The 57,671-nt window shown below is 33.1% G+C and carries 47 protein-coding genes and 1 tRNA gene (2 of these 48 cut by a window edge); 35 read left to right on the top strand and 13 right to left on the bottom strand.

Features of this window, described 5'->3' with window-relative positions:
• On the top strand, positions 1 to 944 hold the 3' portion of the coding sequence (locus E0F76_RS11200) for a LacI family DNA-binding transcriptional regulator (RefSeq protein ID WP_132005725.1). Its footprint begins 85 nt before the window's first position; the window shows 944 of its 1,029 coding nt (coding positions 86-1,029); the start codon falls outside the window, past its left edge; it ends in the stop codon at positions 942 to 944.
• Between the two features lie 110 nt (positions 945 to 1,054).
• On the opposite strand, the gene tsf is transcribed toward E0F76_RS11200, so the two are convergent.
• The 6 genes from tsf to E0F76_RS11170 form a co-directional block, all read right to left on the bottom strand.
• The gene (gene tsf, locus E0F76_RS11195; RefSeq protein WP_132005722.1) at positions 1,055 to 1,879 is read right to left on the bottom strand and encodes a translation elongation factor Ts; all 825 of its coding nucleotides are present in this window, start codon (positions 1,877 to 1,879) and stop codon (positions 1,055 to 1,057) included.
• 136 nt (positions 1,880 to 2,015) lie between these two features.
• Positions 2,016 to 2,864 (bottom strand): 30S ribosomal protein S2, encoded by an 849-nt coding sequence (gene rpsB, locus E0F76_RS11190; protein ID WP_132005719.1) that lies wholly within the window; start codon positions 2,862 to 2,864, stop codon positions 2,016 to 2,018.
• A 166-nt stretch (positions 2,865 to 3,030) separates the two neighbouring features.
• Positions 3,031 to 3,417, bottom strand: a complete 387-nt coding sequence (gene rpsI, locus E0F76_RS11185; protein ID WP_132005716.1) for a 30S ribosomal protein S9 — start codon at positions 3,415 to 3,417, stop codon at positions 3,031 to 3,033.
• On the bottom strand, positions 3,417 to 3,872 hold the full coding sequence (rplM, locus tag E0F76_RS11180) for a 50S ribosomal protein L13 (protein ID WP_132005713.1): 456 nt from the start codon (positions 3,870 to 3,872) through the stop codon (positions 3,417 to 3,419). Before rplM ends, rpsI begins: the two co-directional genes overlap by 1 nt.
• A 230-nt stretch (positions 3,873 to 4,102) precedes the next feature.
• Positions 4,103 to 4,915 (bottom strand): ferritin-like domain-containing protein, encoded by an 813-nt coding sequence (locus tag E0F76_RS11175; protein WP_132005710.1) that lies wholly within the window; start codon positions 4,913 to 4,915, stop codon positions 4,103 to 4,105.
• A gap of 19 nt (positions 4,916 to 4,934) precedes the next feature.
• Complete coding sequence (locus E0F76_RS11170; protein WP_132005707.1) at positions 4,935 to 5,678, bottom strand: ferritin-like domain-containing protein; 744 nt, start codon at positions 5,676 to 5,678, stop codon at positions 4,935 to 4,937.
• A 226-nt stretch (positions 5,679 to 5,904) separates the two neighbouring features.
• On the opposite strand from E0F76_RS11170, the gene E0F76_RS11165 reads away from it, so the two are divergent.
• Positions 5,905 to 6,924 carry a LacI family DNA-binding transcriptional regulator gene (locus E0F76_RS11165; RefSeq protein WP_132005703.1) on the top strand — a complete coding sequence of 340 codons (1,020 nt, stop codon included), beginning with the start codon at positions 5,905 to 5,907 and terminating at the stop codon, positions 6,922 to 6,924.
• Here E0F76_RS11165 and E0F76_RS11160 read toward each other — a convergent pair.
• Together E0F76_RS11160 and polA are read right to left on the bottom strand one after the other, a co-directional pair.
• Positions 6,917 to 7,312 (bottom strand): hypothetical protein, encoded by a 396-nt coding sequence (locus E0F76_RS11160; protein WP_132005700.1) that lies wholly within the window; start codon positions 7,310 to 7,312, stop codon positions 6,917 to 6,919. The two genes, E0F76_RS11165 and E0F76_RS11160, sit on opposite strands and share 8 nt — an antisense overlap.
• Positions 7,313 to 7,410: 98 nt before the next feature.
• Positions 7,411 to 10,251, bottom strand: coding sequence for a DNA polymerase I (polA, locus tag E0F76_RS11155; protein WP_132005697.1), 2,841 nt, complete (start codon positions 10,249 to 10,251; stop codon positions 7,411 to 7,413).
• A 192-nt stretch (positions 10,252 to 10,443) separates the two neighbouring features.
• On the opposite strand from polA, the gene E0F76_RS11150 reads away from it, so the two are divergent.
• The 4 genes from E0F76_RS11150 (at position 10,444) to E0F76_RS11135 (ending at position 12,917) form a co-directional block, all read left to right on the top strand.
• Positions 10,444 to 10,623, top strand: coding sequence for a hypothetical protein (locus tag E0F76_RS11150; RefSeq protein ID WP_132005693.1), 180 nt, complete (start codon positions 10,444 to 10,446; stop codon positions 10,621 to 10,623).
• 296 nt (positions 10,624 to 10,919) lie between these two features.
• On the top strand, positions 10,920 to 11,105 hold the full coding sequence (locus E0F76_RS11145; RefSeq protein WP_132005690.1) for a hypothetical protein: 186 nt from the start codon (positions 10,920 to 10,922) through the stop codon (positions 11,103 to 11,105).
• 205 nt (positions 11,106 to 11,310) lie between these two features.
• Complete coding sequence (locus E0F76_RS11140) at positions 11,311 to 12,546, top strand: metallophosphoesterase (RefSeq protein WP_132005687.1); 1,236 nt, start codon at positions 11,311 to 11,313, stop codon at positions 12,544 to 12,546.
• Between the two features lie 74 nt (positions 12,547 to 12,620).
• On the top strand, positions 12,621 to 12,917 hold the full coding sequence (locus E0F76_RS11135; RefSeq protein WP_132005684.1) for a thioredoxin family protein: 297 nt from the start codon (positions 12,621 to 12,623) through the stop codon (positions 12,915 to 12,917).
• Here the strand turns inward: E0F76_RS11135 and E0F76_RS11130 are convergent.
• Complete coding sequence (locus tag E0F76_RS11130) at positions 12,914 to 13,564, bottom strand: polysaccharide deacetylase family protein (protein WP_132005681.1); 651 nt, start codon at positions 13,562 to 13,564, stop codon at positions 12,914 to 12,916. The two genes, E0F76_RS11135 and E0F76_RS11130, sit on opposite strands and share 4 nt — an antisense overlap.
• Positions 13,565 to 13,654: 90 nt before the next feature.
• Positions 13,655 to 16,957, bottom strand: a complete 3,303-nt coding sequence (locus E0F76_RS11125; RefSeq protein WP_132005678.1) for a glycosyltransferase family 117 protein — start codon at positions 16,955 to 16,957, stop codon at positions 13,655 to 13,657.
• Between the two features lie 237 nt (positions 16,958 to 17,194).
• Here E0F76_RS11125 and E0F76_RS11120 point away from each other — a divergent pair.
• Positions 17,195 to 17,265 (top strand) — tRNA-Gln (locus E0F76_RS11120).
• A gap of 53 nt (positions 17,266 to 17,318) precedes the next feature.
• On the opposite strand, the gene E0F76_RS11115 is transcribed toward E0F76_RS11120, so the two are convergent.
• Complete coding sequence (locus E0F76_RS11115; protein WP_132005675.1) at positions 17,319 to 18,143, bottom strand: universal stress protein; 825 nt, start codon at positions 18,141 to 18,143, stop codon at positions 17,319 to 17,321.
• A 177-nt stretch (positions 18,144 to 18,320) separates the two neighbouring features.
• Here E0F76_RS11115 and rimP point away from each other — a divergent pair, with 177 nt between their 5' ends.
• The 5 genes from rimP to gloA2 all read left to right on the top strand — a co-directional run bounded on the left by rimP (position 18,321) and on the right by gloA2 (position 24,816).
• Positions 18,321 to 18,785: a ribosome assembly cofactor RimP gene (gene rimP, locus E0F76_RS11110; protein WP_132005672.1), complete on the top strand. Its 465-nt coding sequence runs from the start codon at positions 18,321 to 18,323 to the stop codon at positions 18,783 to 18,785.
• A 13-nt stretch (positions 18,786 to 18,798) separates the two neighbouring features.
• Complete coding sequence (gene nusA / locus E0F76_RS11105) at positions 18,799 to 20,052, top strand: transcription termination factor NusA (protein WP_132005669.1); 1,254 nt, start codon at positions 18,799 to 18,801, stop codon at positions 20,050 to 20,052.
• 94 nt (positions 20,053 to 20,146) lie between these two features.
• A complete protein-coding gene (gene infB / locus E0F76_RS11100; protein ID WP_132005666.1) occupies positions 20,147 to 23,035 on the top strand; it encodes a translation initiation factor IF-2 in 2,889 nt (962 codons plus the stop codon).
• Between the two features lie 843 nt (positions 23,036 to 23,878).
• Positions 23,879 to 24,268: an energy transducer TonB gene (locus tag E0F76_RS11095; protein ID WP_132005663.1), complete on the top strand. Its 390-nt coding sequence runs from the start codon at positions 23,879 to 23,881 to the stop codon at positions 24,266 to 24,268.
• 161 nt (positions 24,269 to 24,429) lie between these two features.
• Positions 24,430 to 24,816 carry an SMU1112c/YaeR family gloxylase I-like metalloprotein gene (gene gloA2, locus E0F76_RS11090; RefSeq protein WP_132005660.1) on the top strand — a complete coding sequence of 129 codons (387 nt, stop codon included), beginning with the start codon at positions 24,430 to 24,432 and terminating at the stop codon, positions 24,814 to 24,816.
• Positions 24,817 to 25,208: 392 nt separating this feature from the next.
• Here the strand turns inward: gloA2 and E0F76_RS19705 are convergent, their stop codons facing one another.
• Positions 25,209 to 25,349, bottom strand: coding sequence for a hypothetical protein (locus E0F76_RS19705; RefSeq protein ID WP_246022043.1), 141 nt, complete (start codon positions 25,347 to 25,349; stop codon positions 25,209 to 25,211).
• A gap of 10 nt (positions 25,350 to 25,359) precedes the next feature.
• Here E0F76_RS19705 and E0F76_RS11085 point away from each other — a divergent pair, with 10 nt between their 5' ends.
• Positions 25,360 to 25,860 carry a phosphorylase family protein gene (locus E0F76_RS11085; protein WP_246022042.1) on the top strand — a complete coding sequence of 167 codons (501 nt, stop codon included), beginning with the start codon at positions 25,360 to 25,362 and terminating at the stop codon, positions 25,858 to 25,860.
• Positions 25,861 to 26,131: 271 nt separating this feature from the next.
• Here the strand turns inward: E0F76_RS11085 and E0F76_RS11080 are convergent, their stop codons facing one another.
• Complete coding sequence (locus E0F76_RS11080; protein WP_132005657.1) at positions 26,132 to 26,521, bottom strand: SPOR domain-containing protein; 390 nt, start codon at positions 26,519 to 26,521, stop codon at positions 26,132 to 26,134.
• 216 nt (positions 26,522 to 26,737) lie between these two features.
• On the opposite strand from E0F76_RS11080, the gene E0F76_RS11075 reads away from it, so the two are divergent.
• From E0F76_RS11075 to E0F76_RS10970, 22 genes are all read left to right on the top strand, one after another.
• A complete protein-coding gene (locus E0F76_RS11075) occupies positions 26,738 to 28,057 on the top strand; it encodes a c-type cytochrome (RefSeq protein WP_132005654.1) in 1,320 nt (439 codons plus the stop codon).
• A gap of 112 nt (positions 28,058 to 28,169) precedes the next feature.
• Positions 28,170 to 31,238 (top strand): TAT-variant-translocated molybdopterin oxidoreductase, encoded by a 3,069-nt coding sequence (locus E0F76_RS11070; RefSeq protein WP_132005651.1) that lies wholly within the window; start codon positions 28,170 to 28,172, stop codon positions 31,236 to 31,238.
• A 29-nt stretch (positions 31,239 to 31,267) separates the two neighbouring features.
• On the top strand, positions 31,268 to 32,671 hold the full coding sequence (nrfD, locus tag E0F76_RS11065) for an NrfD/PsrC family molybdoenzyme membrane anchor subunit (protein WP_132005647.1): 1,404 nt from the start codon (positions 31,268 to 31,270) through the stop codon (positions 32,669 to 32,671).
• Positions 32,664 to 33,188, top strand: a complete 525-nt coding sequence (locus E0F76_RS11060; RefSeq protein ID WP_132005644.1) for a DUF3341 domain-containing protein — start codon at positions 32,664 to 32,666, stop codon at positions 33,186 to 33,188. The genes nrfD and E0F76_RS11060 overlap by 8 nt, the downstream gene beginning before the upstream one ends.
• Positions 33,189 to 33,196: 8 nt before the next feature.
• Positions 33,197 to 33,745, top strand: coding sequence for a c-type cytochrome (locus E0F76_RS11055; RefSeq protein WP_132005641.1), 549 nt, complete (start codon positions 33,197 to 33,199; stop codon positions 33,743 to 33,745).
• A 30-nt stretch (positions 33,746 to 33,775) separates the two neighbouring features.
• Entirely contained in the window at positions 33,776 to 35,140 is a 1,365-nt protein-coding gene (locus E0F76_RS11050) for a quinol:cytochrome C oxidoreductase (protein WP_132005638.1), read from the top strand.
• A gap of 17 nt (positions 35,141 to 35,157) precedes the next feature.
• Positions 35,158 to 36,312, top strand: coding sequence for a cytochrome c oxidase subunit II (locus tag E0F76_RS11045; RefSeq protein ID WP_132005635.1), 1,155 nt, complete (start codon positions 35,158 to 35,160; stop codon positions 36,310 to 36,312).
• A gap of 29 nt (positions 36,313 to 36,341) precedes the next feature.
• Entirely contained in the window at positions 36,342 to 38,132 is a 1,791-nt protein-coding gene (locus E0F76_RS11040) for a cytochrome c oxidase subunit I (RefSeq protein WP_132005632.1), read from the top strand.
• 78 nt (positions 38,133 to 38,210) lie between these two features.
• Positions 38,211 to 39,233 carry a Holliday junction branch migration DNA helicase RuvB gene (gene ruvB / locus E0F76_RS11035; RefSeq protein ID WP_132005629.1) on the top strand — a complete coding sequence of 341 codons (1,023 nt, stop codon included), beginning with the start codon at positions 38,211 to 38,213 and terminating at the stop codon, positions 39,231 to 39,233.
• A 78-nt stretch (positions 39,234 to 39,311) separates the two neighbouring features.
• On the top strand, positions 39,312 to 40,232 hold the full coding sequence (gene queG, locus E0F76_RS11030) for a tRNA epoxyqueuosine(34) reductase QueG (protein WP_132005626.1): 921 nt from the start codon (positions 39,312 to 39,314) through the stop codon (positions 40,230 to 40,232).
• Between the two features lie 179 nt (positions 40,233 to 40,411).
• Complete coding sequence (locus E0F76_RS11025) at positions 40,412 to 40,840, top strand: CBS domain-containing protein (protein ID WP_246022041.1); 429 nt, start codon at positions 40,412 to 40,414, stop codon at positions 40,838 to 40,840.
• A gap of 156 nt (positions 40,841 to 40,996) precedes the next feature.
• Positions 40,997 to 43,276: an NADP-dependent malic enzyme gene (locus tag E0F76_RS11020; RefSeq protein ID WP_132005623.1), complete on the top strand. Its 2,280-nt coding sequence runs from the start codon at positions 40,997 to 40,999 to the stop codon at positions 43,274 to 43,276.
• An 83-nt stretch (positions 43,277 to 43,359) separates the two neighbouring features.
• Positions 43,360 to 43,941 carry a Holliday junction branch migration protein RuvA gene (gene ruvA / locus E0F76_RS11015; protein ID WP_132005620.1) on the top strand — a complete coding sequence of 194 codons (582 nt, stop codon included), beginning with the start codon at positions 43,360 to 43,362 and terminating at the stop codon, positions 43,939 to 43,941.
• 36 nt (positions 43,942 to 43,977) lie between these two features.
• Complete coding sequence (sov, locus tag E0F76_RS11010) at positions 43,978 to 51,114, top strand: T9SS outer membrane translocon Sov/SprA (protein WP_132005617.1); 7,137 nt, start codon at positions 43,978 to 43,980, stop codon at positions 51,112 to 51,114.
• An 81-nt stretch (positions 51,115 to 51,195) separates the two neighbouring features.
• Positions 51,196 to 51,576 carry a glycine cleavage system protein GcvH gene (gcvH, locus tag E0F76_RS11005; RefSeq protein WP_132005614.1) on the top strand — a complete coding sequence of 127 codons (381 nt, stop codon included), beginning with the start codon at positions 51,196 to 51,198 and terminating at the stop codon, positions 51,574 to 51,576.
• Entirely contained in the window at positions 51,569 to 51,955 is a 387-nt protein-coding gene (locus E0F76_RS19700) for a VanZ family protein (protein ID WP_132005611.1), read from the top strand. Before gcvH ends, E0F76_RS19700 begins: the two co-directional genes overlap by 8 nt.
• Positions 51,956 to 51,977: 22 nt before the next feature.
• Positions 51,978 to 52,721 carry a deoxyribose-phosphate aldolase gene (gene deoC, locus E0F76_RS10995; RefSeq protein ID WP_132005608.1) on the top strand — a complete coding sequence of 248 codons (744 nt, stop codon included), beginning with the start codon at positions 51,978 to 51,980 and terminating at the stop codon, positions 52,719 to 52,721.
• 13 nt (positions 52,722 to 52,734) lie between these two features.
• Positions 52,735 to 54,858 (top strand): energy transducer TonB, encoded by a 2,124-nt coding sequence (locus E0F76_RS10990; RefSeq protein ID WP_132005605.1) that lies wholly within the window; start codon positions 52,735 to 52,737, stop codon positions 54,856 to 54,858.
• 135 nt (positions 54,859 to 54,993) lie between these two features.
• Positions 54,994 to 55,896 (top strand): heme o synthase, encoded by a 903-nt coding sequence (gene cyoE / locus E0F76_RS10985; RefSeq protein WP_181954041.1) that lies wholly within the window; start codon positions 54,994 to 54,996, stop codon positions 55,894 to 55,896.
• Between the two features lie 2 nt (positions 55,897 to 55,898).
• The gene (locus tag E0F76_RS10980; RefSeq protein WP_132005599.1) at positions 55,899 to 56,486 is read left to right on the top strand and encodes a cytochrome c oxidase subunit 3; all 588 of its coding nucleotides are present in this window, start codon (positions 55,899 to 55,901) and stop codon (positions 56,484 to 56,486) included.
• A 42-nt stretch (positions 56,487 to 56,528) separates the two neighbouring features.
• Entirely contained in the window at positions 56,529 to 57,557 is a 1,029-nt protein-coding gene (locus E0F76_RS10975) for a cytochrome c oxidase subunit 3 (protein WP_132005596.1), read from the top strand.
• 19 nt (positions 57,558 to 57,576) lie between these two features.
• A protein-coding gene (locus E0F76_RS10970; protein WP_132005593.1) for a cytochrome C oxidase subunit IV family protein crosses the window boundary here: on the top strand, positions 57,577 to 57,671 show its beginning. It continues 256 nt past the right edge of the window; only the first 95 of its 351 coding nucleotides appear in the window; its start codon is at positions 57,577 to 57,579; its stop codon lies beyond the right edge, outside the window.

Genomic DNA, 57,671 nt, shown 5'->3' with positions numbered 1-57,671 from the left:
ATGTAAGTGAAAAAACTAAAAAAGCAGTTCTTGCATTAGCAGAAGAACTTCATTATACACCAAATAGTTTTGCAGTTAACCTACGTACCAAAGAGTCTAAAACCATTGGCTTGATAATTCCAGAAGTAGTTCACCATTTCTTTTCCAATGTTATTAATGGTATTATAGCTGAAGCTGAAAAACACGGTTATCTTGTTATCATTTTGCAATCAAATGAATCATTAGAATTAGAAATTAAGCAAGTAGCGCTTTTAATTAATAAAAGGGTAGATGGAATAATGTTATCACTTTCAAATGAGTCTAACGATGATTTTCATTTAAAGGAAATTCTTCGAAAAGAAATTCCTTTTGTTCAATTTGACAAAATATCTAAATTAATTCCAAGTTCTAAAGTGATTATCAACGATCAAAAAGCAGCAATGGAAGCGGTTCAGCATTTAATTGACCAAGGTTGTAAAAAAATTGCACATATTCGAGGGCCGGAAAATCCTCAAAATGCTATTGACCGTTTTCTAGGTTACAAAAAAACATTAGAAAAAAACGATATTCCTTTTAATTCAAATTTAGTTTATACTTGTATTGGAGCTGGATTTGAGGAAGGATTTAACTTTGCAAAACAAATTATCGAAGAACATCCTGATGTAGAAGGCATATTTGCTGTTACTGATATGGTTGCAATTGGAGTAATTGCCTATTTAAATGAAATAAAATTAAAAATCCCTGAACAAATTAAGGTTGTAGGATTCAGTAATTGGTTTATATCGCAAGTAATATCCCCAAAATTGAGTACAATAGATCAGCCAAGTTATGAAATGGGAGTTCATGTATTTGATTTATTACTCGAAGAAATTAATATTCGAAAAGAAGGAAAAGAATTTAAGCCTAGAATAGTTGAATTAGAGACAAGCTTAATTATAAGAGAATCTAGTATGAAAACAAATTGAATTAGCAATTCTTATAGCAACAAAAATCCCATCTTATATAAAACAAGATGGGATTTTTTATATGTCGAAATCATAAATCTGAAATCGGCAATCTTAATTCTTAAATCAGATTATCCTAAAGCTGCTCTTTTGAAACCTGTAACGATAAGATCTTTGTCTAAAGATTTAGCATAAGCAGCAACGCTTAATTTATTGTCTTTAATATAATCTTGGTTCACTAAAGTATTGTCTTTAAAGAAACGAGCCAATTTACCTTTAGCGATATTGTCTAACATAGCTTCTGGTTTTCCTTCTTGACGAAGTACATCTTTAGCGATTTCAATTTCTTTTTCGATAGTTACAGCGTCAACACCAGCTTCATTTAAAGCAATTGGTGACATAGCTGCAGCTTGCATTGCAATATTTCTTGCAACTTCGTCAACACCAGCGATGTTTGCAGATAAAGCAACCAAAGTAGCGATTTTGTTTCCAGAGTGAATGTAAGAACCAATAAAAGCACCTTCTAATTTTTCGAAAGTTCTAATTTCAAGTTTTTCACCAATTACTCCAGTTTGTTCGATTAATTTATCAGCTACAGTGATTCCGTTGAAATTAGCAGCTAAAAATTCTTCTTTTGTGTTGAAAGTCAATGCAAGATTAGCCATTTCAGTAGCCATTTTTACAAAGCTTTCGTTCATTCCTACGAAGTCAGTTTCACAGTTTAATGTGATCACAACTCCAGCAGTTTTGTCTGCGTTAACAACAGCAATTGCAGCACCTTCAGTAGATTCTCTATCTGAACGGTTAGCAGCTACTTTTTGTCCTTTTTTACGTAAGTTTTCGATTGCTAAATCAAAATCTCCGTCTGCTTCAACCAAAGCTTTTTTGCAGTCCATCATTCCTGCGCCAGTGATTGTTCTTAATTTATTTACGTCTGCAGCAGTAATTGTTGCCATAATATATTTTGTTTTATTGTTAAAAGTAAAAATTCCAACCTTTAAATTCCAATTTCCAATTTTAATAAATCATCAACTTAACGTTTCTAATTTAATATGGATTTTGGAATTTAAAATTTGGAATTTATATATTTATTTATTCTTCAGTCGCTGGAGTTTCAGGTGCAGGAGCAGCTACTTCAGCTTCAACAGCTGCGGCAGTTACTTCAACAGCTGCTACAGGAGCAACAACTTCAGCTTTAGGAGCAGCTTCTGGAGCTACTTCAGCAGCGGGAGCGTCACCTTCTTTGTCAGAAGTTCTGTTTGCTAGTCCGTCAATTATTGCGGCAGTTACCAAAGATAAAATTTTATCGATTGATTTAGAAGCATCATCGTTAGATGGGATTACAAATTCTACCTCTCTTGGGTCAGAATTGGTATCCACCATTGCGAAAACTGGAATGTTTAATTTTTGAGCTTCTTTAATTGCGATGTGTTCTGCTTTGATATCTACTACGAACAATGCTGCAGGAAGTCTAGACATATCTGCGATTGAACCTAAGTTTTTCTCTAATTTAGCACGAAGACGATCTACTTGCAAACGCTCTTTTTTAGAAAGAGTCATGAATGTTCCGTCTTTCTTCATTTTATCAATAGTAGCCATTTTTTTAACAGCTTTACGGATAGTTACGAAGTTAGTCAACATTCCACCAGGCCATCTTTCAGTGATGTAAGGCATGTTTGCGGCAGCTGCTTTTTCAGCAACGATGTCTTTAGCTTGTTTTTTGGTAGCTACGAATAGTATTTTTCTACCTGATGCAGCGATTTTTCTCAAAGCTTCATTCGCTTCTTCGATTTTTGCTGCAGTTTTATATAGATTGATAATATGTATACCATTACGTTCCATATAAATGTAAGGAGCCATATTTGGATCCCATTTTCTAGTCATGTGTCCAAAGTGAACACCTGCTTCTAGTAATTCTTTTACTTCTACTTTGTTTGACATTTTTTGTTTAGTTTACGTTCTGTTGATTAGCAATGTTCCTTTGGCTTTTGGCTTTTGGCTTCATTTAGATGCTAAACTAATTTCCCAACGCATTGGGACAACAACAACATTGTTTTTAAATTTAATTATCAATAGGTCTTGTACGAATTGTACAAGACAGGTACTATTAACGTTTAGAGAATTGGAATCTCTTACGAGCTTTCTTCTGACCGAATTTCTTACGTTCAACCATTCTTGGATCTCTTGTTAATAAACCTTCTGGTTTCAAAATTGCTCTGTTTTCAGCATTTACTTCACACATAACGCGTGCTAATGCCATTCTTACAGCTTCTGCTTGACCAGTTGAACCACCTCCGTAAACGTTTACTTTTACGTCAAAGTTAGTTGCATTTTCTGTCATAGACATTGGTTGCATTACTTTGTACTGTAAAGTAGCTGTTGGGAAATAAGTCGCGAATTCTTTTTTGTTTACAGTGATTACTCCTGTTCCTTCCGAAACATAAACACGTGCAACTGCGGTTTTTCTTCTACCGATTTTGTGAATAACTCCCATTACTTAAGATCGTTAAGGTTAACTGTTTTAGGTTTTTGAGCGCCTTGTTTGTGCTCAGATCCTACAACAACATTTAAATTTCTGAAAAGTTCAGCTCCTAATTTATTTTTAGGTAACATTCCTTTTACTGCTTTTTCTACTAATAATGCAGGATTTTTTGCCTGTAATACTTTAGCAGTTAAAGTTCTCTGTCCTCCTGGGTAACCTGTGTGACGCATGTAAATTTTGTCATCCATTTTTTTACCTGTAAGGTTAATTTTTTCTGAGTTGATAACAATTACGTTATCTCCACAGTCCACGTGTGGTGTGTAACTTGGCTTGTACTTACCTCTTAAAATCATAGCGACTTTTGAAGCAAGACGTCCTAAGTTATGACCATCAGCATCTACAACAATCCACTCTTTTGTTACTGTGGCTTTGCTAGCTGATTCTGTCTTGTAGCTTAATGCGTTCATAATAATTTTTTAATTAAACATTCCATACCCAATAAAGGGAGCGCAAAAGTACAATTTATAATTTGAAATACAAATACCTTAAATGATTATTTTAACAATACATGTGTAGATTAATTTTTGGATGAAAGCAGGGGGTTTGATTTCATTAACAGGATGGTAAATAAAGTCTTATACAAAAAAACCATTTGAATTCTATATTCAAATGGTTTTGATACTAAGTGCATTCTATTTCACACAATAAATATATTTGCTATTGCTACTGCTTGAGCTGTTGTTAGAGGTTCGTCATAAGATTCAGAACCTGCGGCTGCGCCAAATAATGTTGCGGTATTGTATCCAGCTTGAATTGTGACTTCTTCCCCGTCATAAACTGCTTGTGTTGCTGCTGGCATACCTGCGCCTCTTTGATTTTCTGAAATCCAGCCTTTTAATCCTCTAAGTCTTCTTACTTCTGAAGCATGTCGTGCTTCAACAGAGTGAATCTGTAATGCTGCCGTTAGTAAATCGGGAGTAGAAATTAGATTTCCAGCCTGTCCTTTATAGGCTCGAACTCCTGTGTCTTCAAAAGCTTGTGCCAAAGCAAGAAAGGTTGGGTAATCTGTAAAGGGGCTAAAAGCGCCACCAACGGTAAAATCAAAGGTGGGTTTAGGTACGAAATTTGCACTGGCGGTACCACCTAGTCCTGTAATTAGAAACGAAACATGGCTGTTTTCATGTTTTGAAATTTGTTCAAAAACTTTTCTGTCACGTCCTGCGTTTTCTGATAAAGGAATTACTCCGGAATCTAAAGCCTTCTGATAAAATTCTTTTTCTAGATATTCTAATGTGAGGGCAAGTTGTAAAGCTCCAATCGGTGTACTAGGAGTTGGTGAAATATCGGCTGCATAGGCTGAAGTGGATATGGATGCTAATCCTAATGGGATAGCTGCCAATGCTAAATTTTTGCCCAATTTACTGAATTGACCCAAACTTTCTCTTCTGGAGCCTTTAGCTTGCATTGCGCTTTCGTCAGCAAGCGACTCTATAAATTTTAATATGTTCATAATTTCTAAATTTAAAAGTTTAAGGTAAATACTGTGCAGTAAATTTTGTTGTGATAAATCCGCCAGCTATGGGAATTACTTGTGATGGATTACTTGCTACGTCTAGTCCTGTAGTTACATTTATAACATCATCCCCGGCAAAATCTTTTGAATTTGGATTAATTAAACTTCTAATCGCCGATGCGTGTCTCGCTTCAACAGAAACTATTTTTCCTGCTAACAATAGGTAATCAGGGCTTTTAATTAATTTTCCGGCACCGTTGTAAGCAGCTACACCTGTATCTTCCAGAGCTTTTGCCGTGGCTAGTACTTGAGTGCGGTTGCTGAAATTTAAGGTTCCATAGTCAAAAGATAAGCTTGGTAGTAGTTGAGTAGTTGGGTTTGGTAAAGCACCTGTTAAAGCAGTCTTGAAAAATTCTCTATGAATGACTTCATGACGATAAAGATCCGTTAGGACTGCTTGATCTTGCGCGGTGAAATTCGTCGTGAACCCAGAAGCATTTACAACCTTCGTGTAAAAATCAGCTTCTAACTGTTCTAGAGCATAAGCATAAGTTAAGACACCAAAATCTCCGCTACCTAAATCAAAAACTCCATTTCTTACTCCGGGTAACTGATTCACTGGATCATTCTTTTGATCGTCATCATTACAGCCCGCTAACAATAAACTTGTGCCCACAAGTGTGAGTCCACTAATTTTCAGGAAGCTCCTTCTGTTTGTGAAAGAGGGTTTAACTTCTTGAATCGAAAGTACATTTTTCATAATCTAAATATTTAAAAGGTTAATACTTGTATTCTTACTGTTTAATGATTTAATATGTATATTTGCGCTTAATCAAATAGTTTTTGAAGTAAACTAAAACTTAGTACGCTGTATTTTAGTTGATTATATTGTAAAATTAACTAAATATTTAATTTGTATTATTATATAATTATATGAATAGTTTGTATAATTGCTATTTGAATATTTCCCCTTAACGTGTTGAATTATGAAAGCTAAAGCTACTTTAAAACAAATCGCTAAAGAATTGAATGTTTCAGTTTCTACAGTTTCTAAAGCACTTAATGATAGTCCTGAAATAAGTGAGCTAACAAAAGTTAGAATAAAGGAATACGCGAAGCTGAAAAATTACAAACCAAATGTAATTGGGTTGAATCTTAAAAACAGATCTACCAAAACTATTGGTGTAATTATTCCTAATATCCTTAATTCTTTTTTTGCGAAAGTGTTTAGTGGAATAGAAAAATATGCAGAAGAGAATGGTTACAATGTGATTATTTGTATTTCGAATGAATCATTAAAAAAAGAAGTTAACACTTTAGAAATGTTAAGTAATGGAACAATCGATGGGTTTATTTTATCCGTTTCTGAAGAAGCGCAAAAATTAAATGAGTACAATCATTTCAAAGAAATTATAAATGAAGGTACCCCAATAGTAATGTTTGATAGAATTGCCGAGGAAATTGATTGTGATAAAGTGATTGTTGATGATTTTGACTCAGCCCTTTATGCAACACAACATTTAATTGATGCTGGATGCAAAAAAATAGCTTTGTTTTCTTCGGTTGATAATTTAAGTGTCGGAAAATTAAGGACAGATGGTTATCTTAAAGCATTGGAGAAAAACAATATTGCTATTGATGACAATTTGATTTTAAGAACCAATTCAGAGGAGGAATTAAAAGAAAGAGCTGAGATTTTGTTTAGTAATAATACTATTGATGGAATTTTTGCTTTAGACGAAGATGACTCTGTAATTGCATTGCGTATCAGTCTCAAAAAAGGGTATGAAATTCCTGAAAAACTTTCTATAATAGGTTTTGCCGATGGAATTCTTGCATCAAGACGATTATCTCCGAGTTTAACTACAGTGAGTCAACATGGACCAGAAATTGGCGAAGCTGCTGCAAAATTACTTATTGACAGACTAGAAAGTAAAGACGAAAAACTTCCGTATAAAACCACGGTTATCAAAACAGAATTGAGACTTCGTGAATCGACTAAGTAGTTGAAGGAAGAAGTTCTTTTAACAGATATACTAAAAGTATAACTACAATTAAACTAATTCTGAACGTTTTTTGTTGTTGTGCTTTAAGTAAGTATCCGTCTTTTTTTAATTCCCAAGTAAATATAAGTTCAAATAGTGTTCCTTTTAGATTAAAAATAAAATCTGAAATTTGGTAACTTTTAGTTGCTTTTTGTAAAGCTTCGAATTCTAGTTGTCTTTTTTCTACATATTTAGCATGATCGATTAATTTAGTATCAACTTTTCTGTTGTACAGTTCGTTTAAAGCTAGTTTTAATGCTCTTTCATTCCATTTTTTTGGAGCGCCTGCAATTGCCAATAATTCTTCTGTTGTTCTTGATTTTATTGATGGTTTAAAATCGTCAGTCATTCTTGAATTTACTCCTTTTAATTATGGTTCTGTTATTTATTGGTTACTTTTTTAGTGTCATACACTGAATACTATAAACTAACCACTGACCACTATTCCTAATGTGCTTCTAGCCAGTTTTTCCCCATTCCAATTTCAACATCCAAAGGAATATCCATTATAAACGCATTCTCCATTTCGTGTTTAATCATGGGTTGAATTTTTTCCAGTTCCGAGTTGTGAACATCAAAAACCAACTCATCATGTACTTGCAACAACATTTTCGATTTCCAGTTTTCAGAAACTAATTTTTTGTGAATATTAATCATCGCAATTTTGATAATATCCGCTGCACTTCCTTGAATTGGTGCGTTTACAGCATTTCGCTCAGCGCCACTTCGTACCATAGCATTGGCCGAATTAATATCTTTTAAATAGCGTCTTCTCCCCAAAACCGTTTGGACATATCCCTTTTCTCTCGCAAAATCCACTTGATCAGACATATACGATTTTAGTTTTGGATAAGAAGTATAATAGGCTTCAATTAATTCTGCAGCTTCCTTTCGAGACAAGTCAGTTTGATTGGAAAGACCAAAAGCAGACACTCCATAAATAATTCCAAAATTCACGGTTTTGGCATTGCTACGTTGTTCTCTAGTAACTTCTTCAAGAGGTACATTAAATACTTTTGAAGCAGTAGATCTATGAATGTCTTCGTGATTTTTAAAAGCCGCAATCATATTTTCTTCACCACTCAAAGCGGCGATGATACGCAATTCTATTTGAGAATAATCCGCAGAAACCAAGGTGTGGTTTTCATCACGTGCGATAAATGCTTTTCGAATTAAACGTCCACGTTCGGTACGAATCGGAATGTTTTGTAAATTGGGGTTATTGGAACTCAATCGACCTGTTGCAGCTACCGTTTGCATATAATCAGTATGAACACGCCCAGTTTTTGCATCGACTTGGTTAGGCAAAGCATCTATATAAGTACTTTGCAATTTCACCATTTGTCGCCATTCCAGAATGTCTTTTACAATGGGATTGTCTTTTTCTAAATAACTTAATATTTCTTCGCCTGTGGCATATTGGCCTGTTTTTGTTTTCTTTTGTTTGGGACCACCGATTTTTAATTTGTCGAATAAAATATCACCTAGTTGTTTTGGTGAAGCCAAATTGAATTTCTCTCCAGCAGTTTCATAGATTTTTTGTTCTAATGCATTACTCTCAACAGCCATTTCTTTTGACATAGAATTAAGAAAAGGTACATCTAAATTAATTCCTTCGGTTTCCATGGCTGCCAAAACAGGAATCAGTGGAATTTCGATTTCTTCAAATAATTTTTTTGTTTCGGTTTTGTCTAATTCCAATGTAAAATGTTCTTGGAGTTGCAAAGTGATATCAGCATCTTCAGCAGCGTATTCCTTAATTTCCTCTAATGCGACATCACGCATCGATTTTTGATTTTTGCCTTTTTTGCCAATCAAATCTTCGATGGGTTTTGGGGAGTATTTCAAATAAGTTTCAGAAAGAATATCCATATTATGGCGCATATCCGGATTAATGAGATAATGAGCAATCATGGTGTCAAATAGTTTTCCTTTTACCTTTATATTGTAATTATTTAGAATTTTCAAATCGTATTTTAAATTCTGTCCAATCTTTTCGATGTTGTCATTTTCGAAGAAAGGAATGAATTTATCAATTAAAACTTGAGCTTCTTGCTGATTTTCTGGAAACGGAACATAGAATCCTTTTCCTTTTTCGAAAGAAAATGAAATGCCAACTAGTTCAGCATGTAGTGCATCTAAACTAATAGTTTCTGTGTCAAAACAAACTGATGTTTGATTTTGTAGATTTTGCAATAGCAATTTAACACCCAAATCTCCTTGAATTATTTGATAAGAATGCGCCGTATTGTCTATAGTTGCGTAAAATTGATGATGTGTTTCTTCTGTGTTATCTTCGGAAATAGCACTTCCAAAAAGATCGAATTGCTCTTCGTTTTTGGGTTGTGTTTTTTTGTATAATTTAGCTTCATCTTCAGAAGTATTTGTTGTAGTTGTCCCTCCTTTTTTGAATATAGTATCAAATTGTTCCGCCATTCTTCTAAATTCCAATTCATTGAAAAGCGCGTCTGTTTTTTCGATATCCGGTGTCGATAATTCATAATCGGTTTCATCAAAAACAACGGGACAGTCTAAAATAATGGTGGCTAAAGTCTTGGATAAAATTCCTTTCTCTTTATTGGCTTCAATGTTTTCTTTCATTTTACCTTTTAGCTTGTCTGTGTTGGCCAAAAGATTTTCCATAGTACCGTATTCCTTCAAAAATTTCTTGGCGGTAACTTCTCCAACGCCAGGAAGTCCAGGAATATTATCGGCTGCGTCACCCATCATTCCAAGAAAATCGATAACTTGATCTGGTCTTTCGATTTCGAATTTTGCCAATACTTCTGGAATTCCCCATATTTCGATTCCATTGCCCATTCGAGCAGGTTTATACATAAAGATATTCTCAGAAACTAGTTGGGCAAAATCCTTGTCAGGAGTGACCATAAAAACTTTATAATTCTGTTTTTCGGCTTGTTTGGCAATCGTTCCAATTAAATCATCGGCTTCATATCCTTTGACTTCAATAATAGGGATGTGCATCGCCTTTAATAATTCTTGAATATAGGGAAGTGCAATTTTTATGGCTTCGGGCGTGGCATCACGGTGGGCTTTGTATTCAGGAAATATTTCGTTTCTTAGTTTGCTTCCTCCGTTGTCAAATGCTACAGCTAAATGATCTGGTTTTTCGCGCTTGATAACATCCATCAATGAGTTCATAAATCCCATTATGGCAGAAGTATCCATTCCCTTGGAATTTATTCTTGGATTTTTTATAAAAGCATAATAACCACGAAAGATTAGAGCATAAGCATCGAGAAGGAAAAGGCGTTTTTGAGCTGACATATAAAAATATTAGTTTGTAAAAATAAGCAATTGGGTTTTAAAAAGTCTTTTCATTTTTATTTTGTTTTAAAAATCAAAAACACAATAAAAAGTTAAACTTTTATGGATTGAAACAATCTTCATTTTATCTTCATTTTACCATTATACTTTTGATCTATAAATAACAAATTATTAATTTTAAATTTAGAAATCATGAAAAAAGTATTGTTGTTAATCGCAGTTATTTTAGGTACAAGTGTAATGGTTAATGCTCAAACAGCGCCAGCCAAAACAACTCCAACAAAAGAAGTGAAAGCTACTAAACATGCAAAACACGCAAAACACAAAGCAGAGAAAGCAGCAAAAATGGAAGCTGCAACTGAAAAAAAATAACGGATTCTTGTTTTTCTAAATTATTAATGCAAGTCATTAAAATTAGAAAAAAAACGATTGGTTATTACAAAGCTGGTAAAGTAATTTATCAGCTTTTTTTTATGTTTAGAAGTAAATTATTTTATGACTATCTGGTACAATATTAATAAACTATTTATGGTACTATTTCTAATTAAAGATAAGTATAATTAAAAGTTAAATTTTTTCACATCGCCAAATCTTCATTTAATCTTCATCTTACGAATATACATTTGACCCATAAAATAATCAAATTATTAATTATTAAATTTAAAATTATGAAAAAAGTAATGATGTTAGTGGCAGTTCTTTTAGGTACAACTGCAATGGTTAATGCTCAAACTGCCCAAGCAAAAACAACTCCTGTAAAAGAAGCAAAACAAGCTGTTGCTAAAAAAGAAACTAAAGTTTCTTTAGCAAAAACAACTCCAATTAAAGTAGAGGCAACAAAGTCTAAAAAATAATCTATTCTTTATTGAACGGATTGATTTTAATTGGACAACATTTAATAAAAATTGATCCTAAAGAATGTTTTTTTTAATGAAAAGGTTGATAAAGCGATTTGTCAGCCTTTTTTGTCGTAATTTATTTGTTTTGTTTTTAGTTAAATTTGAATTAATAAAAAGTAATTAACTAACGAGTTAATTACTTTTGTTAAAAAATCTCAGAATGATGTTTCGCTTACTCTCTTTTATTGTATTAGTTGTACTTGTAGAATTTTATTCCTTTCAAGTAGTCAAAACCCTTACTAACGTTAGAATGTTTTTGAACACTTACCTATTCATTTCGGCCGCTATAATTGTTTTTATTGCTTTTCAATTCTTGACTTTTGATAGAAGTGTAGGCCAAACAAAAATGACTATGATTGCTTTGGGGTTTTTATTAATGACTTTGTTGCCAAAATTACTTTTAACTTTAGTTCTGCTCTTAGAGGATATTTATAGGTTATTTACAGGATCAGTGACTCATTTTTTAAGTCCTGTTAAAAATAGTTCCTTTATGCCTGAAAGAAGAATTTTTGTCAGTAAATTGGCATTGGCACTAGCCGCTATACCTTTTAGTTCGTTGATTTACGGAATGACTATTGGCAAATACAATTATAAAGTAATCAAACAACAAATATTCTTTCCCGATTTACCAGATGCTTTTGATGGTTTTACTATAACTCAAATATCGGATGTGCATAGCGGAAGTTTTGACAACCCAGAGAAAATCAATTATGCTATTGATTTAGTTAACGAACAAAACTCTGATATGATTTTGTTTACAGGGGATATCGTAAATACTGATGCTAAAGAAATGCATCCATGGATTGAAACCTTTAACCGAATCAAAAATCACAAATACGGAAAATTTTCAGTATTAGGAAATCATGATTATGGTGAATATGTTACTTGGCCATCTCAAGCTGCTAAAGAAAATAATTTTAAGGCTATAAAGGATTTGTATGGTCAAATTGATTTTAAATTAATGTTGAATGAGCATACTTATATTGAAAAAGGAAATGATAAGATTGCCTTAGTAGGTGTTGAAAATTGGGGTGTACATTTTAAAAAAGCGGGGGATTTGCATAAAGCCTCTGAAGGATTAACAAAAGAAGAGTTTAAAATATTAATGAGTCATGATCCAAGTCACTGGGATGCAGAAATAAATAAGCACAGTAAAGATTTTAATCTAACACTTGCTGGTCATACACATGGCCTACAATTTGGTATTGAAATTCCTGGAATTTTCAAGTGGAGTCCGGCACAATATGTATATGATCAATGGGCTGGTTTGTATGAAAAAGCAGGAAAGTACATTTATGTGAATAGAGGTTTTGGATTTCACGCGTATCCAGGAAGAGTAGGAATAATGCCTGAGATAACTGTAATTGAACTAAAAAAAGGTAGGAATGTGGCTTAATTCGTTTTAAATGCTACATTTGTAAAATAAACAGCTCTTTTAAGAACATTTGAAAAATTAAATTCGTTGGTTTTATGTCAAAATTTGGAGAACTTATAAGCACTCAAGTGCCTGTGTTAATTGACTTTTACACAGAATGGAATGAATCGTCAGTTTCGATGCATCCTGTAATTAGGGATGTTGCTGCAGCTCTAGGAGATAAGGCAAAAGTAATTAAAATAGATGTAGATAAAAATCAGGAATTGGCTGATGCCTTACGCATCAAAGGACTTCCTACTTTGATGATTTATAAAGATGGACAAATGATTTGGAGGCAATCAGGAGAGTTAGATGCTAATACCTTAATTGGTTTAGTTCAAGAGCATCTTTAATTTAACGTTTCAAAAACAAAGCCCTTATCTTTTAGAAACATCAATGATTTAGGTAAAGTATATTCCAAATTTGGAAATGCTTTTACGTTATCATGAAATACAATTATACTTCCAGATTGTACATTTTGAAGTACATTTTCTAAGCATTTTTCTTTAGATATTAAAGTGTCGAAATCAGCACTCAAAACATCCCACATTATTATTTTATACCCTAATTGACGCAATTTTTTAGATTGTGAAGGTTTTATTTTTCCATAAGGAGGACGAAAGATTTTAGATTGTAGATTTTGGATTTTAGATTTTGGAATTGACATTACAACTTCACATTTTTTTAAATTATCTAGATATTCATCAGTGGAAGATTTCCATCCGTTCAAGTGATTAAAAGTGTGATTTCCAAAAGAGTGACCTTCGGTAATTACTTTTGAGAAAATATCAGGATGCTTTTCAATATTTTTTCCAATACAGAAAAAAGTAGCTTTAGCATTGTATTTTTTTAATTCTTGAAGGACCCATTCCGTGATTTCTGGAGTAGGACCATCGTCAAATGTTAAATAGACTTTGTTGTCATTATTTGGTATAGCCCAAATATAATTTGAGAATATCTGTTTAATGAAACTGTTAGTTTTTATCCAGTAAAATTTCATAATTAATTTTTTAAAATAGACAAAAATTAAAATCCGGCTAGCAAAATTAGAAATAATTTCGCTAGCCGAATTTTTTGTGTGTATTAATTATTATTCTTTATCACGTCCGAAAATTTCAAAAACTTTAATGTAAGTGTTAAATGGAGTTCTGCTTTTATTATAAAAAGAGACATCTCCACTTTCTTTCATTACTTCTAACAAACTTCTGTAACGTTCAATGTCGGTTATGATATCGACAGCAATGTTTACTTGATCCGCTTGACTTAGTTTAGTATAATAATTCAGGTTTTCCTGGTATTTTATTATTAATTTTTGAAGTAAGACTTGTGCTTTTTCTCTTTCTCCTACTTTATAATACCCTCTAGCAAATGGTTCTACCATAGAGTAGTATCCAAATTTGTCTATTGGCATATTTTTCATTGCTACTTCAATAACGTTTCGTGCTTTGTCATTTTTCCCTTCGGCTATCAATTTATCCATTAATCTCGATAAGACAGAGCGATAAGAGATGCTGTTTTTTCTAGTTTCTGGATCATGATAAATGTTTCCACCACTGTTACCCCAGTCCCATTTCATTACGATGTCATACATTTTGTCAGCATCGATTCCGCCCATATCCATTGGGCTTGTGTCTTTGTCAAACTTTGTTTTTATTGGGACTAACTTATAAACCATTCCTTCTAATTGAAGGTAGTCTTTCATCCATAAATAATCTTCATCGTCAAAAGCTCCAGGACTAAAATATATTGGTCTTTTCCAATTGTTATTGGCTACAATATCGAGCATCATTAATCGATTCTTATAAATTGCATTGCCTTTGATGTCAATGTCTATATAGGGTACAATAGAATCGTTAAATTTTGGTGAAACCACTTTGTTTTGAATTATAGAATTTTTATCAATAGTCATTCTAATTTTATTCGTAGGGTAGAAATGAATAGTTTGTCCGTTTTGCATTTCAACGGTAGATTTTGGATTTTTTATAAAATTGATAAAATCTTTTATATCCCAACGGCTTTTTACTTTTTGAATATGAGCCACATAATCCAGTTTGTCACCCACATATTGGTCGTGAGTAAAGGAAATAGGTAACGGATTTGATTCGTAAGTTTTGGTTTTCATTTGGTCGATATACCAGTCTGTCATAAAAAGGCTCGTGTTGACAATTTTAACATCGGTTCTTACATGTTCAATTTCTTGTGCATACCAAAGTGGGAAAGTATCGTTGTCACCAATGGTAAACAAAATAGCGTTTGGATCGCAAGAATTTAAATACGCTTTCGCCAATGCTGTAGCAGTATATTTTCCAGAACGATCGTGATCATCCCAGTTTTGGTAAGCCATTAGTACAGGTACGGCTAATAAACTTGCAGCGATAATTACAGGACCGGCAATTTTAGGTGCTAAGTAGTTGCGGAAACTTTCGTACAAGGAGTAAACACCGAATCCTATCCAAATAGCAAAGACATAAAAGGAACCCACTAGAGCATAATCACGTTCTCGAGGTTCAAAAGGCCTTTCGTTCAAGTAAATTTTCAATGCAATTCCCATAAAAAGGAATAAAATCAAAAGGACATAAAAACTTTTTCGATCTTTTGATGCATGATACATAATCCCGATTAGTCCTAGAAGTAAAGGTAAAAAGAAATAAACATTACGTCCTTTATTGTTCAATACATCAGATGGTAAATTTTGTTGAGTTCCTAAATGGAGTTCATCTATAAATGGAATACCGCTAAGCCAATTCCCGTCATAATAGTCGTACCTTCCTTGAATATCATTTTGACGTCCAACAAAATTCCACATTAAATACCTGAAATACATATAGCCAAATTGATATTCAGCCATAAAGCGAAAATTATCGATGGTTGAAGGTTTTTCTATGATTAAATAATCACCATAGCTTTTCAGAAACTTTATGTATCCTTCATTGTCAATTTGTTTTTTAGCATAAGCTTGTCTGAACTCTGCAACTGTTTTTTCAATTTCACCTTTTAATTGAGCTATGGCTTTATTGTAGTCTTCTTCCGAAAGTTGGCTAGGATCTATTCCATATTTTGGCAAATCTTCTTCATAAGAATAATTGGGGTTTATCTTAAATTGTGGTGGGTTTGAGAAGTTGATGTAATTCTGAATATTATCACCACTCCATAACCTTGGCAAAAAAGTTTTTTGATCATCATCGCTATTTTGTTCTGCATTTTTATAATTATTAACAATGTCGTATTTTCCAGTTTTATAATTTCTTTCAAAATTGGGAGCCTTGTCTAAATAAGGATTGTTTTTATCTAAACCTGCAAAAGCTTCAGTGTACTGTGGTCCATAAAACAATGGATTTGAGCCATATTGTTCTCTATTATAGTAAGCCAAAACCTCTCGTGCATCTGATGGTTTGTTTTCATTGATTACGGTATTTGCATTTGCGCGGATTGGCAACATCATCCAAGTGGAAAATCCTATTAAGATGAAAAGTATGCAAAGAATTAGAGTGTTAATCTGTACATACCCTTTATTTTGAGTGTATTTTAAACCAAAATAAAAGAAAACAACTAATAATAATACGACAAAGATAGTTCCTGAATCAAAAGGAAGTCCAAGTTCATTGACCATGAAAACTTCAGTCTTCCCAAAGAATGCCATGGTTAATGGTAAAAGTAGTTTAAAAATAAAAAGTAAGATTGCTACTACAAATACGTTAGCAATGATGAAATTTTTGACGGTAACCGTTTTGTAATGTTTGAAAAAATAAAGAAATCCAATAGCGGGAATGGTTAATAATGCCATAAAATGGACTCCAAATGTTAGTCCAATCACTAATGATATAAGCAACAACCATTTATTTCCTCTTGGAGAATCCATGTCTTGTTCCCATCGTAAACCTAGCCAAAAAAGTAAAGCAATAAATAAAGAAGCCATCGCATATACTTCAGCTTCAACAGCACTTGCCCAAAAACTATCAGAAAAAGTGAAAGCCAAAGCCCCTACAGCTGAACTGCCTAAGATTGCTATGGCGTTATTTTTACTTATTGATTGTATTTGTTCATCATTTGTGTTCGGGTCTATAAATCTCGAAATTATTTTTTTTAAAATCATCGAGGAAGACCAAAACATGAATAATATTGTAAAGGCACTTGAAAACACAGAAAGCATATTTACCATTAAAGCTACATGTAGATTGTCTATTGCAAACATGGCAAAAAAGGCACCCATCATTTGAAATAATGGAGCTCCGGGAGGATGTCCTACTTGAAGTTTTGCCGATGTGGCAATGTATTCGCCACAATCCCAAAAGCTCATTGTGGGTTCAACTGTTAGAGTATAGGTTATTAAAGCGATTGCAAAAACAGACCAACCGGTAATTGTATTCCATTTATTAAAATTGAATGCTGTCATATTTAGATTTCAATAATTATTTTTTTGATTTGCAAAGAAAATGTTTTTTTGCTTAAAGAAGCGGGCATTTTTGTAAATTTCCAAAAAAACAAACGAGTCTTAACAAAAGTTTTGGTTTTTAGATAGTGTTATATCTCCTTTAAATCACCAATTGAAAATTTTTTAATAAAAAGTCATAAAAAATTTGCAGAAATTAAATTTTATATTAAATTTGCACTCGCTTAACAGCAATGGTACTGGTCTATGGTGTAATGGTAACACTACTGTTTTTGGTGCAGTCATTCAAGGTTCGAGTCCTTGTAGACCAACAAAAAACTCCTCAAGAAATTGAGGAGTTTTTTTATTTTATACAATTTGTGATTTATATTCTAAAAGTAATAAGAGGTGTAATGGAGTGATTCGCAATGTCTTCGCCAATGCTGCCGTTTAAAAAATGGGATAATCCCGTTCTGCCATGCGTGCATATTCCTATTAAGTCAGCATCAATAGTATTCGCAAAATTAAGGATTCCTTTTTCTACAGTCACATCATTATAAACGTGAGTAGAGTAGTTGTCTATTTCAAAATCTGCTATATAATCATGAATAATTTTTTCGGCTATTTGAGTAGATTTAAAATTATATGGTGTGCAAATTATCACTAAAAATAAATTTGATTTGAAAAAAACTGCAAAATCCAGCATTTTTTTGAAGGCTTCTTTTGTGTCTTCTGAAAAATCAGAAGCAAAAACAAAATTTTGTGTTTTAAATTCTCGGTTTGTTTTTTTGATCACCAGTACGGGAATAGTTGATAATCGAACTACTTTTTCTGTGTTTGAACCAATAAGTAATTCTTCTAATCCTGTAACCCCTTTTGATCCCATCACTATTAGGTCTACATTGTTTATTGTGCTTGAATCAATTATTCCTTCGGCGACTTTTTCAAACTCGAAAGCTCTGGATACGGTTAATCCTTTTAATTCATCAATATCCATTAATTCATCAAGTTTGTTTATCATTGATTCTTTGTAAAACATAATTTCTGGGATGCTATTTCCGGCTCCAAAAACATCGCTTGTTTGATGAGGTAATTCAAGTATGTGTAATAAAACAATTTCGCAATTGTTTGTTTTCGCAATTTTGGCTCCAACTTTAATTGCCTCATCAGAATATTCAGAAAAATCGATAGGTATTAAAATCCGTTTCATAATAAAAATGTTAAGAAGGTTGATAAAAAAATGCGATATTGAGAGGAATAAAGTTACAAAAAAAAATATCGTAAAACAAGATTTTTTGATTTATAAAAAAAACACTATATTTGCACAGTTATTTATTAAAAAACTAGATAATGAGGCACGCATTGCGTGCCTCTTTTTATAAAAAATATGGCATTTAAAGAGAAAGTTTACGATTTATTGGCTGAGGCATTACTAGATAAGCCGTCTGTTTTCCTAATAGATTTAACTATTACAGATAATTTTAAAATCATCGTGACTTTAGATGATGATAATGGTGTAGTTTTGCAGGATTGTATTGATATAAGTCGTGCAGTTGAGAATAATTTAGACAGAGAAGAGCAAGATTTTTCTTTAGAAGTTGCATCGGTAGGTGTTGGGTCTCCTTTAAAAATGGTGAGACAATACATAAAAAATGTAGGAAGAACATTAATTGTAAAGTTAGAAACTGAAACAATTGAAGCAGAATTAGTTGAAGCTAATGATAATTTTATAATTTTGTCATGGAAAGCTAGAGAACCAAAAAAACTTGGAAAAGGAAAAGAAACGGTTCAAAAAATAAAAGAAATACCTTACACGGAAATAAAAGAAGCAATCGTTACAGTAACATTTTAATTAATTAGTTGGCATGGAAAATTTAGCATTAATCGATTCATTTTCAGAGTTTAAAGACGATAAACTTATTGATCGTGTAACGCTTATGGCGATATTAGAAGATGTATTTAGAAATGCATTGAAGAAAAAATTTGGTTCAGATGATAATTTTGATATTATTATCAATCCTGATAAAGGTGATATGGAGATCTGGCAAAGAAGAGTTATCGTTGCTGATGATGATTTGGATTTAGATCACCTAGAGATAACTTTAACCGAAGCAAGAAAAATTGAGCCTGATTTTGAAATTGGTGAAGAAGTTTCTGAAGAAGTAAAATTAGTTGATTTAGGTAGAAGAGCTATTTTGGCTTTGCGTCAAAACTTGATATCTAAAATTCACGAACACGATAACACCAATCTTTATAAACAATTTAAAGATTTAATTGGAGATATCTATACTGCCGAAGTACATCACGTTCGACCAAGAGTTGTTATTTTAGTAGATGATGAAGGAAACGAAATCATTTTGCCAAAAGAAAAACAAATTCCATCTGACTTTTTCCGAAAAGGAGATAATGTTCGTGGAATTATTGAAAGCGTAGAATTAAAAGGAAATAAACCGCAAATAATTATGTCAAGAACTTCAGAAAAGTTCTTAGAAAAATTATTTGAACAAGAGATTCCTGAAGTTTTCGACGGACTGATTATGGTTAAAAACGTAGTTAGAATTCCTGGTGAAAAAGCAAAAGTGGCTGTAGATTCTTATGATGATAGAATTGATCCTGTTGGAGCTTGTGTTGGAATGAAAGGGTCTCGTATTCACGGAATTGTTCGTGAATTAGGAAATGAAAATATTGACGTTATCAATTATACCAGTAATATTCAATTGTATATTACTAGAGCGTTAAGCCCTGCAAAAGTATCTTCAATTAAAATTAATGAAGAAACAAAAAGAGCTGAAGTGTTTTTGAAATTAGAAGAAGTGTCTAAAGCTATTGGTAGAGGTGGGCATAATATTAAACTAGCGGGTCAATTGACAGGATATGAATTGGATGTTATTCGCGAAGGAGATGTAGCTGGCGCTACTGCAGATGAAGATGATGTTGAATTAACTGAGTTTTCAGATGAAATAGAAGGATGGGTAATAGAAGAATTTGCTAAAATTGGTTTAGATACTGCAAAAAGTATTTTAAAACAAGATGTAAATGATTTGGTAAGAAGAACTGATCTAGAAGAGGAAACGATTCTAGATGTAATGAAAATATTAAAAGAAGAATTTGATAGTTAATCAATTTTTCAAAAAGTAAATTTTTAAACTTGTTTTTGCTTTCTAATGGAAGTTTAGGATAAGGAACAATAAAAAGGTAAATTAAAAAGGTTTTATGTCTGAAGAGAAAATTATTAGAATAAACAAAGTTTTAAGGGAGTTAAATATTTCCTTAGAAAGAGCTGTGGATTATCTAAAAGATAAGGGTATTGCTATTGAATCAAACCCAAACACGAAAATATCTGATGACGTGTACAATGTTTTGTGCGGACAATTTGCAGGTGATAAAGGAAAGAAAGAAGCTTCAAAAGAGGTTGGGGAAGAGAAAAGGAAAGAGAAAGAAGCCTTGCGAATTGAACGTGAAAAAGAAGTTGAAGACAAACGTAAACAAGACGAGGAGCGCTTAAGAAGCCAAGAAGTTATCAAAGCGAAAGCTGTTGTGACGGGTCCTGTTCATGTTGGAAACATTGATCTTAATCCTAAAAAAGCCACAATTGTTCCTCCAGCTCCGGAAGTGAAAAAAGTAGAAAAAGTGGAAGTTCCAGAAGTGAAAGTGGTAGAAGAAAAACCACTTCCAAAAGAACCTATACAAGACAAGCCTGTTGTCGAAAAAGCAGAGGTAAAACCTACTGTTGAAATAAAAGTAGAGAAAACAGAAGTTAAGAAAGAAGAGGTTAAAAAAGAAGAGATTAAGAAAGAAGAGGTTGTTTCAGTTAAAAAAGATGCCCCCGTAAATGCGGAAGCACCTACAGATGAAATAATAGCTACTAAATATCAAAAATTATCTGGAGCTACATTAACGGGTCAAACCATAGATTTATCTCAATTTAATAAACCTAAAAAGAAAAAAGAGGAGCCAAAGATTACGCCTAATAAGCCTGGCGCTCCTGGAAGTGCAGCTAATAATGCGAACAAGAATAAACGTAAAAGGATTGCTCCTAAACCGGGTACTCCAAGACCTCCGGGTGTTCCTGGCGCTCCAAATCCAAATAAAATTACCCCAAATACTGGCGGAGGAGGAGGATTCAACGCAAATAGAAGTTCTAGACCTGGTTTTGTAAAAGGTGCTAGACCTGCAATTGTTGCTAAAGTTGAGCCAACGGAAGAAGAAGTTAAAAATCAAATTAGAGAAACTTTAGAAAAACTGCAAGGAAAAGGTGGTAAATCTAAAGCGGCTAAATATAGAAGAGACAAAAGAGATACACACCGTCAAAAATCGGATGATGAGCAAAGAGCATTAGACGAAGGTAGCAAAACTATTAAAGTTACTGAGTTTGTAACTGTTGGAGAAATTGCTATTATGATGGATGTGCCAATTACGAAAGTGATAGGTACTTGTATGTCGTTAGGAATTATGGTAACAATGAATCAGCGTCTTGATGCAGAAACATTAACCATTGTTGCTGATGAATTTGGTTATGAAGTTGAATTTATCACTGTCGATATCGAAGAAGCAATTGCGGTTGTTGAGGATAAAGAAGAAGATTTAGTTTTCAGAGCGCCTATTGTAACGGTAATGGGTCACGTCGATCACGGAAAAACATCTTTACTGGATTATATTCGTAAAGAAAATGTTATTGCAGGTGAATCAGGTGGAATTACACAGCATATTGGTGCCTACGGAGTAACATTAGACAATGGACAAAAAATTGCATTCCTTGATACACCAGGTCACGAAGCGTTTACCGCGATGCGTGCTCGTGGAGCTCAAGTAACCGATATTGCCATTATTGTTGTTGCTGCGGATGATGATATCATGCCACAAACTAAAGAAGCTATTTCACATGCTCAGGCAGCGAATGTGCCAATTATATTTGCAATCAATAAAATTGATAAGCCAAATGCCAATGTTGAAAAAATTAAAGAAAGATTAGCCGGTATGAATTTATTGGTTGAAGATTGGGGTGGAAAAATCCAATCTCATGATATTTCTGCAAAAGTGGGAACAGGGGTTAAAGATTTATTAGAAAAAGTATTATTAGAAGCAGAACTTTTAGATTTAAAATCGAATCCAGATAAAGCGGCTCAAGGAACAGTTGTTGAAGCATTTTTGGATAAAGGAAAAGGATATGTTTCTACGATTTTAGTACAACACGGAACACTTAGAGTAGGAGATTATATGTTGGCTGGAAAACATCATGGTAAAATTAAAGCCATGCATGATGAAAGAGGAAATATTGTAACTGTTGCAGGTCCTTCGACGCCAGTATCAGTATTAGGTTTAGACGGAGCGGCTACAGCTGGTGATAAGTTCAATGTATTTGAAGACGAAAAAGAAGCCAAACAAATTGCGTCTAAACGTTCGCAATTAATGCGTGAACAATCTGTACGTACACAACGTCATATTACGTTAGATGAAATTGGACGTAGAATCGCATTGGGTCAATTTAAAGAATTAAACATTATCCTGAAAGGGGATGTGGATGGTTCTGTTGAAGCCTTGTCTGATTCGTTCTCTAAATTATCTACTGAAGAGATTCAAATCAATATTATCCATAAAGGTGTTGGAGCAATTACTGAAACTGACGTAATGTTGGCTTCTGCTTCAGATGCCATCATCATCGGATTTAATGTTCGTCCTGCAGGAAACGCGAGACAATTAGCTGATAAAGAAGAAATCGATATCCGTTATTATTCTATTATCTATGCTGCAATTGACGACTTGAAAGATGCGATGGAAGGAATGCTTGCGCCAGAGATGAAAGAGGAAATTCTGGGAACTGCTGAAGTTCGTGAATTATTCAAAATCTCTAAAGTGGGTACTATTGCTGGATGTATGGTTATGGATGGTAAAATTGCCAGAAATGCTAAAATCAGAATCATTCGTGAAGGGGTTGTTGTTCACACAGGTGAATTAATTGCCTTGAAACGTTTCAAAGATGATGTTAAAGAAGTCGCTAAAGGATACGATTGTGGTATCCAGATAAAAGGATACAACGACATCGAAGAAAGAGATGTTATTGAAGCCTTCCATGAAGTAGCAATCAAAAAGAAATTGAAATAAAATTTCGATATAATTGATATGAAAAATCCCGAGCAATCGGGATTTTTTGCGTTTACCACTTTTGTTAAATATAATAAGGAGCTATTCCCGCCATTCGTTACAAGCTTTTTGGTTTCAAACTCTTTTTCTAGGCGCTGGCAGGAGCTTCCTTTGGTCGCTCTGCCAGCCCCAGAAAAAAGAATTTTTCAACCTGCATAGGCTTTTCACTGCTGTCGGGGCTACGAGAATATGCTTTTATCAATAATTGAATATCTAAGAGTTTATTTTACAATTGTCACAAATAGTTTGATTTATTTGAAAGGAATTAAATATATTTATGCTGATTCTCCAGTCGAAATTAAAAAGAGCTTTAAAATTGGAACGCCTATCGCCTGCAATACGGATATAATTATTGATTTGACTAGAATGCCATATACTGTCTAACCATAGAATAGTAGGGACTTAGAAAGCTGTATCAATACCATCATCATATATTTAGTAGACGATGACGTTGCATGTAGCTAAATTAATAGGCGTAGAAAAAGAAAGAAGTGGGGTATTGGAGCTATCTTACTATGCAGATATTAGTGATCTTAAAAAGAATCGGTTTAACGAAATCAAAGCAATAAAGTGTGTTCATTTTCTAATTAAAGAAGGGAAAGTTATAAGACGAGATTAGTCTATTTTGTCAAATAATTTCATGCAAAAGAGCTCAATCTTTAATGCTAGTATTTAGTCATTGGAATATTTTGGTTTCGAAAAAAATTATCTTAGCCGAAAAAACTCATTTCGTTTTACCGCAATGATTGAATTTCCGTGAAACGCTATGCCTAATAATACTGATACACTTTAAATAGAACTATAATGATTAAATACTTATTATTTTTTACTTTCATAATTACTACAAACTCCTATTCTCAAGAAATTGATAACAATGAAGTTGTTCTAAACAATGCAGACATCGATGAAAAACCTGCGTTTCAGGACGGATTAGAGAATTTTTATAAGTACATAGCTAAAAATTTTAAAGTTCCTGAAATAGAAGGGTATGGGGGAAAAATTATTGTAGAATATATAATTGAAAAGGACGGTTCTATATCTAACTTCAATATAATTCAAGACATTGGATACGGGAGTTCTGAAGAGGTAACTCGTGTTTTTAAAAAGTGTCCAAAGTGGCGACCTGGGAAAAAAAACGGAAAAGCAGTTAGGACATTATATAGACTTCCAATTACGATAATATCAGGAAAATAGGATAGCACAATAGCTGTTTAAAAATAGATGATCATTAATGGAAATACCATTTAGCATCAATATTCGCAAAGTATATAGCTGTAAGGATATAAATTCCCCACCATACTAAAGCGGCAAATTAGTTGAACTTTAAAATGCCAAAACTTCTTAACATAGACAAAATGAAAATTCAAAGACTACACCATATTGCAATAATATGTTCTGACTACGAAAAGTCAAAACTTTTTTATACTGAAATTTTAGGATTTAAGATTGAAACAGAAATTTACAGACAAGACAGAGATTCGTACAAACTTGACTTGTCTCTCAACGGCTTGTATTTAATCGAACTTTTTTCTTTTCCAAATCCTCCTCAAAGACAAAGTCGTCCTGAAGCTAGAGGATTAAGACATATTTCATTCGCTGTAAGTGATATTGAAAACGAAGTGGACTATTTGAGAACTAAAAACATTTCAGTTGAACCAATTCGTATTGACGAGTACACCAACAAAAAGTTTACATTTTTTAATGACCCAGACAACCTGCCAATTGAAATTTATGAATTATGATTGAGTTCTTGTTTTTTTGACAAATTCTCAATGTGCCTTTCAAATACAACTCTTTGCAATCTTGGGTAGTTTTTGAGATTTTAAACAATAAAGTATTACAAATAAAATAAATTGTAGATCTTTTTGCATAATTGAGTTGTAAAAGTTCTCCTATTTTCTGTCCGAATACATTTCTGTTTGAGTAAACCCAATCAAATTTGGAAGTTAATAACTTTGTCACTTTGGAATAGTTACAAAATACTATATTGTAAATTGAATCGCTAAATTGTAAATTAATCTATTAACAAATGACCAAAAAAAATCGGAATTCTAGGCGCCATGCCCGAGTAGATTAATGGTGTCGTTTTCTTATTAAAAGACGAAGAGGAATTTGTAAAAGGAATGCGTACTTATTATACAGGTACCATAAATAACATTGATGTTGTGATTGTGTTTTTTCGTTGGGGTAAAGTGGCTTCGGCTACAACTGTAGCCCATTTAATAATCGAATTTTGAATTACAGGGCTTTTCTTCATTGGTGTTGCTGGCGCCATTCATCCAGAGTTGAATATAGGAGATATTGTAATTGTCAATAGTCTCGTGCAACGCGATATGGATGCACGTCCAATTATGAAACAATTTGAAATTCCATTGTTAGGAATATCAAGCTTGTATCTTTCAAAATATTTGTTCGATTCTGTTTATTCGAAAATTAAAGTATTAGTTGAAAACAACTTTTTAATAAATACAATTTCTGCTGAGAATCAAAAAACATTTTCAATTTTAAATCCTAAACTGTTCGTGGGTCAGATTGCTAGTGGGTATCAATTTTTCGTCAATAGTGACGAAAAGAAAAGATTATTACTAGCGCTTCCAGAAGTTTTATGTGTCGAAATGGAAGGCGCGGCAGTAGCTCAAGTATGTTATGAATATGATATACAATATGTGATTATACGTACAATATCAGATGTTTCAAATGAGGGGTCTCCTGTCGGTTTTAAAAAATTTGTAGAAAGAGTAGCTTCAAAATATGGACTTGAAATTATTAGAATTTTATTGGTTTAGTTCGATTTTTTGAAATGTATTAATTTAAAATAAAATCATATTTTTCGATTAAAACGGTTGGTTTTTAGTCAAGTATGCCTTTCGAAAAATATTTTTAAAGAGTTGAAAACAGAAATAAAAAAAGTAATTTTTTCCATTCTCAAATTAAGTTTTTAGGGCTTAATTTGGTATGATTCAAAAGGAAAAGTGAAGTGTTTAAATTAAGTAAATTCAACAACTTAAGTTATCGTACAATGCAATGATATTCCTTTTGATAAAGGAGTAGATTAATTTATTTTCCTGGTTTTATTAAAAAAACACTGTTGTAATTCTTTTTGATATCAATTAAATATCTTTCCGCTTCAATACGTGTTTTAAAATTTCCAACCCATACTTTATAATTAGGGGTGTTAAAAATGATGGTTGCATCAAGATCTTTATTCTCTTGCTTGAACTCATTTAAAATCTTTATTGCATTGTCATTACTGCCATTGAAAATTTGAATTTTATAACTGTCATTAATTGTAAGAGAAGTGTTGATTTTTCTTTTTTCATTTAATAATTGTTCAAATTTTGGGTCTTGAATTAAATTGTTACTTTCATCTTGAGCAAATAAATGGCAAGGCAATAAACTGAATAATAAAAAGATGAAAATAGATTCTTGTGTTTTTAGAGTTCTCATTATGTGATTGTTTTGCAACAAAAATACTGTTTTAACGGCACAACTTTATAATGGTTTTTATTTAGAATGAATATAAATTATATTTAAGCTTATTTTAAGGTTTTGAGAATAGTTCTTAAAGTGTATTTTTGTCGAAATATTTTAAAAGAAAAGTGATTTTTATCATATTTTTTATGTTTAAAAATCATATTCAACATTGTAGATAATCTATATTATATGAAAAAGGTGGGTGACCATAATTCGATTTCAAAGAAATTATTTTTAAGTTTAGCATTAATGCTGAGCATATCAATAAGTTCGTTAGCGCAAGAAGCTGCTCCTGCAGCTAGCGCAACTACTGCAGTAGTATCACAAGGTGGTGATCCAGTAAAGGGTAAAGAGCTTTTTAATACAAATTGTGCTGCTTGTCATAAACTAGATGCAAAAGCTACAGGGCCTGCTTTAAGAGGTGTTGGTGCTAAGCATGACAAAGCGTGGATTTATAAATGGGTGCACAATAGTAACGACTTGATAAAATCAGGTGATGCGGATGCTGTCAAATTATTTAATGACAACAATAAAGTTCCAATGACAGCTTTTCCAGCATTAGCGGAAGCAGATATTGATAATATCATCGCTTATACTATGGAAGAGAAAGCTGCCGCGCCAGCTCCGGTTGCAGGAACAGTTGCGGGAACTAATGAAAATGCAGGTGGGATTTCAAACAATGTTATATTAGGAGCATTGGCATTAGTGATGTTAATTCTTATTGTAATGTTATTTTTAGTAAATAATGTTTTAAGAAAAGTAGCTGCTGCAAATGGAATCGTGGTTGCTCCAAAGGAACCTACAATACCAATCTGGAAAGCGTTTGTTAGAAATCAATTTTTAGTTTTAGTTACTTCAATATTTTTATTGTTAGCGAGTGGCTTTTTTGTTTACGGATATTTAATGCAAATAGGTGTTGATCAAGATTATTCTCCAGTTCAGCCAATTCACTATTCTCACAGAATTCACGCAGGTAGCAATGGTATTAACTGTAACTATTGTCATTCGGCTGCTCGAGTTGGTAAAACTGCAGGGATTCCTTCTTTGAATGTTTGTATGAACTGTCACAAAAATATTTCTGAGGTTTCAGATACTACATCAACGGCAGAATATTCTAAAGATTTTTACGATAAAGAAATCCAAAAATTATATAAAGCAGTTGGTTGGGATAAAGACAATCAAAAATATACTGGAGTAACTCAACCGGTAAAATGGGTTCGTATTCATAATTTGCAAAGTTTTGTTTACTTCAATCACTCCCAACACGTTAATGTTGCTGGAGTAGAATGTCAAACTTGTCACGGTCCAGTGCAGACATACGAAATTCAAAAACAATTTGCTCCACTAACCATGAAATGGTGTATAGATTGTCACAGAAAAACAGAAGTTAAAATGGAAGGTAACGATTACTACACTAAAATTCACGAACAACTTTCAAAAAAATATGGTGTAGACAAATTGACTGCAGCTCAAATGGGTGGTTTGGAATGTGGTAAATGCCATTACTAAAGTTTAATTGGTTAATTTGTTTGGTCGTTTAACAAATTATAGTACTAAGCAATTAACCAGTTAAGCTGCTAAGCAAAAAATAATAATTAAGAAGCTAATATTTATATAGAATATGTCATCAAACAAAAAATACTGGAAAAGTGTTGAAGAACTAGACGGAAATAGTTCTATTGTTGAGGCGCTTAAAAATAACGAATTTGTTGAAGAAATTCCTACTGATGAATTTTTAGGAAATGGTGGTTTATTGTCATCTTCATCAACATCACGTCGTGACTTTTTAAAGTACGTTGGATTTAGTACAGCAGCTGCAACTCTTGCAGCCTGTGAAGGTCCTGTACACATGTCAATACCTTATGTTGTTCAACCAGAACAAATTATTCCTGGAATTGCAGATTATTATGCAACTACAGTTTTTGATGGTTTTGATTTCGCCAATCTTTTAGTTAAAACACGTGAAGGTCGCCCAATTAAAATAGACAACAATACTATTGAAGGAGCAAAATTTGCTGCTAATGCTAGAGTTCACGCATCAATATTATCATTATATGATAGTATGCGTTTAAAAGAGCCTAAAATTGCTGGTAAAAATGCTACTTGGATTGATGTTGATTCTAAAATTAAATCAAGTTTAGCTGATGCTAAAGCTAAAGGGGGTCAAGTTGTTTTATTAACTTCTACTTTGGCAAGCCCATCAACTGAAAAATTAATTGCTGAATTCACTTCTAATAATCCGAATGCAAAACACGTTATTTATGACGCTGTTTCTTCATCTGAAACTTTAGATGCATTCGAAACTGTTTATGGTGAAAGAGCTTTAGTTGATTATGATTTTTCAAAAGCTGCGGTAATTGTTTCTGTTGGAGCAGATTTCTTAGGGGATTGGCAAGGTGGTAACTATGATTCGGGTTATGCAAAAGGAAGAATTCCACAAGGTCCTAAAGGGAGTCAAAAAATATCTCGTCATTTTCAGTTTGAAGCGAATATGACATTATCTGGTGCTGCTGCCGATAAACGTGTTGCTATGTCAACAGCAAATCAAAAGCAAGCGTTAGTACTGATATATAATACGGTTGTTGGAGCTGCTGTTCCAGTAATTTTAGATGCAAAATTAAAAGCAGAAGTTACTAAGGCTGCATTACAGTTGAAAGCTGCTGGAAGCGCCGGAGTATTGGTTTCTGGAATTCAAGATAAAAATGCTCAATTGTTAGTTTTGGCTATCAATCAAGCGTTAGCTAGTTCATCTTTTTCTTCTATTGGAACTAGACAAATTAGAAAAGGATCTAACGAAAAAGTAGCTCAGTTAGTTAAGGATATGAAAGCAGGAAGCGTTCATACTTTGATAATGAGCGGAGTTAATCCTGCCTACTCTTTGCCAAATTCAACTGATTTTGTTGAAGGTTTGAAAAAAGTAAGTCTTTCGGCTTCATTTTCACTAAGAGAAGATGAAACTGCTTCATTAACTACGATTGCTGCTGCGGCACCTCACTATTTAGAATCTTGGGGAGATGTAAGCATTACAAAAGGAAATTATGGATTGACTCAGCCAACTATTCGCCCATTATTCAATACGAAACAATTTCAAGATTTATTGTTATCAGTAAATGGATTTGTTGGAAGTTACTATGATTATTTAAAATCAAATTTTGCTTCAAATGTATCGGGTTCTACTTGGAATCAAGTTTTACATGATGGTGTTTTTGTTGGAGAAGCTTCATCGGTTTCTGCAGGTTCGGCAGATTATACCAGTGCTGCAAATGCATTGTCACAATCAAAGGCAGTACAAAATTTAGAATTGGTATTGTATACTAAAACTGGTTTGGGAGATGGTCAACAAGCAAACAATCCTTGGTTGCAGGAATTTCCGGATCCTATTACTAGAGTTTCTTGGGATAATTATGTTACTGTATCACATGCAGATGCTAAATTATTAAAATTAACGAATGAGATAGTTGCAAATGGTGGTTTAGATGGAAGTTATGCTACAATTACTACTGCTGATGGAGTTAAATTAGAGAATGTTCCCGTAATTGTTCAGCCAGGACAAGCAGTTGGAACTGTTGGTTTGGCTCTTGGTTATGGAAAAAAAGTTGCTCTAAAAGAAGAAATGCAAGTTGGGGTAAATGGGTACTCTTTATATAAAGGCTTTAATAATGTACAATCAGTATCATTAACTAAAGTAGATGGAGATCATCAGTTTGCTTGTGTTCAAGGTCAAAAAACTTTAATGGGACGCGGTGATATTATTAAAGAAACTACTTTAGAAATATTCAATACCAAAGATGCTGAACATTGGAATGAAAAACCAATGGTATCTTTAGATCATAAAGAAGTTGAAGCAACTGCAGTTGATTTATGGACTTCGTTTGATCGTTCTATTGGACAACATTTTAATCTTTCAATCGATTTGAATGCTTGTACAGGTTGTGGTTCTTGCGTTATTGCTTGCCATGCCGAAAACAACGTTCCAGTTGTTGGTAAAGATGAAATAAGAAGAAGTCGTGATATGCATTGGTTGCGTATCGATAGATATTATTCTTCTGAAGAAACTTTTGCAGGAGATAATGAGAGAAAAGAAAATATTGCAGGTTTGTCTAGTTCACTTTCTACATTTAATGAAATGGAACATGCATCAGATAATCCTCAAGTTTCATTCCAGCCTGTAATGTGTCAACATTGTAATCACGCACCTTGTGAAACAGTTTGTCCTGTTGCTGCTACTTCACATGGTCGTCAAGGTCAAAATCAAATGGCTTATAATAGATGTGTTGGTACTCGTTATTGTGCAAACAACTGTCCTTATAAAGTGCGTCGTTTCAACTGGTTCTTATATAACAATAACAGTGAATTTGATTTCAATATGAATGATGATTTAGGTCGTATGGTATTGAATCCTGATGTCGCTGTTCGTTCAAGAGGGGTAATGGAAAAATGTTCCATGTGTATTCAAAAAACACAAGCGACTATTCTTACTGCAAAAAACGAAGGAAGAGAAGTTGTTGATGGTGAATTTCAAACCGCTTGTTCTAGTGCATGTACTACTGGGGCTATGGTTTTTGGAGATATAAATGATAAAGAAAGTCAAGTTGCCAAATTGGTAGAAGACGAAAGAATGTATCATTTGTTAGAGCACGTTGGCACAAAGCCTAATGTGATTTATCATGTAAAAGTTAGAAATACGTAATAAAAATAAAAATTAATTTATAAAGGATTATGTCTCATATATACGACGCAAGTATTAGAAAACCTTTAGTTATTGGTGATAAGACTTATCACGACATAACAGTAGATGTTGCTGCACCCGTCGAAGGTAAAGCTAACAAACAATGGTGGATTGTTTTTTCAATCGCATTAGTAGCTTTCCTTTGGGGAATGAGCTGCATTGTTTACACAGTATCTACAGGAATTGGAACTTGGGGATTAAACAAAACAGTAGGTTGGGCTTGGGATATTACTAACTTCGTTTGGTGGGTTGGTATTGGTCACGCAGGAACCTTAATTTCAGCAGTGCTTTTATTATTCCGTCAACGATGGAGAATGGCTATTAACCGTTCTGCGGAAGCAATGACTATTTTCTCAGTAATTCAAGCAGGTTTGTTTCCAATTATTCACATGGGGCGTCCTTGGTTAGCGTATTGGGTATTGCCAATTCCGAATCAATTTGGTTCATTATGGGTTAACTTTAACTCACCATTACTTTGGGATGTGTTTGCGATCTCAACTTACCTTTCTGTTTCATTGGTTTTCTGGTGGACAGGTTTGTTACCCGATTTTGCAATGCTGAGAGACAGAGCGGTAACGCCTTTCAACAAAAGAGTCTATTCTATACTAAGTTTCGGTTGGAGTGGAAGAGCAAAAGACTGGCAGCGTTTTGAGGAAGTTTCCTTAGTTCTTGCAGGATTGGCCACGCCACTTGTACTTTCAGTACACACGATAGTATCGATGGACTTTGCTACTTCGGTAATTCCAGGGTGGCATACTACGATTTTTCCTCCTTACTTTGTTGCTGGTGCAGTTTTCTCAGGATTTGCGATGGTAAATACTTTGCTTATTATTATGAGAAAAGTATCTAATCTTGAAGCGTATATCACTATTCAACATATCGAATTGATGAATATCATCATCATGATTACGGGTTCAATAGTTGGTGTGGCTTATATCACAGAATTATTTGTTGCTTGGTATTCTGGAGTAGAGTACGAACAATATGCTTTCTTGAATAGAGCTACTGGGCCATACTGGTGGGCTTATTGGTCAATGATGACTTGTAATGTTTTCTCTCCACAATTTATGTGGTTCAAGAAATTAAGAACGAGTATAATGTTCTCTTTTATCATTTCAATTGTAGTTAATATCGGAATGTGGTTTGAAAGATTTGTAATTATTGTAACTTCATTACATAGAGATTATTTACCTTCATCATGGACAATGTTTTCACCAACATTTGTAGATATTGGAATTTTCATTGGAACAATAGGTTTCTTCTTTGTATTGTTTTTATTATATGCTAGAACTTTCCCAGTGATTGCGCAAGCAGAGGTTAAAACTATTTTGAAAGCAACAGGAGATAATTTTATAAAAGCTAGAGCAGCAAATAAAGATTCACATCATGAGTAATAAAGTAATATACGCCATTTATAATGACGATGATATTTTGATGGATGCCGTAAAGAAAACACGTGCCGCTCATCATCATATCGAAGAAGTGTTCACTCCATTTCCAGTTCACGGATTGGATAAAGCAATGGGACTTGCCCCTACAAGATTAGCTATATGTTCTTTTATTTATGGCTTATGTGGTTTGTCTTTTGGAACTTGGATGATGAATTATATTATGATTCAAGATTGGCCTCAAGATATTGGTGGAAAACCAAGTTTTAGTTATATAGAAAACATGCCGGCCTTTGTGCCAATTATGTTTGAAGAAACAGTGTTTTTTGCAGCTCACCTAATGGTTATTACTTTTTATATGAGAAGTAGATTATGGCCATTCAAAGAAGCAGAAAATCCAGATGTACGTACTACAGATGACCATTTCTTAATGGAAGTTGCAGTAAACAACAATGAAAAAGAGCTCGTTTCTTTTTTTGAAAGTACAGGAGCAGTAGAAGTTAAAGTAATTGAAAAGCATTAATAGTAGATATGAAAAGCGTATATAAATTAACACTTTTAGTAAGTATTGTTTTTTTAGTTTCGTCTTGTCACAACAAGTCAGAGCCAAACTATCAATACATGCCTAATATGTATGAGCATGTAAGTTATAATACTTACGATCAATCAAATGCTTTTAAAGATGGTAAAGAAGGTCAACTTCCAGTTGAAGGAACTATTAATAGAGGTTTTGAACCCTATGATTATCCTAACACACCTGAAGCTTTAATTGCTGTAAAAGCTGCAAATTTGAAATCTCCTCTTGGAACATTATCTGAAAAGGATAGTGAAAAAGCAAAAGGTCTATTTGAAATATATTGTGCCATTTGTCACGGTAATGCAGGAGACGGTAAAGGTAAATTAGTTACTCAAGGTAAATTTTTAGGAGTACCTAATTACAAAGACAGAGAAATTAACGAAGGAAGTATCTTTCATGTTGAAACTTATGGTCTTAACTTAATGGGTTCACATGCAAACCAATTGAGTAAAAAAGAACGTTGGATGGTTGCAACGTATGTGATGGAACTAAAAAGCAAATAATAATTGTAGAACAAACTCATCGTAATAGATATGTATACATTTTCAAGTAAATTAAAAACATTTTCTCTAATCTTAATGGCTTTAGGCATTTTAGGAATTGGATATGGTTTTATATCTGCACCTAAAAATATTCAAGAAGTGGAGGCGATACTTGCTTCAGATTCTCATAATAATCATAACGAAGCTACTGTTCCTGCTGAGGAACATCACGCTGTTTCTGAAACAAGTCATGCTGAAACAGGAGAGCATAAAGCCGAAGTTAATAGTGAACATGAAGAACATTTGAATCATGTTTTGCATCAATTGCAAAACAAACCGTGGTCCGCATTATATGTAGCTTGTATTTTCTTTATGTTAATTTCATTAGGGGTTTTAGCCTTTTATGCTATTCAACAAGTAGCTCTTGCAGGCTGGTCTCCAGTTTTATTTAGAGTAATGCAAGGAATCACAGCATATTTGCCAGTAGGTTCTGTTATTTTCTTTATTGTATTAATACTTTGTGGGTTGCATTTTAATCATATTTTTGTATGGTTAGGAGAGGGAGTAACCAAGGTTGGTGATCCGAATTATGATGCAATTATCGCTAATAAATCAGGGTATTTGAATTTTCCTTTTTGGATTTTGAGAGCAGCTATATTTTTAGGAGGGTGGAATCTCTATCGGTATTATTCAAGAAAAAATTGTTTGGCGCAAGATGAATCAATTGATGATAGTTTTTATAAAAAGAATTTTAATATTTCTGCTGGATTTTTAGTGTTCTTTATTGTTACTGAATCAATAATGTCATGGGATTGGATTATGTCAATTGATCCACATTGGTTTAGTACTTTGTTTGGATGGTATGTTTTCGCAAGTTTCTTAGTAAGTGGAATTACAACAATTTGTTTGGTAACTTTATATCTTAAATCAAAGGGAGTATTAGAACATGTAAATACAAGTCATATACATGATTTGGCAAAATTTATGTTCGGTTTCAGTGTGTTTTGGACTTACTTATGGTTTTCACAATTTATGTTGATTTGGTATGCTGATATTCCTGAAGAGGTAACTTATTTCGTAACTAGGATTCAAGTTTATAATCTACCGTTTTTTGGTGCAGTGGTAATGAATTTTGTTTTTCCAATATTGATTTTAGTAAATACAGATTTCAAAAGAATATCATGGATATTAGTTATGGCTGGTACAGTTATTTTATTGGGTCATTATATTGATTTCTTCAATATGATCATGCCAGGAACTGTAGGAGACCAATGGTTTATTGGAGTTTCAGAAATCGCTTCAATTCTTTTCTTTCTTGGATTATTTATTTATGTTGTTTTCACTGCATTGTCAAAAGCGCCGCTATTGCCTAAAAGAAATCCATATATAGAAGAGAGTAAACATTTTCAATATTAATATTTAAAAGAAATTAGATGACTAGTTTGTTAGTAATTATAATTTTAGTTCTGTTGGCAATTGCTTTATGGCAGTTAACTAAAATATTCGATTTGACTCAAGTAGGTGAAGAAGCTGATAATTCCCAAATAGCTAATGATAGCGATAATAACACTCAAGGTTATTTGATGTTTGGATTCTTAGCGTTTATTTATATTTTTACAATATATGGATTGTTTACATGGGGGCATTTAGTGCTACATACACCAGCTTCTGCTCATGGTGGAGAATTAGACACTTTAATGAATGTGTCGTGGGTATTAATTTTTATCGTTCAAGCGATTACTCAGGTTTTATTGCATTATTTTGCTTTTAAATATAGAGGTAAAAAAGATCAAAAAGCATTATTCTTTTCTGATAGTACAAAATTAGAAGTATTATGGAGTGGTATTCCTGCAGTTGTTTTAGCTGTTTTAATTCTTTTTGGATTGTATGCATGGACTAACATTATGTTTATTGATGATAATGATGATACTATTGTAGTAGAAGTATATGCGCAACAATTTAAATGGACTGCAAGATATTCAGGTGCTGATAATGTTTTAGGAAAAGCTAATGTTAGACTTATTGAAGGGATTAATACATTAGGTGTAGATTTATCTGATCCAAATGCTCAGGATGATATTGTAGTTTCTGAATTGCATATTCCAAAAGGTAAAAAAATACATTTCAAATTTCGTTCGCAAGATGTGTTGCACTCAGCTTATTTCCCTTATTTTAGAGCGCAAATGAATTGTGTGCCTGGAATGGTAACTGAGTTTGCTTTCGAACCAATTTATACTACTGAAGAATACAGACAATTGCCTTATATGGTTGAAAAAGTAGCTACTATAAATGCAATTAGAGCAAAGAAAAGTGCTGAACTTGTAGCTAAAGGTGAAGCAGCTCTTGATTCTTATACTTTTGATTATTTGTTGCTTTGTAATAAAATTTGTGGAGCTTCTCATTATAATATGCAAATGAAAGTTGTAGTAGATACACCAGAAGAATATAAAAAATGGTTAAGTGAAAAGGCTACTTTAGTTCAAGAAGTAAAAGCAGCTAATGCTCCTAAACCTGTAGAGGGTGGTTTAGAAAAGGATTCTACAAAAGCTCAAGATACTGCAGCTGTTGTTAAAATGGCGATGAAATAATTTATTAAGAAAATTTAAAGTATACAGATATGTCAGCAGAAGGTCACGAACAAGGACACGAACACGAACACCACCATAAAGACACTTTTATTACTAAATATATTTTTAGTATAGATCACAAAATGATTGCAAAACAATACTTGATTACTGGTATTGTAATGGGTATTGTTGGTGTAATGATGTCTATGTTATTTAGAATGCAATTGGCTTGGCCTGAACAATCATTTAAAATATTTAATATATTATTAGGTGATAAATGGGCTCCAAATGGAGTAATGGCGAATGATATTTACTTAGCTTTGGTTACAATACACGGAACGATAATGGTGTTCTTTGTTTTAACAGCAGGTTTAAGTGGAACTTTTAGTAATTTATTGATTCCACTTCAAATTGGAGCTAGAGATATGGCATCAGGATTTTTGAATATGATTTCCTATTGGTTATTCTTTTTGTCAAGTGTTCTTATGCTGTGTTCTTTATTTGTAGAATCAGGTCCTGCAAATGCTGGATGGACTATATATCCTCCATTAAGTGCACTTCCACAAGCTATTTCTGGTTCAGGTGCAGGTATGACATTATGGTTGGTTTCTATGGCTATATTTATTGCTGCTTCTTTAATGGGGTCTTTAAATTATATCGTAACAGTTATTAATCTTAGAACAAAAGGAATGACGATGACTAGATTGCCACTTACTATATGGGCATTCTTTGTTACTGCAATTATTGGTGTTGTTTCATTCCCGGTATTATTATCAGCAGCATTATTGTTGATTTTTGATAGAAGTTTTGGTACTTCATTCTTCCTTTCCGATATTTATATTGCTGGCGAAGTATTGCATTACCAAGGGGGTTCTCCTGTTTTGTTTGAACACTTGTTTTGGTTCTTAGGACATCCTGAAGTTTATATTGTAATATTACCAGCTTTGGGGATTACTTCTGAAATTATTGCAACTAACTCACGTAAACCAATTTTTGGATACAGAGCAATGATTATGTCAATCTTGGCTATTGCATTTTTATCAACAATAGTTTGGGGACACCACATGTTTATTTCTGGAATGAATCCATTCTTGGGTTCTGTATTTACTTTCACAACTTTATTGATAGCAATTCCATCAGCCGTTAAAGCATTTAATTATATTACTACTTTATGGAAAGGTAACTTGCAATTAAACCCTGCAATGTTATTTTCAATTGGATTGGTTTCAACTTTTATTACGGGTGGTTTAACAGGAATTATTCTTGGGGATAGTACGTTAGATATAAATGTTCACGATACTTATTTTGTTGTAGCTCACTTTCACTTAGTAATGGGTATTTCAGCTCTTTACGGAATGTTTGCTGGAATCTATCACTGGTTCCCTAAGATGTTCGGAAGAATGTTAAACAAAAACTTGGGTTATGTTCACTTTTGGGTAACGGCAGTTTGTGCCTATGGCGTATTCTTTCCGATGCACTTTATCGGATTAGCAGGTTTGCCAAGACGTTATTATACCAATACGAATTTCCCATTATTTGATGATTTACAAAATGTAAATGTGCTTATAACAACATTTGCCTTAATAGGAGGAGTATTTCAATTAGTATTTTTATATAACTTTTTCAGTAGTATTTTCTATGGTAAAAAAGCTGTGCAAAATCCTTGGAGATCGAATACATTAGAATGGACAGCTCCTATGGAACATATACATGGTAACTGGCCAGGCGAAATACCTGAAGTACATCGTTGGCCTTATGATTACAGTAATCCTGGTCACGATGAGGATTTTGTTCCACAAAACGTACCAATGAAAGAAGGAGAAGAGATTTTACATCATTAATATCTTTCTATAAATTTCTTAAATGCCTTTCCTTTGGAGAGGCATTTTTATTTGATCATAACTTATTATATTTGTAGAATGAATGAGAATTTAGACCCAACAAACAACGGATATAATCCAGAGGAGCTTGATCTTGAAAAAAAATTGAGACCTTTATCTTTTGACGATTTTGCAGGACAGGATCAAATATTAGAAAATTTAAAGGTTTTTGTTCAAGCTGCTAATCAAAGAAATGAAGCGCTCGATCACACGCTGTTCCATGGTCCTCCCGGACTTGGAAAAACAACATTGGCCAATATTTTAGCCAATGAGTTGCAAGTGGGTATAAAAATAACTTCTGGTCCTGTCTTGGATAAACCCGGAGATTTGGCCGGTTTGTTGACCAACCTTGAAGAGCGGGACGTTTTGTTTATTGATGAAATTCATCGTTTGAGTCCAATTGTCGAAGAGTATTTGTATTCGGCTATGGAAGATTTTAAGATTGATATCATGATCGAATCAGGCCCCAACGCTAGAACCGTCCAAATTAATCTTAATCCCTTTACTTTAATTGGCGCCACAACACGCTCTGGTTTATTAACCGCACCAATGCGAGCGCGTTTTGGGATTTCATCTCGACTACAATATTATACAACGGAGCTATTAACTACTATTGTGGAAAGAAGTGCTTCTATTCTAAAAATGCCTATTTCTTTACAAGCAGCAATTGAAATTGCAGGTAGAAGTAGAGGAACACCGCGTATAGCAAATGCATTATTACGTCGTGTTCGAGATTTTGCTCAAATTAAAGGCAATGGAACAATTGATATCGAAATCGCTCGTTACGCATTAAAAGCTTTGAATGTTGATGCTCACGGTTTGGATGAAATGGACAATAAAATTCTAAATACTATTATCGATAAATTCAAAGGAGGGCCAGTTGGTTTATCTACTTTGGCGACAGCCGTATCCGAAAGTAGTGAAACTATTGAAGAAGTTTATGAGCCTTTTTTGATTCAGGAAGGATTCATAATGCGTACGCCAAGAGGAAGAGAAGTTACTGAAAAAGCCTATAAACACCTTGGAAAAGTTAGAACTAATATTCAAGGAGGTTTGTTTTAGGGCATTTCCCTACGGGTCGGGTCTTCCGCTATATCCACGCAAAAAAGCGTGGGATGCCGCTGCAACCCCTAATGCAACATGAGTAACAAAGAAAAAAATACCATTTTTATTAAATCCGAAGCCAAACGCCTTGGGTTTTTGTCTTGTGGGATATCCAAAGCAGGATTCCTAGAAGAAGAAGCGCCACGATTGGAAAATTGGTTAAACAAGCAAATGAATGGTCAAATGTTCTATATGGAAAATAATTTTGACAAAAGATTAAATCCTACTTTGCTTGTCGATGATTCTAAAAGTGTTGTTTCTTTATTATTGAATTATTACCCTTCGGAATTTCAGAATAGTGATTCGTATAAAATTTCAAAATATGCTTACGGTCAAGATTACCATTTTGTAATTAAAGAGAAACTCAAAGAATTACTTTTTTCTATTCAAGAACAAATTGGAGATGTTTCCGGTCGCGCTTTTGTAGATTCAGCACCTGTTTTAGATAAGGCTTGGGCTGCTAAAAGTGGGCTGGGGTGGATTGGTAAAAACGGCAATTTGATTACTCAAAAAGTGGGTTCTTTTTATTTTATTGCTGAATTAATTATCGATCTAGAGTTGGAATACGATAATCGTACAGCAGATCATTGTGGTTCTTGCACTGCTTGTATTGATTCTTGTCCCACCGAGGCGATTGTTGGACCGCATGTTGTAGATGGAAGCAAATGTATCTCATATTTTACTATTGAACTTAAGGAAAATATTCCACAAGAAATGAAAGGGAAATTCGATGATTGGGCATTTGGTTGTGATATTTGCCAAGACGTATGTCCATGGAACCGATTTTCGAAAGCACATAATGAGCCCCTGTTCAATCCTAATCCAGAAATTCTTTCGATGTCTAAAAAAGATTGGGATGAAATTACAGACGAAACTTTTAATATGGTGTTTAAAAACTCTCCTTTGAAAAGAACTAAGTTTTCGGGAATTAATAGAAATATTGATTTTTTAAAATAATTCATTTAAACAACATCATTCTTCTTAATAACATAATCGGTTTGTTTTTGAAGTGAATATTGCAGCAATATCAAATTCATAAAAGTATTTAGATAGATTTTAGATTAGCTAATTAATTTAATTATTGTGCTGTTCTTTAGATGTTTTTTTTTATTTTTATATTCAATTAAATTTATTCTATGATGACAGTTGATCAAATTTTAAGTAATAAAGGGAAAGTGGTATTTTCGGTAATTTCAACAATTACTGTATTTGAAGCTTTGGGTGTAATGAGCGATAAGAACATTGGCGCCATTTTAGTAATAGAGGATGATGTATTAAAAGGCATATTATCTGAAAGAGACTACGCAAGAAAAATTGCTTTAAAAGCAAAATCTTCTAAAAAGACATTAGTTCATGAAATTATGGAAGAAAATGTAATTACTGTGAAGCCATCAGATAATTTAGATTATTGTATGGAATTAATGAATACCAAAAGAGTGAGGCATTTACCCGTAATAGAAAATAATATTATAATAGGGATTATTTCTATAAGCGATGTGGTAAAAGCTATAATACAATTACAAAAAGAAACAATAAAACACTTAGATTCTTATATTTCACAATAAAAAAAAGAATGAAATAAAGTAAATAGCTGCATGTTTTTGCAGCTATTTTTTTTATTTAAAAATTTTACAGCTTGTTTTTTATAATTGCAGTTAGTATAGCAATACTTTTTAATCAAGTCTTAATATCTTTACACTATTAAATAATTAAAAAACAGAATGGAAAATAATAACAAAAGAAGAGAAGCATTATTATATCATGCAAAACCTTCTCCTGGGAAAATTCAAGTTGTACCTACTAAAAAACATTCAACTCAAAGAGATTTATCTTTGGCATATTCACCTGGAGTTGCTGAACCTTGTTTAGAAATTGCCAAAGACATTAATAATGTTTATAAATACACTGCAAAAGGGAATTTAGTAGCGGTAATTTCAAATGGAACTGCAGTTTTAGGGCTTGGAGATATTGGTCCAGAAGCGTCTAAGCCAGTAATGGAAGGTAAAGGTTTGTTGTTTAAAATATTTGCCGGAATTGATGTATTTGACATTGAAATCGGTACAAAAGATATCGAAGAATTTATTCAAACGGTTAAGAATATTGCACCTACTTTTGGAGGTATTAACCTTGAGGATATAAAAGCGCCTGAGTCATTTGAAATTGAAAGAAGATTAGTAGAGGAATTGAATATTCCTGTAATGCATGACGATCAACACGGAACAGCAATCATTTCCTCGGCTGCATTATTAAATGCATTAGAATTAGCCGAAAAAAAGGCAGAAGATGTGAAAATGGTGGTTTCTGGTGCGGGTTCTGCAGCAATTGCATGCGCTGACTTGTACATGCTTTTGGGTGTTAAACTTGAAAATATATTGATGTTCAATAGTAAAGGATTATTGACAAAAAATAATCCATCATTATCTCAGTTGCAACTAAAATACGCAAAAGATATTGAATCTATCGATTTAGAAGAGGCTTTAAAAGGGGCCGATATTTTCTTAGGTTTGTCTACTGGAGATATCATGACAGAAAAGATGTTATTAGGGATGGCTGATAATCCAATTGTTTTTGCAATGGCAAATCCAAATCCGGAGATAGATTATAATTTAGCCATTAAAACGCGTAAGGATATTATCATGGCAACTGGGCGATCAGATTATCCTAATCAAGTGAATAATGTTCTTGGGTTTCCTTATATTTTTAGAGGAGCTTTGGATGTTCGAGCTACCATAATTAATGAAGCAATGAAGATGGCAGCCGTTAGGTCACTTGCAGCATTGGCTAAAGAAAATGTTCCAGAACAAGTTAATATTGCTTACGGAGCCACTAAGTTAACTTTTGGACGTGAATATATTATTCCATCACCATTTGACCCAAGATTAATTACCGTAGTGGCTCCAGCTGTTGCAAAAGCAGCTATGGATTCGGGTGTGGCTTTAAATCCAATCCAGGATTGGAAAAAATATGAAGAAGAACTTTTAGATCGTTTAGGAAACGAGAATAAAATGGTTCGATTTATAATGAATAGAGCAAAAACGAATCCTAAAAGAATAGTTTTTGCAGAAGCCGAAGAATTAGATGTGCTGAAAGCGGCTCAAATTATTCATGAAGAAGGAATTGGGTTCCCAATATTATTAGGGAACAAAGAAATTATTTTGAAATTAAAACAAGAATTAGGTTTTGATGCAGATGTTCAAATTATAGATCCTAAATTATTAGAAGAAGAGTCTAGAAGAAATAAATTTGCCAATACCTATTGGGAAACAAGAAAAAGACGTGGGATAGCCTTATATGATGCAAAAAAATTAATGAACGAAAGGAATTATTTTGGAGCAATGATGGTCAATGAAGGGGAAGCAGATGGATTAGTAACTGGATATTCAAGAGCTTATCCTCATGTTTTAAAGCCTATATTGCAACTGATTCCGAAAGCTTCAGGAGTTTCACTAGTAGCTTCAACAAATATGATGATGACCAGTCGTGGTCCAATGTTTTTGTCTGATACTGCTATCAATATAAATCCAACGGCTAAAGATTTGGCTAAGATTGCTGTAATGACTGCAAATACAGCAAAAATGTTTGGATTAGAACCTGTAATTGCAATGGTTTCTTTTTCAAATTTTGGATCATCGTCTGATGAAAGTGCTTTAAAAGTAAGAGAAGCGGTTGGCTATTTGCACAAAAACTTTCCTGATCTACTTGTTGATGGAGAGATTCAAGCTGATTTTGCTTTAAATCCAGATATGTTAAAAGCGAAGTTTCCATTTTCAAAACTAGCAGGAAAAAAAGTTAACATTTTGATTTTTCCAAATCTTGATACCGCTAATATAACCTATAAACTTTTGAAAGAATTGAATAAAATAGATTCAATTGGTCCAATTATATTGGGATTAGAAAAACCAGCTCATATTTTTCAACTTGGCGCTAGTGTTGAAGAAATGGTGAATATGGCAGCAATTGCTGTAATTGATGCGCAAGAAAAAGAAAAGAAAATAATATAAGTAAATTGTGTACTTATTAATAAAAGGACCATTAGTTAATTTTATTCTAATTTTGTTATATTTGGGGGATATAAAACCCATACATGATAACGCATTTACAAGGAAAATTAGTTGAAAAGTCGCCTACTGAAGTTGTTATCGATTGTGGTGGAGTTGGGTATCATGTAAATATTTCTTTACACACTTATTCTTTGCTCCCTACGGCAGATTTCATAAAATTGTATACGCATCTTCAAATAAAAGAAGATGCGCATACATTATTTGGTTTTGTAGAGAAATCTGAAAGAGAAATTTTTAAATTACTTTTATCTGTTTCTGGTATTGGAGCAAGCATCGCTAGGACAATGTTGTCTTCATTAGATCCTAAACAAATTACAAATGCAATTGCATCTGGCGATGTGGATACGATACAATCTATTAAAGGAATTGGCAGTAAAACTGCACAAAGGGTTATTCTTGATTTAAAAGACAAAGTGCTAAAATTATATGATTTAGACGAAGTTTCAATGTCGAAAAGCAATACTAATAGAGATGAAGCGTTATCTGCATTGGAGGTATTAGGATTTGTTAGAAAATCTGCTGAAAGAGTAGTTGAAAAGATAGTAAAAGACGCTCCAGATAGTTCAGTTGAATTTATTATTAAGCAAGCTTTAAAAAACTTATAAAAGTTGGAAATACAGTACTTAAAAAAGAAACTATTCGTGTATAAAATCTGTGCATTTTTGTTAGTGATATTAGGTGGTTTTGTTTCACAAGCTCAAGTAAATCAGTCGACTCAAGATACAATTCAAACTGGATTTTCTACTGGGAAAATTCAAATACAAGATCCTCAGAGTATCCTTAAATCTTATGTATACGATCCTAGTACAGGAATGTATACGTATACTAATAAAATAGGAACTTTTCCTACGAATTACCCAACCATTTTATCGCCAAAAGAATATGAAGATTTGGTGAGAAAAGAATCAATGCGAAACTATTTTAAACAAAAATTAGATGCTATTGATGGGAAAAAAGATGGAAGTGAAGAGGCTAAAAAAGATTTGTTGCCAAGATATTATGTAAAGTCAGGACTTTTTGAGTCCATTTTTGGTAGTAACACAATAGATGTAAAACCTACAGGTTCTGTCGAAATGGATTTTGGTGCCCGGTATACCAAGCAAGATAATCCAGCTTTTTCTCCTAGAAACAGATCCAGTACAACATTCGATTTTAATCAAAGAATTAGTATGAGTTTAATGGGGAAAGTTGGAACACGATTGAATGTGAATTTCAATTATGATACTCAATCAACCTTTGCTTTTCAAAACTTAATAAAGTTGGAGTATGCTCCATCTGAAGATGACATTGTTCAAAAGATTGAAGTTGGAAATGTAAGTATGCCTTTAAATAGTTCTTTAATAAGAGGAGCTCAAAATTTATTTGGTGTAAAAACAGAATTAAAATTTGGCAAAACAACCGTTACAGGTGTCTTTTCAGAGCAAAAATCACAGACGAAAAGTATAGTTGCTGAAGGTGGAGGAACCATTCAAGATTTTGATATTTATGCCCTTGATTATGATAGTGACCGACACTTTTTTCTATCCCAATATTTTAGAAATAAATATGATGCTGCGTTAAAAAATTATCCTTTTATAGATAGTAGAGTTCAAATTTCAAGATTGGAAATTTGGGTTACCAACAAACAAAATCGTGTAAATACTTCTACAGGCAACAATCTAAGAAATGTAATTGCACTTCAAGATTTAGGTGAATCGCAATTAACGGGTTTGCAGGATAATGAAGTAGTGGTTTTAGATCCTTCAACGGGAATGTTTCTAAAAGCAGCAGATTCTCCATCAGACAATTCAAATAATAGATATGATCCTGCATTAATTAACGGAGGAACCGGTTTGTTAAATAAAAACATTAGAGAAATTGCCACTTCAAATTCTGGATTTAATGCAACTATCAATGAAGGAGCTGATTATTCTAAACTGGAAAATGCTCGAAAATTAAATGCAAACGAATATACTTTTAACGCTCAGCTGGGTTATATCTCCTTGCAGCAAAGACTAGCAAATGATGAAGTATTGGCAGTAGCCTATCAATACACAATTGGAGATCAAGTGTATCAAGTGGGAGAATTTGGTAATGATGGTGTAGATGCAACTGTGGTAACAGGAGGAACGCAATCAACACAAGCGATAATTACTCAAAGTTTGATTTTAAAAATGTTGAAAAGCAATTTGACTAATGTCAAAAATCCTGTTTGGAACTTGATGATGAAGAATATCTATCAAATTCCAGGAGCCTATCAATTAAAACAAGAAAACTTCAGGTTTAACATTTTATATACAGATCCTTCGCCAATAAATTATATTACCGAAGTAACAGGCAGTTCATTTCCTTCTAATCCTTTGGCCGAAAACAAAGTAGCTGAAACGCCGTTACTTAAAGTGTTCAATTTAGATAAACTGAATTATAATAATGATCCACAAACAGGAGGAGATGGATTCTTTGATTTTATGCAAGGATTGACAATTGATACTCAAAACGGTAGGATTATATTTACTACAAAAGAGCCTTTTGGTGAATTGTTGTTCTCAAAATTGTCAAACGGTGGGGAAAATTATAAAGACAGCAGTACTTATAATCCTAATCAAAAGAAATATGTTTTTAGAAATATGTATTCGAATACACAATCTGGAGCATTACAAGACAGTGATAAAAATAAATTCTTATTGAGAGGAAAGTACAAATCTTCTGGAGGAGATGGCATTCCAATTGGGGCTTTCAATGTTCCGAGAGGTTCAGTTGTCGTTACTGCTGGAGGACGTGTTTTAGTAGAAGGAATAGATTATAGTGTGAATTATCAATTGGGTAGAGTGCAAATCTTAGATCCATCACTTCAGGCTTCGAATACACCAATAAATGTGTCTTTAGAAAATAATTCCGTTTTTGGTCAACAAACCAAACGTTTTTTTGGGGTCAATGTCGAACACCATATTTCGGATAAATTTTTAGTTGGAGCCACTTTTTTAAAGTTAAGTGAGAAACCATTTACTCAAAAATCTGGATTTGGTCAAGAATCAGTGAATAATAATATTTTTGGATTTAACACTAATTATTCAACTGAAGTTCCTTTTTTGACCAGATTGGTAAACAAATTACCTAATATGGACACTGATGTTCCGTCCAATTTATCAGTAAGAGGAGAAATTGCCTTTTTGCAACCTCAAGCTCCAAAAGGAAACAGTTTTGAAGGTGAATCAACCATTTATGTAGATGATTTTGAAGGATCTCAATCCACAATTGATATGCGATCTGCTTATGCCTGGAGTTTGTCATCTACTCCAATGAACGATGCTGAAAGCAAATATGATTTTAATGCAAGTGCAAACGATTTGAGTTATGGGTTTAAAAGAGCGAAATTAGCTTGGTATACAATTGACCCTGTGTTTTATACTCAAAAGCCATCGGGAATTTCTAATGATGATATGTCATTAAACTCCACACGACGAATTTACAACGAAGAATTATATCCGCTTACAGATATTGCACAAGGTCAGTCTCAGGTGATTAATACACTAGATTTATCCTATTTTCCTAGTGAAAGAGGACCTTATAATAATGGTTTGAATATTGCTGCTAATGCCAAGGATAATTTTGGGGGAATTATGCGATCCTTAAATTCAACTAATTTTGAGCAAGGAAATGTAGAATACATTCAGTTTTGGGTATTGGATCCATATGTAGGAACAGGGCAAATTCAGCCTGCAAATACTGGTAAATTATATTTTAACTTAGGTGAAATTTCCGAAGATATATTGAAAGATGGTAGGAAACAATATGAAAATGGATTAGGACCAGATCAAATAGTTGTTAATCCACAACCCATTTGGGGAGATGTGCCAGCATCACAATCATTAATCTATACATTTGATGCCAATGCTACAAACAGAAAAATTCAAGATGTTGGTTTAGATGGGTTGCCGAATTCAAAAGAAGGAGCAATATATTCTAATTACGCCTCTTTACCTGATCCAGCAGCGGATGATTACACTTATTATTTGAATACTACTGGAGGGGTTTTAAACCGCTATAAAAATTATAATGGAGTTGATGGAAATTCAGCTGTGGATATAAATGATCCAAATAGAGGTTCTTCTGCCATTCCAGATGTTGAAGATATCAATAGGGATAATACAATGAATACTATAAATGCATATTATGAATATAGTATTGATGTTAAACCAAATATGAGCATTGGTGAAAACTATATAACGGATGTTAGAAACACCCAAGTCACATTAACAAATGGTTCGACTACTGATGCGAGATGGCTTCAGTTTAAAATACCAGTTGCACAACCCGAAAATACAATTGGAAACATATCCGATTTTAGATCCATACGTTTTATGAGAATGTTTATGACTGGTTTTGAAAAAGATGTAACAGTTCGATTTGGTTCTTTGGATTTAGTGAGAGGCGATTGGAGAAGATATACAAATACGTTAGATTACAACGATCAAAATATATTAGACGACGGAACTGCCTTAGATGTATTGGCTGTTAATGTTCAAGAAAACAGTGATAGATGTCCTGTAAATTATATTGTTCCTCCTGGAGTTCAACGGGAACAATTGTATAATAATAATTCGATTATCAGACAAAATGAACAATCGCTTTCATTGAGAGTCTCAGGTAAAGGATTGGAGCCAGAAGACTCTAGAGCAGTATTTAAAAATGTGAGTGTGGATATGCGTCAATTCAAAAACCTGAAAATGTTTTTACATGCTGAATCTTTGCCTGGTGAGACGCCACTTAATGACAATCAGATGGTTGGTTTTATTCGTTTTGGAAATGATTTTACGCAAAATTTTTATCAAATAGAAATCCCTTTAAAAGTTACAACACCATCAGCAACTACGGCTTCTAATTGTACCGCCTTAAGTGCTGAAGAAGTTTGGCCTGCTGAAAATGAAATAAATTTGGCATTGTCTCTACTTACTGACATGAAAGTAAAAGCACCAAAAACCTCATTACCATTAGATACCATTTATTATCCTGATGATCATTTGGATGTTTTTCCGGATGGTGATGGCGATTCAAATTTAAGAATAGGAATTAGGGGAAATCCTAATTTTGGAATGGTTCGTAATTTAATGTTGGGTGTGAAAAATAATGAAACGCATCAAGATATAAAAGGAGAAGTTTGGTTTAACGAACTCCGTGTTTCAGATATGGACAATAGCGGTGGAATGGCAGCTGTTTTGAATGTGGATTCGAATTTGGCTGATTTTGCAACTGTTTCCGCAACAGGAAGAAAGAGTACAATTGGCTTTGGAGCCTTAGAAGAAGGACCAAATCAAAGAAGCCGTGAAGATATTCAACAATATAATGTTGTGGCAAATTTAAGTCTTGGTAAATTATTGCCTCCAAAATGGAAGATTACTTTGCCTTTTAATTTTGCTGTAGGAGAAGAAATAATAACTCCAGAATACGATCCGTTTAACGAAGATATTAAATTGAAACAATTACTAGCAAATACTAGTATTGGAGCTGAAAGAGATAATATTAACAACAGAGCTATTGATTATACTAAAAGGAAAAGCATCAATTTCATAGGGGTTAGAAAAGAAAGAGGCGAGGAACAAAAACCACATATTTATGATCCTGAAAATTTCACATTTTCACAATCATACAATCAAGTTTTACGTCATGATTATGAAATTGAAGATTATGAAGATCAGATGGCAAATTCTGCGGTTGACTATGCGTATAGTTTTAAACCAGTCTCAATCGAGCCTTTTAAGAAAACAAAATTCATGGAAAAAAGTAGTTATTGGAAAATGCTAAGTGATTTTAACTTTAACTATTTGCCTTCAAGTATCACTTTTAATACCAATATCAATAGACAGTTTAATCGCCAACAATTTAGACAAGTTGATGTCGTAGGAATTGGGTTAGATCCATTGTATAGAAGGAATTTTGGATTTAATTACCAATATGGATTTAATTACAATCTAACAAAATCGTTAAAAGTTAATTATACAGCTTCCTCTAATAATATTGTAAAGAATTATTTGAATGAAAATAATGAGCCAGATGATAGTTTTACAATATGGGATAGTTACTGGGATCCAGGTCAAACCAATCATCATATGCAACAATTAGTGGTGAATTATGAATTGCCTATTAATAAGATCCCATTTTTGAATTTCATAAAATCAAACTATTCCTATACTGGGGATTATAATTGGCAACAAACTTCAACACTTTTGTCGAATATCAATATTGAAGGAACAGATTATAATTTAGGAAATACAGTTCAAAATGCAAGTTCTCATAATTTGACAGCTACATTTAGTATGGATACCTTTTATAAATATATTGGGCTTACGAAAAAAACAGCACTAAAAACAATTCCTAAGCCAATAGCTCCTAAACCTGGAGAAAAAATTTCAAATGCAAATGTAAATGCGCCAAAAAGCAATGAATTTTTAAATGGGTTCATAGGCGTTTTAACAAGCGTGAAAAACATACAAGCAAATTATACTAAAAACAGCGGAACTGTATTGCCAGGATATATTCCAGGAGTTGGATTCTTTGGCTCTTCGAAACCTACATTAGGGTTTATTTTTGGAAGTCAAGATGATGTAAGATATGAAGCAGCGAAAAATGGATGGCTAACAAATTATCAGGACTTTAATCAAAATTTCACTCAAGTAAATAATGATATTTTTAAAGCAACTGCAAATATTGATTTATTTCCGGATTTTAAAGTTGACTTAACTTTCGATAGATCTTATTCTGATAACTATTCAGAACAATATGATGTTTCAAATGGTCGATATAACTCACGTTCTCCATACAGTTATGGAATGTTTTCTATTTCAACAGTATTAATTAAAACTGCATTTTCTACAAGTGATCAAAACACATCAGCAGCCTTTGATGAATTTAGAAGTAATAGATTGACTGTTGCAAATAGATTGGCAATGGAGCACCAAAAAAATGAGCCTTCTTATGATCCATCCATTACTGATTCAGATGGTTATCCTAAAGGATTTGGAAAAAATAATCAAGCTGTATTATTACCTTCATTTTTAGCTGCCTATTCTGGAGGCAATGCAACTGATGTTTCTTTAGGAATTTTCAGAAGTATGCCAATACCTAACTGGTCTATAAAATACAACGGCTTAATGCGCTATGAATTTTTCAAAAAGAATTTCAAACGATTTTCACTTCAACAAAATTATAGAGCATCTTACACTGTAAATGCTTTTAGATCTAATTTTGAATATGATAAAAACCCGAATGGTGTGGACTTAAATAGTAATTTTTATAACAAAACCTTATTGTCTAATGTCAATTTAGTAGAACAATTTAGTCCACTTATCAGGATGGATTTTGAATTGAAAAATTCATTAAAAATACTGACTGAAATTAAAAAAGACAGGGCGTTATCTATGAGTTTTGACAATAATTTGTTGACTGAAGTAAAGGGGATAGAGTATGTTGTAGGTCTAGGGTATAGAATAAAAGACGTCATTTTTTCTTCACAATTGGCTGATAGTCCAACGGGTATCATAAAGAGTGATATTATTATGAAAGCAGATTTGTCCTATCGAAATAATCAAACGATTGTACGTTATTTGGACTATAACAATAATCAGTTAGCAGGAGGGCAAAATGTTTGGTCCTTAAAATTAACAGCTGATTATTCGTTCAGTAAAAATTTAACTGCGATTTTCTATTATGATCATGCATTTTCAAAAGCGGTTATATCAACATCATTTCCATTGACCAATATTCGTTCTGGATTTACCATAAGATATAATTTTGGAAATTAATTTATTAAAATTTAAATAAAATTTGAATAGAAGATTGTTACATTTGCGTCTTTCAATTTAAATTATTTAATTACAATTATTATGAATATTCCAGTAAATTTAAAGTATACAAAAGATCACGAATGGATTAACATTGAAGGTGATATAGCAACAGTGGGAATTACAGATTTTGCACAAAAAGAATTAGGAGATATTGTGTATGTTGAGGTCGAAACTTTAGACCAAACTTTAGAAAAAGATGAGATATTTGGTACTGTTGAAGCAGTAAAAACGGTTTCAGATTTGTTCCTGCCTTTATCTGGAGAAATTATTGAATTTAATGACGAGTTAGAAAACACGCCAGAAAGTGTGAATCTTGATCCTTATGGAGCTGGATGGATGATAAAAATTAAAATTGCAAATCTAGACGAAGTTGATTCTTTGCTTTCTAGTGAATCATACAAAAATTTAGTAGGTGCTTAAAAATATTTTTTTTTATTTGGCGGTATTTTGGACTGGATTTATATTGTTTTTATGTCTAATAAAATCTAGTGATTTACCGCAAGTGAACATAGAAAATTTAGATAAAGTGATTCACGCTTTCCTTCATTTTGTGTTTACAATACTATGGTTTTTATATTTTAAAAAGAAATGGAATCATTTTAGCAACTTTAGACTTCTTATAATGTCATTTGTTGGCTCCTTTGTTTTGGGAGTTGCGATTGAATTAATGCAGCAGTATTTTACCACCACTAGAACTGCTGATGTTTTTGATGTTTTGGCCAATTTAACTGGAGCAACTTTAGCGATTGTTTCAATTTTGATTTTAAATAAGTGCAGTGGAATTGTAGATAAAATTTAATTGCGAAAATAAATATTTCAAAATGAATATTAAACAATACTTAGATTCAACTTATTTAAAAACACCTTCTCAAGCTGGGCTAAGTGAAGCCGAAAATACAGTGGTAGTCAAAAAATTTATTCAAGAAGCAATTGATGAAAATTTCAAATTGATTATGATTAGGCCAGATATGGTCACTTTATCTCGTAAAATGATAGTTGAAGCCAAATCATCCGTGCAAATAGGAACCGTAATTGATTTTCCTGAAGGTAAAGCAGGATTAGAAGCCAAACTAGCCGAAGCAATGAAAGCAATCCAGGATGGAGCGGACGATCTTGATTTTGTATGTAATTATGAGGTGTTTAAAGAAGGTAATGTAGATTTAGTCAAAGAAGAAATTCTCAAATGCACTCAGCTTGGATTGACCCACAACAAAATTGTGAAATGGATTATCGAAGTGGCTGCATTAACGGATAAGCAAATAATTCAACTTTCAGCATTGATTAAAAATTGTGTCATCACTAATTTTAAGGAGGAAAGTTATTCGTCAGTTTTTGTTAAATCGTCCACTGGGTTTTTCAAAACAGAAAATAATCTTCCAAATGGAGCAACTGTTCCAACTGTAAAATTGATTCTTGAAAACGCCTCTCCACTCCCAGTAAAAGCTGCTGGAGGAGTGAGAACCTATGACGAGGCAGTCGAAATGATCCGTCTAGGGGTGAAACGCATTGGAACCTCTGGGGCAAGTGCTATTGCAAATGGACAAAAAGCTGCAGACGATTACTAAAAAAAAACACAATATGAAAAAAGGATTGCAAACATTGTTTTTATCTCTTTGTGCTTTTGTGGCTTTTGCACAAGAAGGGAATGATAAATCAAAACAATCTCTTATTTCAGCTGATCAATTCCCGGTTTTTTCAAATTGCCAAAATTTGCAATCTAAAGTATTGGAAAATTGTTTTTATTATCAGGTACAATCTTTTGTTTTTCAGAATTTTGTTGTTCCTGAAAGTTTAGTGCAAAATAATTTTCAAGGAAAAATAAAAGTACTTTTTGAAGTTGATGTTAATGGTACCTTTAAAGTTATTTATGTAAATGCCTTAGATGAAGCTCTTATTCAGGAAGCCAAAAGAGTTTTTGCTAAATTGCCAAAAATTCAACCGTCTACTTACAACGGGAAACCTACCTACACCAAATACAATATTACGATTTCGATTCCTTTACAAAACCCGGATGAAATAAAATTAGAAAGTGTAGCGGTTACTATAACAACTTCAAAGGAAGATAGTGTACTTCCTGAACTAGATAGTATTGCATATAAAAAATTCAATAATCCACAATTCGAGAGTCATTTGAATATTCCTTTTTCTCATAGTTATTATGCGCAGTTTGATGCTGCCATGAATCAAATGGGAGCCAATAATCACACTGCTTCTAAGCCTTATACTTATATAGAAGTTGCTAAATATTATAATCTCGCTGCTGAAAATGAGAAATTGAAGAAAACTGCTTCTGGTTGGTGGGAAAGAAAATTATGGAACGAAAATTTAGTTGAAATTCAAGGTGAAGACTATTGGTTCACGCTAAATCCAATTTTTGATTTACAAATAGGTAAGGCATCTGGAAATAAACAAGTAAACACTTTCGTAAATACAAGAGGTTTAAATATAAGAGGAGGATTAGGTTCGCAACTGAACTTTACTGCAACTGTCTTTGAAAGTCAGGGAAGATTCGCGAATTATTATAACCGTTATGCTAATTCTATTAAACCTGCAGGAGGTAATCCATCTATTATTCCGGGAATTGGAATTTCAAAAGAATTCAAAACCGATGCTTACGATTTTCCATCGGCAGACGCTAATTTAACTTTTACGCCTTCAAAATTTATTGATTTACAATTGGGATATGGCCGTAATTTTATAGGTGATGGATACCGCTCTTTGTTAGAAGGTGATGGTGCAAGTCCGTATCCTTATTTTAAAATCAATACCAATTTTTGGAAAATAAAATATACCAATACCTATATGTGGCTCAAAGATGTTCGTCCTGAAGTGACTTTGGAACGAACGTATGCAACAAAATTTATGGCTAACCATTATTTGAGTTTGAATGTTACTAATAGATGGAACATAGGTTTTTTTGAATCAGTAATTTGGACCGATTCTAATAATAGAGGGTTTGATATGCATTTTGTGAATCCCATTATTTTTTATCGTTCTGTTGAATTTGCTTCTTCGGCTAGAACAGGAAATGCAGTTTTAGCCTTAACTTCAAAATACAAATGGAACAACCAGATTAATTTTTATGGACAATTTCTTTTAGATGAGTTTTCACTTAGTGAAGTTAAAGGGGTGAAAAACAGTTGGAAAAATAAATTTGCATACCAACTGGGGGTAAAATATTATAATGCATTCAAAGTCGATAATTTGTTGTTGCAGTTAGAATACAATCATGTGCGCCCTTATGTGTATTCACACAGTGATCCAATTACAAACTATGGGCACAACAATCAAAGCGTGGGGCATCAATGGGGAGCGAACTTTGAAGAATTCCTAGCGATTGCCCGTTATCATAAAGGTAGAATTTTTGCCGATGCCAAATTCACTATTGGAACAAGAGGTTTGGATTTTGCGGAATCAGGTGAATATTCGAATTATGGAGGTAACATTTACAGAGATTATGATGTAGATCGCTATGCTAATTCTGGAGTAACTGTAGGCCAAGGAAACAAAACCAGTATTTTTATTGCTGATTTACAAACGGGTTATTTAGTAAATCCAACCACAAATCTAAAATTTTTTGGAAGTTTTATTTATAGAAACTTCAATCCAAATCAAAACACAGCAACGGTCTTTAAAGAAAGTACAACTTGGTTTTCAATAGGCATTCGCTCGGATGTGTTTAATTGGTATTTTGATTATTAATGACTCAAAGTAAAATGAATTGATATTTCTAAAATATCAAACCATAACCTTTGATAGTTGTGTTTTTTTTATTTGCCAAATCCCTTTCGATAAACTACTTTTGCCAAAGTTTTAAAAAAGCAAATAAACTTAATTTTGAATAGTACTTCAAATACCATTTCCATAAAATCTATTTATACTGATTTCAAAGCCATAACTAAAGCCGGTTTAGCTATTAGTGTTGTTTTTTCGTCAATTGCTGGATTTTTACTTGGCGTAACTGATTTTCAAGCCTTACATTGGATACTTTTACTAAAATTAGCAGTTGGAGGTTATTGTATGGTAGGTGCATCAAACGCTTACAATCAAGTTATCGAAAAAGATTTGGATGCTTTGATGGATCGAACCAAAAATCGTCCCGTTCCCGCAGGGAAAATGTCTCCAAATGTTGCTTTGATTATCGCCAGTATTCTTACCATTATTGGATTGGTATTATTGTATACCATCAATCCAAAAACAGCCATGTTTGGTGCGATTTCCATCTTTTTGTACACTAGTGTTTATACGCCATTAAAAACAATGACATCTTTGTCGGTTTTTGTGGGTGCCTTTCCTGGTGCAATTCCATTTATGTTGGGTTGGGTCGCAGCAACAGGTAATTTTGGAATCGAAGCAGGAACTTTATTTTTAATTCAGTTTTTCTGGCAATTCCCACATTTTTGGGCAATAGGTTGGTTTTTATTTGAAGATTATGAAAAAGCAGGGTTTTTTATGTTGCCAACAGGTAAAAAAGACAAAGGAACCGCATTGCAAATCATATTATATACAGTTTGGTTAATAATAGCATCACTTTTGCCGGCATTAGGTTATACAGGGCAATTATTTATTACACCAATTGCAGCGGTTTTAGTATTTTTGCTTGGAATTTGGATGCTTTTTTATGCAGTAAAATTATATAAGCTGAGAACGGCAAAAGCGGCTAGAACCTTAATGTTAGTAAGTGTTTCCTATATTACTTTATTACAATTAATATATATATTTGATAAAATTTTAAGATAGTTATGACAACAACAATGACATCCGAAGAGCATAAAACCAGATCAGACAGATCATATAAATTATTGCTTTTGTTCGCAATGATAAGTATGACGATGATGTTTGCGGGACTTACAAGTGCATTTGTAGTAAGTAAATCCAGAGCGGATTGGTTGAAGGATTTTCAATTGCCCACAGCTTTTTACTTTAGTACCGCTGTGATAATAGGGTGTAGCATTGCTTTTCATTTGGCCAAAAAAGCCATTAAAAAAGACAATCAAAGTGCAACTACTGCATTTCTTTTGACTACATTGGCACTCGGAATAACTTTTGTAATATTGCAATTTGTAGGTTTTAGTGAGATTGTTGCTAATGGTTACTATTTTACTGGTGCCGAAAGTTCAATAACAACAACATTTTTATATATTGTGACTGTGGTGCATTTAGCACACCTTTTTGGAGGTTTAATTGCGCTAATAATTATTATTTTTAAACAATTAAAAGGAAAATATAATTCGACTCAAACTATTGGTATTGAGTTAGGTGCAATGTATTGGCACTTTCTGGACTTATTGTGGGTGTATTTATTTTTATTTTTATTTTTCTTTAAATAAGAAAAAATTGTAGATTTGGGAACTTTTTAACGAATAACTTTTATGGAGACAGTTACAACTGCAAATAGTGGTGAGAAAATTTGGGGAGGCGGAGATACTCAGCCAATGGGAGCAAGTTACGGCAAATTAATGATGTGGTTTTTTATCCTATCAGATGCTTTGACATTTTCAGGATTCCTAGCCGCTTATGGATTTTCAAGATTTAAATTTATTGAAACTTGGCCTTTAGCCGATGAAGTGTTTACTCACTTCCCTTTTATGCATGGCGTTTCGGCACCAATGTATTATGTGGCATTTATGACATTTGTATTGATATTTTCATCAGTTACAATGGTACTTGCCGTTGATGCAGGACATCAAATGAAAAAGGATAAAGTAGTACTTTATATGTTTCTTACAATTATTGGAGGATTAATTTTCGTTGGCTCGCAAGCATGGGAATGGAAAAACTTCATTAAAGGAGAATATGGTGCAATAGAAACAAAAGGAGGTAGTTTGCTTCAGTTTGTTGATAAAGAAGGGCATCGTGTAGCTTTAGCTGATTTTGCTGTTCGATTACCTGAAGAAAGAGTTCAATTGACAAGAAGCGAAGGTAAATGGTTTATGAGCGAAGATGCTTTGCCTACTTATTCTGTAGCTGAGGTGGAAGCTGGTTTCAAAGCACATCCTGATTTATTAGTTAGAACAGAAGTGATTTACGAAGAAAGTGCTGCAGACAAGTCAAACGCTACAATTAATCATGAATTAACAAAACACAAACACAAAACAATTTTAACCAGAGCTGAGTCTGAAAAACGTTTGTCACAAGCTAAATTAGTTGTTGAAGGCGCTAATTTAACAAGAAATGAATATGGTAGTAAGTTATTTGCCGATTTCTTTTTCTTTATAACTGGTTTTCACGGATTTCACGTTTTTTCTGGTGTAATAATAAATATTATTATATTTTTTAATGTTCTTATAGGAACATACGAAAAAAGAAAAAGTTATGAAATGGTAGAAAAAGTAGGGCTTTATTGGCACTTTGTTGATTTAGTTTGGGTATTCGTATTCACAGTTTTCTATCTAGTTTAATTTACAAAAAGTAATTATTATGTCACACGAACACGTATCGAACACAAAAAGAATTTGGACTGTTTTCGGAATCTTATCCGTAATAACAATTGTTGAGGTTTTCTTTGGAATTTT

It is taken from the genome of Flavobacterium cellulosilyticum, from assembly GCF_004349355.1.
Taxonomy (GTDB): Bacteria; Bacteroidota; Bacteroidia; order Flavobacteriales; family Flavobacteriaceae; genus Flavobacterium; species Flavobacterium cellulosilyticum.
This window is presented reverse-complemented; position numbering and strand designations above follow the sequence as displayed.

What these genes read in the sequence shown, in the direction of transcription:
- E0F76_RS11080 (WP_132005657.1), bottom strand. Translation starts at nt 26,521, where the DNA reads ATGAGAACTCTAAAAACACAAGAATCTATTTTCATCTTTTTATTATTC.
- E0F76_RS11175 (WP_132005710.1), bottom strand. Translation starts at nt 4,915, where the DNA reads ATGAACATATTAAAATTTATAGAGTCGCTTGCTGACGAAAGCGCAATG.
- ruvB (WP_132005629.1), top strand. Translation starts at nt 38,211, where the DNA reads ATGAATGAGAATTTAGACCCAACAAACAACGGATATAATCCAGAGGAG.
- E0F76_RS11125 (WP_132005678.1), bottom strand. Translation starts at nt 16,957, where the DNA reads ATGACAGCATTCAATTTTAATAAATGGAATACAATTACCGGTTGGTCT.
- E0F76_RS11150 (WP_132005693.1), top strand. Translation starts at nt 10,444, where the DNA reads ATGAAAAAAGTATTGTTGTTAATCGCAGTTATTTTAGGTACAAGTGTA.
- E0F76_RS11060 (WP_132005644.1), top strand. Translation starts at nt 32,664, where the DNA reads ATGAGTAATAAAGTAATATACGCCATTTATAATGACGATGATATTTTG.
- E0F76_RS11165 (WP_132005703.1), top strand. Translation starts at nt 5,905, where the DNA reads ATGAAAGCTAAAGCTACTTTAAAACAAATCGCTAAAGAATTGAATGTT.
- rpsI (WP_132005716.1), bottom strand. Translation starts at nt 3,417, where the DNA reads ATGGGAGTTATTCACAAAATCGGTAGAAGAAAAACCGCAGTTGCACGT.
- E0F76_RS11020 (WP_132005623.1), top strand. Translation starts at nt 40,997, where the DNA reads ATGGAAAATAATAACAAAAGAAGAGAAGCATTATTATATCATGCAAAA.
- rpsB (WP_132005719.1), bottom strand. Translation starts at nt 2,864, where the DNA reads ATGTCAAACAAAGTAGAAGTAAAAGAATTACTAGAAGCAGGTGTTCAC.
- E0F76_RS19705 (WP_246022043.1), bottom strand. Translation starts at nt 25,349, where the DNA reads ATGGCGCCAGCAACACCAATGAAGAAAAGCCCTGTAATTCAAAATTCG.
- E0F76_RS10980 (WP_132005599.1), top strand. Translation starts at nt 55,899, where the DNA reads ATGACAACAACAATGACATCCGAAGAGCATAAAACCAGATCAGACAGA.
- E0F76_RS11140 (WP_132005687.1), top strand. Translation starts at nt 11,311, where the DNA reads ATGATGTTTCGCTTACTCTCTTTTATTGTATTAGTTGTACTTGTAGAA.
- ruvA (WP_132005620.1), top strand. Translation starts at nt 43,360, where the DNA reads ATGATAACGCATTTACAAGGAAAATTAGTTGAAAAGTCGCCTACTGAA.
- nusA (WP_132005669.1), top strand. Translation starts at nt 18,799, where the DNA reads ATGGAAAATTTAGCATTAATCGATTCATTTTCAGAGTTTAAAGACGAT.
- E0F76_RS11145 (WP_132005690.1), top strand. Translation starts at nt 10,920, where the DNA reads ATGAAAAAAGTAATGATGTTAGTGGCAGTTCTTTTAGGTACAACTGCA.
- gloA2 (WP_132005660.1), top strand. Translation starts at nt 24,430, where the DNA reads ATGAAAATTCAAAGACTACACCATATTGCAATAATATGTTCTGACTAC.
- E0F76_RS11095 (WP_132005663.1), top strand. Translation starts at nt 23,879, where the DNA reads ATGATTAAATACTTATTATTTTTTACTTTCATAATTACTACAAACTCC.
- E0F76_RS11045 (WP_132005635.1), top strand. Translation starts at nt 35,158, where the DNA reads ATGACTAGTTTGTTAGTAATTATAATTTTAGTTCTGTTGGCAATTGCT.
- rimP (WP_132005672.1), top strand. Translation starts at nt 18,321, where the DNA reads ATGGCATTTAAAGAGAAAGTTTACGATTTATTGGCTGAGGCATTACTA.
- E0F76_RS11070 (WP_132005651.1), top strand. Translation starts at nt 28,170, where the DNA reads ATGTCATCAAACAAAAAATACTGGAAAAGTGTTGAAGAACTAGACGGA.
- E0F76_RS11135 (WP_132005684.1), top strand. Translation starts at nt 12,621, where the DNA reads ATGTCAAAATTTGGAGAACTTATAAGCACTCAAGTGCCTGTGTTAATT.
- queG (WP_132005626.1), top strand. Translation starts at nt 39,312, where the DNA reads ATGAGTAACAAAGAAAAAAATACCATTTTTATTAAATCCGAAGCCAAA.
- rplM (WP_132005713.1), bottom strand. Translation starts at nt 3,872, where the DNA reads ATGAACGCATTAAGCTACAAGACAGAATCAGCTAGCAAAGCCACAGTA.
- E0F76_RS11170 (WP_132005707.1), bottom strand. Translation starts at nt 5,678, where the DNA reads ATGAAAAATGTACTTTCGATTCAAGAAGTTAAACCCTCTTTCACAAAC.
- E0F76_RS11130 (WP_132005681.1), bottom strand. Translation starts at nt 13,564, where the DNA reads ATGAAATTTTACTGGATAAAAACTAACAGTTTCATTAAACAGATATTC.
- E0F76_RS11040 (WP_132005632.1), top strand. Translation starts at nt 36,342, where the DNA reads ATGTCAGCAGAAGGTCACGAACAAGGACACGAACACGAACACCACCAT.
- polA (WP_132005697.1), bottom strand. Translation starts at nt 10,251, where the DNA reads ATGTCAGCTCAAAAACGCCTTTTCCTTCTCGATGCTTATGCTCTAATC.
- gcvH (WP_132005614.1), top strand. Translation starts at nt 51,196, where the DNA reads ATGAATATTCCAGTAAATTTAAAGTATACAAAAGATCACGAATGGATT.
- E0F76_RS11160 (WP_132005700.1), bottom strand. Translation starts at nt 7,312, where the DNA reads ATGACTGACGATTTTAAACCATCAATAAAATCAAGAACAACAGAAGAA.
- E0F76_RS11050 (WP_132005638.1), top strand. Translation starts at nt 33,776, where the DNA reads ATGTATACATTTTCAAGTAAATTAAAAACATTTTCTCTAATCTTAATG.
- tsf (WP_132005722.1), bottom strand. Translation starts at nt 1,879, where the DNA reads ATGGCAACAATTACTGCTGCAGACGTAAATAAATTAAGAACAATCACT.
- E0F76_RS11115 (WP_132005675.1), bottom strand. Translation starts at nt 18,143, where the DNA reads ATGAAACGGATTTTAATACCTATCGATTTTTCTGAATATTCTGATGAG.
- E0F76_RS11055 (WP_132005641.1), top strand. Translation starts at nt 33,197, where the DNA reads ATGAAAAGCGTATATAAATTAACACTTTTAGTAAGTATTGTTTTTTTA.
- E0F76_RS10975 (WP_132005596.1), top strand. Translation starts at nt 56,529, where the DNA reads ATGGAGACAGTTACAACTGCAAATAGTGGTGAGAAAATTTGGGGAGGC.
- E0F76_RS11075 (WP_132005654.1), top strand. Translation starts at nt 26,738, where the DNA reads ATGAAAAAGGTGGGTGACCATAATTCGATTTCAAAGAAATTATTTTTA.
- infB (WP_132005666.1), top strand. Translation starts at nt 20,147, where the DNA reads ATGTCTGAAGAGAAAATTATTAGAATAAACAAAGTTTTAAGGGAGTTA.
- E0F76_RS10990 (WP_132005605.1), top strand. Translation starts at nt 52,735, where the DNA reads ATGAAAAAAGGATTGCAAACATTGTTTTTATCTCTTTGTGCTTTTGTG.
- deoC (WP_132005608.1), top strand. Translation starts at nt 51,978, where the DNA reads ATGAATATTAAACAATACTTAGATTCAACTTATTTAAAAACACCTTCT.
- E0F76_RS11025 (WP_246022041.1), top strand. Translation starts at nt 40,412, where the DNA reads ATGATGACAGTTGATCAAATTTTAAGTAATAAAGGGAAAGTGGTATTT.
- nrfD (WP_132005647.1), top strand. Translation starts at nt 31,268, where the DNA reads ATGTCTCATATATACGACGCAAGTATTAGAAAACCTTTAGTTATTGGT.